Below are 57,671 nucleotides of genomic sequence, written 5' to 3'. Positions count from 1 at the left end.
GCCGACTCCACCGTGGCGCGGGTCGCGGAGTAGTGCCCGTTCCAGTCGGCGTCCACCTCGGCCGACTGCCAGACCGCGGCCGTCGCCGACTGCCCGCCGACCGACGACACGATCCCGGCCTGGGTCGTGAGGTCGAGCAGCGCGCGGACGTAGGTCGTCACCGACAGGACCCGGTCGTATGCCCGAGGGGTGACCGCCAGGCCGGTGCCGCCGAGGGTGCTTCCGCCGTGCCGGTCCGAACCGGTCAGCCGTGGCGCCGGCGCCCAGCCGAGCGGCTGACGTCCGTCGGTGCTCCGGCCATAGGCGGCGTAGCTGAAGACCAGCGGGCAGCACACCAGATCGTTGCTGGCAGCAAGCAGTTCGTGGATCTCGATCGGGTCCAGGGCGGCGGCCCGCTGATCGCTGCGCCGCCAGACCGCCCGCAACAGGTCCAGTGCTCGTGCCGCCCGGTCCCGGATGAGCAGCGTGCGGTGCGACCGGTCGCCGGCCATCGCCAGCAGGGCCAGACCGGCGTGCGGCCGGGCAACGCAGAGCACGATCCCGGCGCGGTCGGCCAACTGAAGGACCTCGGACCAGGTCGTCGGTGGTGCACCCCTGAGCAGGTCCGGCCGCAGCAGGCAGACCTGGGCGGCAGCGTCGAGCGGCAGCGCCCAGCCAAAACCGTGCAAGCGGTAGCTCTCCCAGGTCGGCGGGATCGACGCAGCCCGCCACCGGGACAGATCCCGGGCACCGAAGACATCCTCGACCGGCAGCACCGCCGCGGCCTCGATGGCGGCACCGAGGCCAGGGTGGTCGACGATCAGCAGGTCGTAGCGCTCCGCCAGTTTCGCCAGGGGCGTGGACTCGAACCCGGACAGCGGCTGCCGATCCCAGTGCACTCGGACCCCGGGCGCTCCGCCGGCCGCCTCGAACGCCTCCAGCGGGCGGTAACCGCGAGGGTGATCCCAGGTCAGGCCCCGGAGCTCGACCGTCATTCCGACACCACGATCCCGCGGCCCGACAGGTCCTTGCGCCGCTCGTCGGTCACGCCCAGCTCGGTCAGCAACTCGTCGGTGTGCTCTCCGGTCAACGGCGCCGGTCGCCGGACCTCGGGCGGCGTCCGGCCGAACTTGTAGGGGAAGCCGGGCGTCGTCACCGTTCCCTCGGTCGGGTGCTCGTACGTCACGAACGACCCGTTGTGCCGCACCTGCGGATCCACCTGCACGGCGGCGTAGTCGTACACCGGCCCACACCAGATCCCCCGCTCGCGCAGCCTCTCCAGCCAGTACTCCGTGGGCTGCCGGCGCAACGCGCTCGAGACGGCCAGGGAGATCTCGTCCCGCCGGACGAACCCGTCCCGCTCGGCGTCCAGTCCGCTCAGCTCCGGCGCGTCCAGCACCTCGGCGAGAACGGACAGGTCGGCGAACGCCAACGACAGATAACCGTCGCGCGTGCTGAAGATCCCGTACGGCGCGCGGATGTAGCTGTGCGCGTGGACCTGCTCCGACCGGGTCTGTGGAACCCCGCCCACGGTGTGCACGGACAGCTCCTGCATCTGGAACGCGATCACCGCGTCGAGCATGTTCACCTGGACGAGCTGCCCGTCACCTGTGCGCTCGCGGTGCAGCAGAGCGGCCAGCACTCCCTCGAACGCGCTGTACGCCGTCACCGCGTCGGCGAGGAAGTATGGCGCGGCGACGGGTGGTTCACCTGGACGGCCGGCGCTGAACAGGGCCCCGCTCATCGCCTGGACCAGCAGGTCCTGCCCGGGCCACCCGGCGTACGGCCCGGTCTCGCCGTAGCCGGACACGGACACGTAGACGAGGTCGGGCCTGAGTTGCCGGAGCGTCTCGTAGTCCACGCCGAGCCGTGCCGCGACCCCGGGACGGTAGTTCTGCAGGAACACGTCCGCGGTCCGGACGAGCTCGTACAGCAACTCGCGGCCCTCGTCGCTCTTGAGGTTCACCGCGAGGCTGCGCTTGTTCCGGTTGAGCGACAGGAACGAGGCGTTCACCTCGGTTCCGGTCGCTCCCCCGGCGGCCGTGTGCCGCTGCCACTCGCCGGAGGTCGGCTCGATCTTGACCACGTCGGCGCCGAGGTCGCCGAGCCGCATCGCGGCCAGCGGCCCCGCCATCGCCACCGAGAGGTCGAGCACCCGGTAGCCGTCCAGGATTCCCATTACGTCGCAGTTCCTTACTGTGCGGTCCAGCCGGCGTCCACGGGGAGCACCGCGCCGGTGATGAAAGAGGCATCGTCACTGGCCAGGAAGGCGATCGCGGCGGCGACCTCCTCGGGTTGCCCGATCCGGCCGAGGGCGTGGTGCCGGTCGACCATCGCCTGCATCGCGCCGGGGTCGTCCTCACCGCCGACCTTGCCGTTGCGGATCAGCGGGGTGTCGATCAGGCCGGGCGCCACGCAGTTCGCCCGGATTCCGTCCCGGCCGTGGTCCAGCGCCATCGCCCGGGTCAGGTTCTCCACGCCCGCCTTGGCCGCGCAGTACGCCGACCGGTTCCGCTCGCCGACGGTGCCGATCGCGGACGAGATCGTCACGATCGCACCGCCACCCTGGGCGATGAAACCGGGCAGCACTGACCGGCAGGAGTGGTAGACGCCGGTCAGGTCGACGTCGAGGATCGTCCGCCACTGCTCTGGCGTCGTGTTCGGCACCGTGTCGCAGACGTCCACCCCGGCCGCGCTGACCAGGACATGGATGCTGCCGAGCTCGGCCGTCACCGCCCCGACCACCTCCTCGGTGCGGTCGGGGTCGGTCACGTCCAGGCGGTAGCCGCGGCCGCCGAGCTCCTTGCCCAGTACCTCGGCCGCCACCCCATCGCGGTCAGCCGCGACGACAGTGCCGCCCTCGGCGGCGATCCGCCGGGCGGTGGCCGCCCCGATCCCGGAGGCGGCTCCGGTGATCAGGGCGACCTTTCCCTTGAAACGTTGTGTATCCATGATTCTGACCGGGACCTCAGGGCTTCTCGTAGGGGAAGGACGGCAGCACGCCGATCTCGTCGTACCGCATCCGGGTGTCGTCGAACCCGTCCTCCCAGCTGACGTTCTCGAACGTGTCGCACGGGCCGGCCGACGGACCGTGGTACGGGTCGCTCTCGGTGTTGGTCACCTTGATGTCGGAGAACGCGAACCCACAGCCGCCGAAGTCCATGTGCACGCCGTACGGCTTGGCGTCCGGCATCGAGGGGTCCGCGTTCGCGTCGTCGATGATCAGCTGCGAGACCGACGCGTCCGGGGTGTACGGCGGTTGGTTGCGCACCCCGTACGCATAGAACGGTCCGGTGTCGCCGCTGTCCTTCGCCAGGTGGGACAGCCGGACGTGGTGCACGGTGTTGCCGCCGGTGTAGTTGTCGGCGTTCGGGATCTCCGGTCGCGACTCGATGCTGATGCCGTACCGGGCGCCGTGCTCGACGACCGTGTGGCTCACCTCGTTGCCACCGCTGTTCATGATCTCGACGCCGGCCGAGTCCCCCGGGACCAGCTCGCCGAGGTGGTGGATGTAGTTGTTGGTGAAGGTGTTCTGGCCGGCCAGGTCGCCCTCGCCCGGGTAGCCGCCCTCGACCTTGATGCCGTCGTTGCCGAGGTGCTCGAGCAGGCTGCCGGAGACCGTGGTCCGCTCGTTGGCGAACAACAACTGGATCGCGGTGAAGCCGGTCTGCGAGATGTGCAGATTCGTCAACCGGACTCCGCGGGTGTTGGTGAGGGTGATCGCGCCCCAGCGGTTCCGCGGCAGCTCGATCTGCGTGTCGTACTTGGGGTACTTGTGCTTGAAGCCGGAGCCGCCGGTGCCTTCCCAGCCGTACCGGTACCACTCCATGAAGTCGGTGTTCCGGATCGCCAGCCCGTCCAGGGTCAGGTTCTCCAGCCGCCGGGTGGCCGAGGTACCGGCCAGAGTGAACACCTGGGTCTGCGTCGGGCGTTGCACCCTGACGTTGTCCATCGTGCCGCCGGCCGGCTTGTAGTACAGCTGCTTGGCCTCGTAGTCGAGGTAGTACTCGCCGGCCTGGTCCAGCAGGCTGAGCGAGTTCTGGACGAAGTACCGCGAACCGCCGCCGGAGTTGATGAACCCGTAGCGGGCCGGGTAGATCAGCGTCGTCCGCCGCTTGGTGTAGTTGATGTCCAGCAACGGCACGGTGTCGGTGAACCACGACCAGGAGCCGCCGGACCAGACCGTGACCTGGGCCGGCCACGACGTACCCAGCCGCAGGTCCCAGGCCGGGTCGATGTCACCGGCGTTGAACCCGAGCTGGTCCCGGACCGCCTCCTTCGTCGGGTCGAACAGGATCGAGCGCAGGTACGGCGCCCACTCCTCGTCCGACCGCCGGTTCGGGTACCGCGCGGTGGTGGCGCGCTCGCCGTCGACGTACAGCGTGTAGAACGGCTGGTCGACGTCGACCGGCGCCTTGAAGATGCCGTCCTTGTACGGCGTCCACCCGGTGACCTCGGTGGATGCCTCGAACACCGCCTTCCCCGGACCGTCCGCACTCCGGTAGACGACCTGATGCCCGTTCGACCCGGAGTCACGGTCGTCGAGGGTGATCGTCTTGTCGACCTTGTACGTGCCGGCCTTCAGATTCACCACCAGCTCACACGACATCCGCTGGTTGAGCCCTCGAGCCCGGATGGTGTCCCGGGCATGCTCGATCGTCCGCCACGGTTTCCGTTCGGTTCCCGCGGTCGCGTCGTTCCCACTGGGCGAAACCCAGAACGACTGACACTCCCCTGATCCCTCGGCCGGACCTGCTCCCAGAGCTGAACCTGTGCCAACTACACCGAGAACCACACCTATGACCAATCCAGCAGCTGATCGCATCTCCTTCACCGCCCCGCCACGTCGTACGGGAAAGTGGGCAGCACGCCGATCTTGTCGTACTCCATCTTGGTGGCGTCGAAGCCGGCCACCCAGTTCGCGTTGGTCACCTCGTTGCACTGGTACGACTGGTACTTGTCGTCGGTCACCTGGCCGACCTCGATGTCGGTGAAGCTGAAGCCGCAGCCGCCGGCGTCCATGTGCACGCCGCGGGTGCCGCTGTCCGGCATCGAGGCGTCCGGGATCACGTCGGTGATCACCATCTGCTTCACCGTGTTCTGCACCGGGTGCGGCTCCTGGTTGTCGACACCGTAGGTGTAGAAGGCACCCATGTCGCCGCTGTCCAGACCGGTCTGCTCCAACCGGATATAGGAGAACTTGTTGTTCAGCGCGTACCCCTCGCCGTCCTTCACCTCGGGACGGGCCTCCAGGCTGATGCCGTACCGCGCGCTGTGCTTGACGACGACATGCGAGACCTCGTTGCTGCCGGTGTCCATCAGCTCGATCCCGGCCGCGTCGCCCGGCACCAGTTCGCCGACGTGGTCGATGTAGAGGTTGCTGAACGTGTTGTGGTGAGCCACGTCGCCCTCACCCGGATAGCCGCCCTCGACCTTGATGCCGTCGGCACCGATGTTCTCCAGCAGACTGTCGGAGATCTTCACGTGGTCGTTGGCGGACAGCAGGTAGACACCGTGGTAGCCGGTGTCGCGCAGGTGCAGCCCGGTGAGCTCGACATCGCGGGTGTTGGTCAGCGTCACCGCGCCGAACCGGTTCCGCGTCATCTCGATCTGCCGGTCGTACTCCGGGTACTTGTGCTTCTGGCCGGAGTCGCCCGCGCTGATCCAGCCGGACCGGTACCACTGCATGAAGTCGGTGGACTCGATCCCCAACCCCTCGAAGGCGAGGTCGTGCAGCCGGCGCTCGGGCGTCGCACCGGCCAGAGACAGCACCTGGGTCTGGGTCGGGCGGAGCACCCTCTTGCCGTCCATCGTGCCGCCGCGCGGCTTGTAGTACAGCTCCTTCGTGGCCCAGTCGAGGTAGTACTCGTCCTCGGCGTCGAGCAGATCCAGCGAGTTCTGGACGAAGTACCGCGAACCCGCCCGGGAGTTGATCATCGCGTACCGGGTCCAGTAGTCCAGGATGACCTTGTTGTCCTTCCAGTCCGCGTTCTTGATCGGCACGGTGTCGGTGAACCAGCTCCACGAGCCGCCCGACCAGATCATCAGCTGGGCCGGCCAGTCGGTGTAACTGTTCAGGTTCCAGGTCTCGTCCCACTCCCCCTCGGTGTAGCCGACCTGGTCGCGGACAGCCTCCTTCTCCGGCTCGATCAGGACCGACTCGAGGTACGGCGCCCACTCCTCGTCGGACCGCCTGTTCGGGTACCGCGCGGTGGTGGCGCGCTCGCCGTCGACGTACAGCGTGTAGAACGGCTGGTCGATATCCACCTTTGCCTTGTAGATGCCGTCCTTGTACGGCTCCCAGCCGGTCACTTCCTCGGCGGCCTCGAAGACCGCCTTCCCCGGGCCGTCCGCGCTGCGGTACACGACCTGGTGGCCGTTCGACCCCGAGTCCCGATCGTCGAACGTGATGGTCCTGGCGACCGGGTAGGTCCCGGCCTTCAGGTTGACGACGAGATCGCAGCGCAGGTCCCTGGTCAGGTCCCGGGTGCGGATCACGTCGCGGGCGTGCTCGACGGTGCGCCACGGCTTGGCCTTGGACCCGTTCGCCGCGTCGCTGCCGTTCGGGGCGACCCAGAACGACTGACAGCCGGGGCCGGCGGTGTCGGCGGCCGGTGCACCGACAGCCGATCCCCCGGCGAACGCCAGGGCCGGCAGGACCAGACCGGCCGCGACGCCGAGGGCGATACCCGGCACGACGCCGAGTCTGCGTTTGTTGCCTTGGGGTGACATCTCGGACTTCCCTTCTCCGGGGCGGGTGACCTGTGGGTAAACCTTTGCCCACAGGTCCGGGAAAGGGGCGCGGCCGCGGTGGCCGCGCCCCTGGTGAAGCTCAGTTCTTCGGGACGTCGTACGGGAAGGCCGGCAGCACGCCGATCTTGTCGTACTCCATCTTCGAGGCGTCGAAGCCGGCCACCCAGTCGGCGTTGGTCACCTGGTTGCACTGGTAGGACTGGTACTTCTGGTCGGTCACCCTGCCGACCTGGACGTTGCTGAACGCATAGCCGCAGCCACCGGCGTCCATGTGCACGCCCCGGGTGCCGCCTGCGTCCGGCATCGACGGGTCCGGGATCACGTCGCCGATCACCATCTGGTCGACGGTGTTCCGGATCGGGTGCGGCTCCTGGTTGCCCACGCCGTAGCTGTAGAAGGAACCCATGTCACCGCTGTCCAGGCCGGTCTCCTCCAGCCGGATGTACTTGAACGAGTTGCCGTCGGTGTACTGGTCGCCGTCCTTGACCTCCGGCCGCGACTCCAGGCTGATCCCGTACCGCGCGCTGTGCCTGACCACGATGTTCGAGATCGTGTTGTCGCCGGTGTCCATCAGCTCGATCCCGGCCGCGTCGCCCGGCACCAGCTCGCCGATGTTCGAGATGTAGTTGTTGCTGATCGTGTGATGGTTGCTCAGGTCACCTTCGCCGGGCCAGCCGCCCTCCACCTTGATGCCGTCGGCACCGATGTTCTCCAGCAGGCTGTCGGAGATCTTCACGTGGTCGTTGGCGAACAGCAGGTAGATCCCGGTGAACCCGGTGTCGGACAGATGCAGCCTGGTCAGGTCGATGTTGCTGGTGTTGGTCAGCCGGACCGCGCCGAACCTGTTCCGCGGCAGCTCGATCTGCCGGTCGTACTCCGGGTACCGGTGCTCGTCGCCCGAGTCACCGCCGGCCACCCAGCCGTTGCGGTACCAGCTGACGAAGTCGGAGTACTGCAGACCGAGCCCGTCGAAGCTGACGTCGTGCAACCGGTCCTGCGCCGAGGAGCCGGCCAGGTCGAGGATCGTCTTCACGGTCGGGCGGAGCACCTTGACGCCGTCCATCGTCTCGCCGCGCGGCTTGTAGTAGACCTCACCGGCCTTGAAGTCCATGAAGTACTCGCCCGGCTGGTCCAGGAAGCTCAGCGAGTTCTGGAAGAAGTACCGCGAACCGCCGCGGCTGTTGACCATCGCGTAGCGGGTCCAGTACTTCAGCGTGGTCTGGGTCTTCTTGAAGTTGGTGTCCAGCAGCGGGATCGTGTCGGTGAACCAGCTCCACGAGCCACCGGACCAGATCGTCACCGACGCCTGGCTCATGTCCCAGGCCGGGTCCCAGTCACCCGGCTTGCCCCACAGCCAGTTGTGCACGTCCATCTTGTCCTCTTCGAACAGGATCGACGTCAGGTACGGCGACCAGGTGTCGTCGGAGCCGCGGTTCGGGTACCGCGCGTTGGTGGCGCGCTTGCCGTCCTCGAACAGCGTGTAGAACGGCTTCGACGGGTCGACCTTGGCCTTGTAGATGCCGTCCTTGAACGGCTCCCAGCCCTTGATCTCCTCGGCGCCGGACAGGGTCGCCTTACCCGGGCCGTCGGCGCTGCGGTAGACCACCTTGTGGCCGTTCGCGCCCGAGTCGCGCTGGTCGAACTGGATCGTGCTCGAGACCGGGTAGTCGCCGGCCTTGAGGTTGACCGTGATGTCGCAGCCCATCTTGGCGCTGTCGTTCAGCTTCTTGGCCCGGATCTGGTCGCGGGCCTGGGTGACGGTGCGCCAGGGATCCTCGGCGGTGCCCTTACCGGCGTCATCGCCGTTCGGGGCGACCCAGAAGCTCTCGCACTTGGCGGCACCGGCGGGCTGGGCGCCGAGGTTGACGGCTGCCACGGTCACCAGGGCCATGGCAACCACCCCGGCGCCGGCGCTCACCGCCGTTCGTCGTCGTCTCCACTGCTTGGTCATGGGCGGGTCCTCTCAAAGGGGGATGGGTCCGGCCTCACTCGGCGCCGACGGCGTGGTTGCCGTTCTCCGTGCGCCAGCGTTCGTACTCGAGCCGGGTCTTCTCGTTCAGTGGGTAGTAGTCGCGCAGCGGTGCGCCCTCGTCGATCCGGCGCCGGCTGAACTTCTCCCAGGCGTCGTGCTCGGCCGCGGCCTGCACCACCGACTCGGCCCGCCGCCGCGGTACCACGACGGCGCCATCGTCATCGGCGACCACCAGGTCTCCGGGCAGGGTCAGGACCCCGCCGACCGCGACCGGGACGTTGTACGCCCACGGGAACAGCTCGGACTGCGACGCGTAGTGCGGGGTGGCTCCGGTGGACCAGATCGGCACGTCGAGCTCCGAGACCCGCGGGACGTCGCGGATCCGGCCGTCGACCACGATGCCGGCGCCGCCGCGGAGCTTGAAGTAGCGCACCAGCATGTCGCCGAAGCAGCCGGTGGTGTGGCTGCCGTAGGCCTGAACCACCAGCACGTCGCCGGGCTGGACCTCGTCGAGCACGGCCCACAACGCCGTACTGCGTTCGATGTACTCCTGTGTCTGGCCGTCGGCGATGTCCTCGCGCTGCGGCATGAACTGCAGTGTCAGCGCCCGGCCGACCACCTTCTTGCCGGGGAACATGCTGGTCGGGCCGTCGACGAAGGTCCGGCGGATGCCCTGTCCGTGCAACCGGGCACAGGCGGTGGCCGAGCCGATGGCGGACAGCCGCGACACCAGGCCGGCATCCGGCGCCGGCGGGGTGTCGCCGCGCACCGGCAGGTCCCAGACGGGCGCCGCCGGGGCTTGTTCTGTACCGCTGCTCAAGATCTGTCTCCTCGTGCTCGTGATGGCGTGATCGGGAAAGGTCAGGTCAGTCGGCGGCCGGCGCCAGGTGCGCCGCCCGGTAGGCGTTCCGGGTCAGCTCCAGGTCGAGCCGGATGGTCCGGCCCGGCGGCAGCGTCACCTCAAGGCGGTTGCCGTCGACAACGATCGTCTCGGTGCCGGCCCGCAGGGAGGGCGCCGTGTACGCCGGGGCCGGGCCCGGGTACTCGCCGGTCGCGGTCGTCACCGTCGCGCGGTCGATCCGCTCGGTCCCGAAACCGCCGGCCTGGACGACGACGCGCCGGGTCTGGGTGGCCGACAGGTTCACCAGTTGCAGACCGGTGCGGTCCGGCTCGACCGTGTCGACCAGTGCGGCCACGTCGGCCGGCAGTCCGGGCCGGCCCCGGTCGGGATCGAGGTACAGGATCCGCAGCGGCAGCAGACCGCCGTTGTAGAGCAGTTGCGGCGTCCCGGTGGTCAGCTGCAGCAGGGCCTCGGTGGCGACCGGGTTGTGCCGTTGCCAGTGGTGGACGTGCATGTCGGCCGGATCGGTGCGGTCGGCTTCCATCAGGTCCATCCGGCGCTGCACCTGCGAGAGCGCGACGCCGAGCATCGCCTCCGGGTAGCCCGGGTTGTCACCGGCGAGGTAGGCCAGCCAGGGTGCCTCGTGCCCGGCGTCCTCCTTGTTGCGGAAGTCCCGCACGGTCCGCCAGTCGTAGCCACTGCGTTCCCGCAGCCGGTTCAGCCGCTCGCGGTCCGGCGCCTCGAACGCCGCCTGCCACAGCCACACCGGCAGTCCCAGTTGCGGGGGCTGGTAGTCGAACCAGCCCTCCTCGCCGTAGCGGTTGGGGATCAGCAGGGTCGGGGTCGCGGTGTCGTCGCCGAGCTCGGCCTGCCAGCGGTCGCGGATGCTCATCTCGGTGCCGTCGACGGTGCCGGTGATACCGCGCTCGTACAGGTGATCCAGGAGTTGCCGGGCGAGATCGAGCCTGCTGGGGTCACCCGTCAGGAGTGCGCCGTTCACGGCCGCGACGCAGGCTGCCGAGCCGACGCTGTAGACACCGTGCGGCCAGGCCCAGCCATAGTTCCCGCCATGCCAGCGTCCGTCGTGCAGCTCGCCGACCACGCCGCTGGGACCGACGTTGTCCGGGAGGACGCCGCCGTTCTCCTTGGCCCGCTGCTGCCAGGCGTCGAGGTACTCCAGCGTCCACGCGGCGAACCGGTCGTTGTGGTCGTACAGCCAGGCGTTGGCGGTCAGCGTGGTCGCCGCGAGGTTCACCGCGACGTCGCCGGCACCGAGCCGCCGCACCATCTCCGCGCCCATCAGGTCGGCCTTGGCCGGGTCCTCGAGGTCGGTCCAGGTCCGGATCCCGGGAACACCGGCCAGCGGCAGCCCGAACGGACGCATGCTGGCCAGGCCGGCGCCGAACGACCGCCACTCGTCGTTGATGCCCCGGCGCGGTCCCCCGGCCCCGTTGTGTGGTGCGCGGATGGTCCGGGTGGCAGGGTCGTAGTTGGCGGCCGGCGAACCGGGCAGGTAGAGCTCGGCGAACCGGTACGCCCGGTCCCGGAAGACCTCGTCGCCGGGGTCCGCCGCACACAGCGAGTAGAAGAAGATCATCGACTCGCCGAGGTGGAACCAGTCGTAGCCGCGCTCGAACTCGTCGACCAGGAACCCCAGGTCGGTGAGCTGCCGGGTGACGCCCTCCCAGTGCCACTTGGAGACGTCGAGCAGGTCGTCGGCGCCCCCCAACTGGTAGAGCACAGGCCAGTTCACGAACGCCTCGTAGAAGTCGTCCGCGCCGTCGCGGCTCGGCACCTCCCCGGCGTACCGCAGACTGCCGTCGGGCAGGCAGTAGCGCTCGCGGAAGAGCCACCAGCCCTCGTCCATCACGTCGAACAGCCGGCGCTGCATGATCGCCCAGGCCGGTGGGGTGCCCACTGGGGTCTGCGCGACCACCCGGGGCGGGGCCGCGACCGCAGTTGTTCCGATCATCGTCGTCATCCCTTCGTCGCCCCCGCGGTCAGGCCGCTGATCACGTGCCGCTGCAGCAGCACGAAGACCACCAGCAGTGGCGCCACCGCGAGCAGCAACGTCGGGAAGACGACCGTGTAGTCGGTCGAGTACTGGCTCACCGCGGCGTAGACGCCGGTGGTCACCGTGTAGAGGCCGCTGCCCGGGCCGAGGATGATCTGCGGGTTCACGAAGTCGTTCCACACCGAGAAGGTGTTGAGGATGACCATGGTGACCACGGCCGGTTTCATCAGTGGGAAGACGATCGACCAGAAGATCCGGTGCCTGCCCGCGCCGTCGACCGCGGCCGCCTCGTCCAGGCTGGCCGGCACCGTCATGATGTAGCCGGCGTAGAGGAAGATCGAGAACGGCAGTGTCAACGTCGTCTCGAACAGCACGAACCCGGGGATGGTCCCCATCAGACCGAGGTACTTCAGCGTGTAGACGACCGGGATCACCAGCACCTGGCTGGGGATGAAGGTGCCGGCCACGAACAGCAGCAGGAGCATCCGGAAGCGGCGTTCGGTCCGGCGGGCGATCACGTACGAGACCGGGCCGGCCAGAGCGATCGACAAGAGGTTGACCGAGACCACGAACAGGGCGGTGACGGCGTAGCCCCGGACGATGTCGAAGTCGGGATTGTTCCAGGCCTTCTGCAGGTACTCGGTGGTCAGCAGGTCCGGTGACAGCGAGAACGGGTGGGCGAGGATGTCCTGCTGGGACTTGAACGCGCTCACCACCAGCAGGTACATCGGCACCAGCATCAGCACGCTGGTCAGGATCAGGAAGACGATCCGCCCCGTTCCGCGGAGTCGGACCGGCGCCGGCCGCGCCACGGTGGTGCGGACCCTGGCGAGCCGGATGACGCTCATGACTTCACCCCCTGGTCCGCGCGGGACCGCAGCCGCGCCACGGTGAGCGCCAGACCGGCGGTCACCACCATCAGGACGACGGACTGGGCCGAGCCGAAGCCGAGCGCGTTGTTGTGGAAGGAGTCCCACAGGATCAGGTACGCCGCGGTCTGGGTGGAGCCGGCCGGGCCACCGCCGGTCAACGAGACGACCAGGTCGTAGGTCTTCAGCAGGCTCACCAGCGACAGCACCAGGTTGACCGTGACGACCGGCGCGAGGGCCGGCAGCGTGACGTTCAGGAAGGTCTGCCGCGGTGAGGCGCCGTCGATCCGCGCGGCCTCCAGCAGTTCCCGCGACACCGTCTGCAGACCGGCCAGGTAGAGCACCACGTTGACGCCGAAACCGGCCCAGACCAGGACACCGATCAGGGTGGCCAGCGCCCAGGTCGGGTTCGACAGGAACGGCAGCACCTCGGCGCCGTGCGTGGTCAGGAAGCCGTTGACCACGCCGGAGGTGCCGAGCACCGCGCTCCACAGGAATCCGACCACCAGTGCGCTCAGCACGTGCGGGTAGAACAGCACGACCCGGAAGAACGCGTTCAGCCGGGACGCGGCGTTCACCAGCAGGGCGAAGCCGAGGCCCAGCACGCTCAGCAGTACGGTGCCGACGCCAGCGATCACCAGAGTCACCCACCCGGCCCGGACCGCCTCGTCACGGCGGGCCAGGTCCAGGTAGTTCCGCAGCCCGACCAAGGCCGGGTTGGCGCTGTAGCCGTCCCAGTCGGTCAGGCTCAGATAGATCGAGAGACCGACCGGGACCACGAGCATGACGACGAAGAGCAGCAGCGCGGGACCGACCATGCTCGCGGTGGTCAACCGGTCCCGCAGACGAGCGGCTGCTGCGGTCGAACTCACGACTTCGACCCCATCCAACCGTCGATCCGGGTCGCGACGTCCTGCGCGCTCTTGCCGACGTACAGGCTCTGGACGGCCTTGTTCCACTCGGAGTTGAAGCCCTGCGGCAGTGTGTTGGCGCCGTAACCCTCGCCCTGGGCGACGTGCTTCGGCGCGTCGTCCAGGATGGTCTGCACCTGCCGGCCGAGCGGGCTCAGCCCGTCGGTGAAGCCCTTGCGGAAGTTGCCGTCCTGGGACAGCTGGCTCTGGACGGCGGTCTTGTCGGTGACCAGGAACTGCACCAGCTTGAGCGACAGGTCGCGCTGCTCGGTCGACTTCAGCACCATGTACGGCGCCGCCATCGTCACGCCCTGCGGCCCCGGGTGGGCCTGACCGCCGTCGGTCGGCGCCGGGAACACCCCGAGGTCGAAGGCCGGCTTGGCCGCCTCGGCGGTCCGGACGAACCAGCTGCCCATGATGTACATCGCGGACTTGCCGGACAGGAAGCTGGTCTGCGCGTTCACGTCGTCCAGGCCGAGCGCGTTCTTGTCGACGTACCCGCTCTTGATCCAGGACTCGTAGCGCTGCAGCAGCGGCAGCATCGTCTTGCCGACGGTGAGCTCCTTGCGCTGCACCTTCTGGTACCAGTCCGGGTGCGCGGAGGCGATGGTCGGGTCGCTCAGCTGGAGCAACTGCAACCCGGTGACGTAGTCGCCCGCCGTCTGCAGCGGGAGGTAGCCGGCGGCCTTCAGCTTGCCCATCGCCGCGGTCAGCTCGTCGAGCGTCTTCGGCGGCGCGCTGATGCCGGCCTTGGCGAAGGCGGCTTTGTTGTAGAACACCAGCGACTGGGCCTGCTGACCGACGCCGACCGTGTAGACCTTGCCGTCGAGCGCGGCCTCCTGCGCCAGCGGGGTGTCCTTGGTCCACGCCTGGTCGGTCAGGTCGAGCATCTGCGGGGCGAGCGTCTTGTCGGCCATCAGGGTCTCGACCACGTCCGGGGCGTTGCCGGCAGCGAGCAGCTGCGGAAGGCTGTCCTTCACGCCCTGCCCGGTCGGTGCCTCGATCTTCACGTCGACACCGGGGTTGGCCTGCTCGAACGGCTTGACCAGTTCTTCCCAGTACCCCTTGGTCAGGTTGGGCGTGATGTTCACCAGCATCCGGACGGAGCCGGTACTGCCACCGGAGGAGCCCTCGCCTTCGAAGCCTCCACCTCCGCAGGCTGCCGCGCCCACCAGGATCGCGGCACCGAGAACGACGCCGAGACCTCGGCGCACTGAACGAGTCATGGGTCCTCCAACCGATGTCCCAGCTCCGGGGCGAGCCAGGCCTCACTAGCGATGGACAATGCAAGGGATCGCGCAGAAGTGTCAATCTTTAAACGGCAAACTGGACAGTTTGAGTCAGAAGTCCGTGCCATTCCCTCTCGACAGACCGGCCGCCGGGGGACCACTATGCAGCCATGCCCGATGCTGGACGACCCAAGTCACCGCTGAGCCTCTCGGCGGCTGAGCGCGCGGCGCTCAACCACCTCGCCACCGGGACCGCCGCGAGCCCGGCGATGCGCCAGCGCGCCCGGATCGTGCTCGTCTGCGCGGAGGGCCGGTCGAACAAGGACGTCGCCGACGCGCTGGCGGTCACCCCCGGCACGGTCGGCAAGTGGCGCCGCCGGTTCCTCCGGATGGGGATGGCAGGTCTCGACGACGGCATGCGCAGCGGCCGGCCTCGGATGGTCGACCGGGTCCGGCTCGGCGCGGTGACGGCCGGATCGATGGCCGGTTCCGGACAGGCCGCACAACCGACCGGCCGGTCGGCCGCCGACGGTTCCTCTGCCAGGCCGCGGGCGAGGTCCACCGACCAGGGGATCGGCGACGAGGCGGACGAACGGCTGCCGCCCACCCGTGAGGTGGCCGCGGCGTACGGCGTGTCCCAGTCGACCGTGGTCCGGCGGCGTCGCGAGGAGCGCCTCGGGTACCGCAGCGGCGGCGGCCTGGCGCTGCGGTCGACCCAGCCCGTCCCGGCCCAGACGACCGAGAACGAACTGCTCTCGGAGCGGGTCTACGAGGCGATCCGCGGCTGGATACTGTCCGGCGAGCTGGCCCCCGGGATGCGCGTGGTGGAGTCCGAGATCGCGCGGGTGCTCGGCACCAGCCAGACGCCCGCCCGGGAAGCGGTCCGGCGGCTCGCCCACGAGGGCCTGGTCACCTACCAGCCCCGGTTGGGCAACTTCGTCACCGAGATCTCGCAGGTGGAGGCGCGGGAGGCCCGCGAGGTTCGCGTGCTGCTGGAGTCCGCCGCCGCCCGGCGCGCGACCGGCCGCGTCCCCGAGCATGAACTGGACCTGCTGCGGACCGAGGTCCGGCTGATGACCGAGGCCGCCGAGCACCACGACATCGGCGCCTTCCGCGAGGCCGACCTGCGGTTCCACCGGCAGGTGCTGGCCACCAGCGGGAACTCGATGCTGCTCCGGGTCTGGCGAACGCTCGAGCCCGCGCTGTGGAGCCTGCAGGTGGTCTCGAACGCGATGTACGCCGGCGACTGGGGTCTGATGGCCCGCCGCCACCTGGACCTCGTCCTCGCCCTCGCGGGCAACGACCCCGAGGACGCTGTCCGGCTGTTCGCCGCCCATGCCAGGGGCGAGAGCTCGATCACCCGGCCGGCGGTGCGCCATGACTGAGACGCGTCCTCCCCCGCTCGACGCCCATGTCCATGTGTGGAACACCAGGCGCCGTCGGCTGCCCTGGCTGCCCAGCGGTCATCCGCTACGCCGCGACTACTCGCTGACGGATCTCGCCGAGGCCTCCGGTGGGGAGCTGCCGCAGACCATCCTGGTCCAGGCCGACGCGGATCCCGCCGAGGTCATCGAGCTGCTCGATCTCGCCGCCGCGACCCCGGCGGTCCTCGGGGTGGTCGGCTGGCTCGACCTTCTCGCCGACGACCTCGCCGACCAGTTGGCGGTTGTCGTCAAGCACGCGGAGAACGGCGGAGCACGGCTGGTGGGTATCCGCTGTCCGCCTGCTGACCAGACCGATCCGAACGCGCTCACCGACCCTGCGCTGGTCCGCGGCGTCCGCGCCGTGGCAGAAGCCGGGCTCGCAGTCGACCTGTTGCTCCGCCCGGCCGCGCTGATCGGAGCGGCCCGCCTGGCCGCCGCAGTACCTGAGGCAACGCTCGTGCTCGACCACCTCGGAAATCCCGCCACCGCCGACAACTCCTGGGTGACCGGGATGCGCGCTCTGGCCGAGGCACCAGGTGTCGCGGTCAAGCTCTCCGGCGTCACAGGTCACCTGCCGGCGCAGGACGCCGTCGACGTGTTCGGCGTGGCCCTCGACCTCTTCGGCAGCGACCGGCTGCTGTTCGGATCGGACTGGCCCGTCTGCACCCTGCGGACCACGCGCGCCGAGACGGTCCGCCGTACCACCGCTCTGCTTCCCGTCGCCGCACACAACGACGTGTTCCGCGGCACTGCCCAGCGCGTCTACCGGCTGGGCCGCTGAGACTCCCCCGCCCGCCCGACCCCAGGGAGAAGACCGCCCATGAACGAATACACCAGACGACAGGTCCTGCGGACCGCCGGCGCCGCCGCCGGCACCGCACTGGCCGCCGGCGCCCTGAGCGAGACCGCCACCGCCGAGGCAGCCGGTCCGACCGCCGACAGCACCGGCAGTGACACCAACCCCCTGAAACTGTGGTACCAGCAACCCGCCACCGAGTGGCTGCAGGCGCTTGCCATCGGCAACGGCCGGCTCGGCGCGATGGTCTACGGCGGCACCGCCACCGAGCGGTTGCAGCTGAACGAGGACTCGGTCTGGGCCGGCGGCCCGCACCAGTACGACGACCCGGTCGGCCGCGAGGTGCTGCCGGAGATCCGCCGGCTGATCGCCGAGGAGAAGTACCTCGACGCCCAGAACCTCGCCGACGAGCACTTCATGGGCCGCCCGACCGAGCAGATGCAGTACCAGCCGGTCGGTGATCTCGAGCTCACCTTCCCCGGGATCAGCGAGACCGGCGTCTCGGCGTACCGGCGCGAGCTCGACCTGACCACGGCGATCACGTCGGTGAGCTACGTGGCCGACGGGGTCCGCCACACCCGCGAGCTCTTCGTGAGCCATCCGGCTCAGGTGCTGGTGATGCGGCTGACGGCCGACCGGCCCGGCTCGATCTCGTTCGGCGCCACGTTCACCACGCCGCAGCAGGCGACGGTCGACCGCTCCGACGGCAGCACGCTCGCGCTGAACGGGATCAGCGGTGAGGCGGAAGGGCTCGCCGGCTCGGTGAAGTTCTGCGCCCTGCTCCGTGCAGTGGCGGAGGGCGGCGGCACGACCGTTGCCGACGGCAAGCTGACGGTGACGGGCGCCGACGCTGTCACCCTGCTGCTGTCGATCGGGACCAGCTACCGCAACTACCTCGACGTCAGCGACGACCAGGTCGCCAAGGCGTCCGCGCCGCTCACGGCGGCCGGCCAGGCGGGGTACGGGCAGCTCCGGCACGAACACGTCCAGGACTACCGCCGGCTGTTCGGGCGGCTGGACATCGACCTCGGCAGCTCGGACGCGATCGCCCTGCCGACCGACCAGCGGATCGTCGCCTTCCGCAACGGCGGTGACCCGCAGCTGGCCGCGCTGTACTACCAGTTCGGCCGCTACCTGCTGATCTCGAGCTCCCGGAGCCCGGGCCAGCCGGCCAACCTGCAGGGCATCTGGAGCTACAAGATGCTGCCCGAGTGGCAGTCGAAGTTCACCCTGAACATCAACTGCGAGATGAACTACTGGCCGGCCGGCCCGGCCAACCTGGCCGAGTGCTGGGACCCGCTGTTCCAGATGATCGGCGAGCTGGCCGAGTCGGGTGCCCGGACCGCGGCGCAGATGTACGACGCGCCCGGGTGGGTGGCCCACCACAACACCGACGGCTGGCGGGGCACCGCACCGGTCGACTTCGCGTACTACGGCGTCTGGCCGACCGGTGGCGCCTGGTTGTCGCTGCTGTTCTGGGAGCGCTTCGAGTACACCGGCGATCTCGAGATGCTGCGCCGGTACTACCCGGTGCTGCGTGGCTCGGTGGAGTTCTTCCTGGACCAGTTGCAGACCGACGCCGCGACGGGCTATCTGGTGACCAGCCCGTCGCACTCGCCGGAGCTCAAGCACCACGACTACGACAACGTCGGGGTCAGCATGTGCGCCGGCCCGACGATGGACGTCGAGATCCTGCACGACCTGTTCAAGGTGTTCGGCCAGGCGGCCGGGCTGCTCGGCGTGGACACCGAGATGGTGCGGCGCGCGGACGCGGCGCAGGCGAAGTTCCCGCCGATCCAGATCGGGTACCTCGGCCAGATCCAGGAGTGGCTGATCGACTGGGAGGAGGCGGCCACGGAGACCAGCCGGCACGTCTCCCACCTGTGGGCCGTGTTCCCGAGCGACCAGATCACCCCACGACGTACGCCGGAGCTGGCCGACGCGGCCCGCAAGTCCCTCGAACTGCGCGGCCCGGCGGTGACGGCCGGCTGGTCACTGGCGTGGAAGCTGAACCTGCGGGCGCGGCTGCTCGAGCCCGACAACGCCTACAAGCACCTGACCCAGCTGATCGCACCCGGCCGGACGGCGCCGAACCTGTTCGACCTGCACCCGCCGTTCCAGATCGACGGCAACTTCGGCGGCGTCTCCGGGCTCACCGAGATGCTCCTGCAGAGCCACTCCGGTGAGGTCGCGTTGCTGCCCTGCCTGCCGCCGGCCTTCGGTGAGGGGAGGATCAGGGGGCTGCGCGCTCGCGGCGGCTTCGAGGTCGAGCTGGCCTGGTCCGGCGGCAAGCTGACCAGTGCGCGCATCAAGTCCCTGCTCGGCAACCGGCTCCGGCTCCGCACCTCGGGCCGGGTCGACATCAAGTCCACCAAGGGCCCGGTCGCGTTCGCCCGCCCCGAGGACGGCGTGGTCGAGTTCCGCACCGCGGCCGGCGTCGAGTACCTGATCGAGCCGCGGGCATGACGATTGCTGACGGCAACGACTGGCAGCAGCCGGCCGGCGGGAGCACCCACTCCCGCCGGCCGGCGTCCGGCGTGGCGCCTGGCCCGCTGGGGCTGGGCACCGCCCCGCTGGCCGGGGACGAGCCGGACGACGAGGCGCGAGCGCGCGCGGCCGTCCAGACGGCCGTGCAGGCCGGGATCGACTACTTCGACACCGCTCCGCTGTATGGCGCCGGGGCGGCGGAGCGCAGGCTCGGCGCGGTGCTCGCCGAGCTGCCGAGGTCGTCGTACCGGGTGTCCACCAAGGCCGGCCGACGGGTGGTCGACGAGACCGCCCGGTTGGTCGAGTACGACTTCAGCCGGGACGGGATCGCCCGTTCCGTCGAGGACAGCCTGACCCGGCTCGGCCTGGACCACGTCGACCTGGTCCACCTGCACGACCCCGACCAGCACGAGCGGCAGGCGCTGGACGAGGCCTACCCGGTGCTCGACGGTCTCCGCCGCCAGGGCGTGATCGGTGGCATCGGCATCGGGATGAACAGCGCCGCGATGCCGGCCCGCTTCGTCCGCGACACCGACGTCGACGCGGTCCTGATCGCCGGTCGCTACACCCTGCTCGACCGGTCCGCCGCCGACGACCTGCTGGTGGCGGCCGCGCAGCGAGGGGTCGCCGTGATCGCGGGTGGTGTGTTCAACTCGGGCATCCTCGCCGACCCGGCCGCGCGGCCGACGTACGGCTACCGCCCGGCACCCGCCCGCATCGTCGCCACGGCCGGGCGGCTGGCCGCGGTCTGCACGGAGCACGGCGTGTCGCTGAAGGCCGCGGCGATGCGGTTCCCCGCCACCCACCCGGCAGTGACAAGTGTGTTGATCGGGTGCGCGACAGCCGCCGAGGTCAGCGAGAACGTCGGCCTCTGGCGGCAACCGCTGCCGGCCGGCCTGTGGGCGGCGCTCAGCGACACCGTGGCGGACGCCCTTGCCAGCCCGTCGGGGCCGGTTTATCGTGCAGTCGATTGAGGTGTGCAAACGTTCGCACACGCTCCGTTCGCACCCTGTCTGGTCAAGACTCACGAACCCGGTCCGCCCACCCGAAAGGTTCCCGTGATGCAGCCAGTTCGATGGACTCTTCCCCTGCTCGTCACCGTGCTCGCCGTCAGCACCGGTTCACTCGCCGCCGCTTCCGGCCGGGCCGCACCGGTCGAAAGTGCCACCACCGCGTGGCACGACGGTGCGCTGCGGACCGACCCCGCCGGCCTGGTGTCGCGCTCCGACCTGGTCCAGGAGGGACCGGCCTGGCGCGCGTACCAGGCGTTGCCGATCGGCAACGGAACGCTTGGTGCTGCCGTCTGGGCCGAGAAGGGATACAGCGCCCAGCTCAACCGGGTGGACACGTTCCCCGAGCTCAAGTCCGCCGGCCGGCTCGTCGTCCCCGGTCTCGACCCGCTCATGCGCGCCGCCGACTACTCCGGCCGGCTCGCCCTGTACGACGGTCAGGTGGTCCAGCGCGGCGGCGGGATGTCGGCCCGCTCGTACGTCCGCGCCGACGCCGACCAGTTCGTTCTCGAGGTGACCGGCGCCGATCCGGCCAAGGAGCAGACCGCCGACCTCAAGCTCTGGGACGGTCGTACGCCGAAAGCCGCCGCCGCGAAGGCAGTCGCCGCGCTCGCCGAGACCTTCCACGACACTGCCTCCGGCAGTACGACGGGGGCCGTGGCCGCGGTGACGGCCCGGGCACGCGACGTCTCGGCCGAGGTGGTCGACCCGCTGACCGTCCGGCTCACCTTCCGCCCGAACTCCGACGGCTCGTTCCGCCTCGTCGTCGCCGTCCCGGCGTACCAGGGCGGTGACGTCGCCGCAGCCGCGCAGAAGGCAGTGCGGGATGCCGACGACCCGCAGCCGGATCAGCGGCACACCGCGTGGTGGCACGCGTTCTGGGCCAAGGCCGCACCGCTGCGGATCACCTCCGCCGACGGCTCCGGCGAGTACGTCGAGAACCTGCGGACCCTGCAGCTGTACACGATGGCCGCGTCGATGAGGTCCGCCGTACCAAGCACGCACGGCGCGGTGGTCCGGATGTTCTCCTCGGCCAAGGACCAGGCCGACTGGGCCCAGGACTCGTACTGGCACTTCAACCTGCGGATGCTGGTGTCGGCCAACCTGGGCGCCGGTATCGCGGAGTTCAACGCGCCCTACTTCCGCTTCTACCTCGACCGGGCCGCCTTGATGAAGGAGTGGACCCGGACCCACTGGGTTGGCGCGAAGGGCACCTGCGTGCCCGAGTTCCTCCGGTACGACGGAACCGCCGACGGCTGCGACAACACCACCGAGCCCAGCTGGGTGAAGCGGATCCTCAGCAGCGGACCCGAACTGGTCAACAACATCTGGCAGCAGTACCGCTTCACCGGCGATCGCGGCCTGCTCGACCGGGCGTATCCGTTGATGCGTGACATCGCCGAGTTCCACCTGTCGGTGCTGAAACCGGGCGCCGACGGCTACCTCCATCTCGAGCACGTCAACGCGCTGGAGGTGCAGTGGGACACCACAGACCCGACGCCGGACCTGGCTGGGATGCGCGTGATCTTCCCGATCGTCGCCGATCTTGCCAACGCCCACCACGACCGTGCTCTGGCGATGCGGCTTCGCGAGGCGGTGACCAAGCTGCCGCCGTTCCGGACCGTCGAGCGCGGTGGCGAGCAGGTGCTGGCGTGGTCCGGCACCGACGAGGAGCCGCAGAACACCCAGAACCCCGAGCTGGAGGCGCTCTGGCCGTGGGGGCTGTTCGACGAGACGTCCGGCCTGCTGCAGGCGACGTACCGGCAGCGCGTCTACCCGCAGGACAAAGACTGGGGTATGGACAGCACCTGGGCCGCCCGGCTCGGCCAGGCTGATGAGGTCGAACGCCTGCTGCTGAAGGGCATCCAGGACTTCCAGATCTTCCCGAACGGCTTCACCGTGCACCGGACCGGACGCGAGGCTGTCCGGCAACAGAGCTTCTACAACGAGTGGGGCGGCGTCCTCACCACTGGTCTCCAGGAGGCGCTGGTCCAGGCGTACGACGGCGTGGTGCACGTCGCTCCGGCCTGGCCGGGTGACTGGGACGTCGCCGGCTCGGTCGAGATCGAAGGCGGTCACCGGATCAGCACCGAGGTCAAGGACGGCGTGCCGAGCGTGGTCGGTATCCAGGCCGGCAGCAAGGACTCGCTGCGCGTCCGCAACCCGTGGACGGGCCAGCAGGTCAGGGTCGTCGACGAGAACACTGGGCGGCCGGTGATCGCCCCGACCACGGACGAGGTCGTGACCGTGCCGCTGGTCCCGAATCACTCCTACGTCGTGGAGCGGGTCGCCGTACCGTTGACCTCGTTCGCGTTCGCACCGCTGACCGGCGAGCAGGCTGAGTCGGTGAAGACGGTCGGCACGCGGATGCTCGGCGTATCGAGGAGTGAGCCGCCGCTGCAGAGCGACCTGGTGACCGTGCGGACGCCGGACAAGCTGCAGAACCTGGTCAAGGCTCAGACCGGCGCGCCGATCTACGTCGACCGCAGCTACACAGTGACGGATCTGCCAGCTCAGCTGACTGGGCAGGCGCTGATCCCGGGCGCCAACGACGACTCCAAGAGCACAGCCGCGAGCTACCTCACCCTGGACGTGAGCCGCCCGGCCACCGTGTACGTCGCCTTCGACCCGCGCGGTGAGGGTGTCTGGTGGCCGCAGTGGCTGAGCTCGTTCACCCGGACCGGCGAGACGGTCGGCACGACCGACCAGCGGCTGGTGTTGTTCAAGCGAGAGGTGCCGGCCGGACAAGTCCAGCTCGGCGCCAACTCCGGCGTCGAGGACAAGGGCAACTCGACCTACATCACCTTCGTCACCCCGCGCTGAGCGGGCTGAACGTCACGGCGAAGGTCCGCGGCCTGGGAGCGAGCACGTACTGCGGCAACGCTCCCGGGCCGCACGACGCACTGCCCAGCCCGTTCTGGGCCAGGTCGAGGTTGAGGTAGACCCGATCTCGCGCCGTCAGGTCGCTGCGGTGCCGCGCGCGCTCGAGGTCCTCGGTCGTCCACCGCCGCGCCGTCAGCTGGAACACCGGCGCCCCGTCCACGCGTACTCCGTTGCCCTCGGCATCCGAGACTTCGGCCCACCGGACGTCGATCCGCGACCCGTTCTCCTGCGGGACGACGTACGGCGTCTGCAGCTCGTCCACAGTCGCGGAGTACCGCCCGATCCGCGCGGCCTGCCGACTGTCGGCGTACGCCTCAGCAGGCCCACCGCCGAACCAGCGCACCCGGTCGAGCGACCGCGGCAGAGCCATCCGCAGTCCCAACCGCGGCCAGCTCTCGCAGGCCGGTTTGATCGTCCCGCCGGGCCCGTCCCAGCCACCTTCGGGCTGCACGTCCACGGTGAGTGTCAGTCTCTCCCCCACCGCCGTCCACCGGTACGTCGCCCGCACGGCGAGCCCGAGTCCGTCCGGCGCCACCCGGCTCCGCACCACCAGTTCGGTCTCCTCCACCTCGACCGCCTCGACGCGATGCCCGAGCCGATCCAGTCCGGCAGCCCGCCACGCACTGACGGCAGCGTTGTTCCCACCCTGCCCGTTGTCGTTGTCAGTGGGCGCCCGCCACAGATCCAGCCGAGGCCCGTCTACCGGCAACCCATTGAGCTCCACCAACAAGCCGCTGCGCGGGTCGAACACGCCGGTCCCCAACACCACCCGCCCGTCCGCGCGACGGGCAGACCGCGCCGGGCGCTGAGTAGTGGGGGCAGACGAGCCTCGCGGGAGGCCATTGCTGGGCAGGGCGAACTGGGTCCACGCGATCTCGTGGCCGGCCGCCGCCCAGGGCTCGTCGTTGGCCAGGACCGCGCTGACTGTCAGCAGGCGTTCACCCGCACCGCCGGCCGGCGCTCCTGTGACCAGGGTTCCCGGGAGCGGCACCGTGGCCGACGCGCCTGCTGGAATGCTCGGCACCGTGAGTGTTCCGGCGGCTACCTGCTGACCTTCGAGCTCTTCGGTCCAGCCGAAGGTCAGGTGGTCCAGGGTCGCGAAGTCCTGCAGGTTCTCGATCCGGAGCGGATCCGGCCCGGTGATGCGGACCGGCTCGATCACCTTCTTGTACTCCGTCAGTCCGGGCGACGGCGTGCGGTCGGGGAAGAGCAGGCCGTCGATGCAGAAGTTCCCCCCGTGCACCTTCTCGCCGAAGTCGCCGCCGTAGACATGATCGGTGGCCCCGGGCAACAGGATGCCGTGGTCGATCCACTCCCAGACGAAGCCGCCCTGCAACCGTGGGTACCTCTCGAACACCCGCTGGTAGTCCGCCAGCCCACCCGGACCGTTGCCCATGGCATGCGCGTACTCGCAGAGCACGAACGGCAACGCCCGGCGGCGGGCCTCCAGCGGGGGATCGGCCGCGGTCTCCGCCGGCGCATCCTCGGTCCGGGTGCCGATCCGCTCCAGCTCGTCGATCGGCGTGTACATCAGGCTGTAGAAGTCGGAGAACTCGTAGCTGCGGTCCCGCTCGTAGAACAACGGCCGGCCCGGATCGCGCTGCCGCGTCCATTTCGCCAGCTCACCGAAGTTGCGGCCACGGTGGCTCTCGTTGCCCAGCGACCAGATGATCACGCTCGGATGGTTCTTGTCCCGCTCGACCATCCGCCGCATCCGGTCCAGCATCATCGGCGCCCAGTCCGGGTCGTCGGCCGGGTTGCCCTGCCAGTCGGTGTAGATGAACCCGTGCGTCTCCAGGTCGCACTCGTCGATCACCCACAGCCCGAGCTCGTCGCACAGCTCCAGGAACGCGGGATGCGGTGGGTAGTGCGCGGTCCGGACCGCGTTGATGTTGTGCTGCTTCATCAGCACCAGGTCCTGCCGCATGGTGTCCTCGCTGACGGCGCGGCCCCGGTACTGGTCGTGCTCGTGCCGGTTGACCCCACGGAAGAAGATCGGCCGGCCGTTCACGGTGAGCCGGCCGTCCTCGAGCGCGACGGTCCGGAAGCCGATGCGCAGCTCGACCGTCTCGCCGGGCGCCACCACCGTCGCGTCGTACAGCTTGGGGACCTCGGCCGACCACGGCTCGACGCCTGGAATCGTCACCGGCCCCCCTGCCGCGAGATCCAGGCCGAGCTCGGGCACCAGCACGCGCACGGCGTACGCCGGGTCGGTGGTGACGCCGTCCACCTGGAGCGTGCCCGCGCCGCTGACCTGGTCGAAGCCCGTGTGCACGAAGACGTCCTCGACGCCGCCGGCCGGACGGCTGCGCAGGGTCACGTCGCGGAAGATTCCTGGTAGCCACCACATGTCCTGGTCCTCCAGGTAGCTGCCCGAGGACCACTGGTGGACGCGGACCGCCAGCAGGTTCCGCCCCGGCCGCAGGTGGGCACCGGCCTCGAACTCGCTCGGCAACCGGCTGCCCTTGGACGTCCCGAGCTCGACGCCGTTCAGCCACACCTTGAAGCAGGAGTCGACACCTTCGAAGCGCAGTACCGCCCGCTCGCCAGGCCAGCTCGCCGGCAGGTCGAACCAGCGCCGATGGTCGCCGGTCGGGTTGGCGGCCGGCGGCCGCGGCGGGTCGATCGGGAACGGGAAGGCGGTGTTCGTGTACCGCGGCCGGTCGTGGCCCTGCAGCACCCAGTGCCCGGGCACGGCCAGCTCGTCCCAGTCGTCGTCGACCAGGTCCGATGACATCACGTCGGCGGGCGCCTCGGCCGGCCCCGGCGACAGCTTGAACCGCCAGCGCCCGTTCAGGCTGATCACCGGGGCGGACGAGCGCAACCAGGCCCGGGGCTCACGGCGACCGGTGCCCGGGACCAGATCCTCGAAGTACATCAGGCTTCCGCTCTCAGGACATGGACGTCCCGGGCCGCCAGGTGGATCGACTCACCGGGTGCCACCGGCGTCTTGCGCAGTACGTCGGTCGCCGCGATCGGCGCGGTCACGTCGACCGGGTCGCCGGACCAGTTGTGCAGGAACCAGAGCCGCCTGCCGACGGGATTCACTGCGGACAGCACCGTCACGGAGTCCGGGAGATCGCTCCACCGGACCAGCGCGGATCCGGCCGCGAAACCGGCGATCGAGGCGGCCAGAACGGGGTTCGGCACGGTTCCGACGTACGTCACCCGGCCACTGCCGTACCGCTTGGTGGTGACGATCGGACGGCGTCCACCACCTGGATGGTCGTACCAGGCCATCGCCTCCGCGTCTTCCACGAACAGATCGTCGGCCCAGCGCGTCGCCTCCGCGCCAGGCGCGACCTCGGTGCCCTGGACCGGCAGCGGGTGGAGCAGGTTCTCGTACTCCACGTAGTGGACGCCCGCCGCCTCCCGGAGTCGCGCCGGCGCGACTTCGGTCCGCGCTCGCGCCTCCGGATCGGCGTACCCGGTGCGCGGGCCGACGACGAGGTGACCACCCGCCCGTGCGTACTCCGCCAGCAGGTCGAGCTCGTCGTCGGAGGCGATGTAGAAGGCGGGCGCGACCAGGACGGGCAGCCGGGCGGCGAGCGCGGCGGGGTCGCCGAGATGCTCGGCCGGCAGGATCCCCGGCCGCAGCCCCGCGTCGACCACGCCGGCGTAGAACGCGGTGACGATCGAGCGGTACGACGCCGGGTCCGGGGTGCCGCCGGGATGCGCCAGCGGCGGCTGGAACTGCAACGCCCAGTCGCTCTGGGTCGACCAGAGCACCGCCACGTCCACATCCGGCCGCAGCTCGGCGACCTCCGCACCGGCCTGCTCGAGCTCGGCACCGATCGCAGCGATCTCGCGGTACACCCGGCCCGGCTGCAGCGCGTGCCCGAGGATCCCGCCCCAGAACGTCTCCGCGCCGTGGTGGATCGAGTGCCAGTGCCAGTACTGGATCATCCGCGCGCCCCGGGACACCAGGGCCCAGGCGAGTTGCCGAAGCTGCCCGTCGTACGGCGGGTGGTTGAGCTGGGAGCCGCCGATCGACGTCGCATTGGTCTCGGTGACGAGGAACGGCTCGTGCCGTGAGCCGTAGATGCGGTCCGCGGACAGGTACAGCTCGGCGACGCTGCGACCGAACCAGCCCGGCTCGAACCGCTGCGGTCCGGGAGGCCGGTCCAACCCGTCCTGGACGTGGACGTAGACGTTGCCTGCCGCAACATCGAGCCGCCCGGTCAGCGGGACGTCGGCCACCGCGGCCCGGCCGTACGCCAGACACGTCGTGACGAATTGCCCCGGCCGCCGCAACTCCCGGACGAGGTCGGCCTGCCAGCCGATGAAGTCCGTGGTCCGGCTCGCCTGGAACCGCCGCCACGCCAGGTCGTACGACGGGGTGCTGTTGCCGTCCGGCCGCCAGAGCTCCGTCCAGTCGCTCAGCCGGTGCGACCAGTACGTGAGTCCCCAGGCCTCGTTGAGTGTCTCGACATCGCCGTACTCCGCGCGCAGCCCGGCCACGAACGCCTGGAACGTGCTCTCGTTGTGCGGCAGCAGCAACCCTGGCTCGTTGTCGACCTGGTAGCCGATCACCGCCGGGTGATCGCGATGGTGCTCGACGATCCGGCGGATCACCCGCTCGGCGTGGAAGAGGAACGCAGGCTGCTGATAGTCGACCTCCTGGCGTACTCCCCACGGCACCCGCTCACCTGTCCGGCGCTCGGCCGCGATCTCCGGGTGGGCACGCTGCAACCACGGCGGTACGGCGTAAGTCGGGGTCCCGAGGAGGACGCCGACGCCGCGCTCGGCGGCACCGTCGAGCACCGGCCGCAGCCAGTCCAGGTCGAAGACGCCGTCGCGCGGCTCCCAGGTCGACCAGACCGACTCGCCCACCCTGATCGCGGTCATCCCCGCCGCGGCCATCAGGTCCAGATCGGTGTCGATCCGGCCGGCCAGCGCGCGGGGCAGGTATTCGGGGTAGTACGCCGTCCCCAGCAGAACCCGTGACGGCAGCATGCCCCGAACCTAACCCATCGGGCCCCTGGGGTCACCGGGCTGTCCGCATGGTGAGGTCGCGTGCAAACGTTTGTTGACAGGGTTTCCACGCTCCCGCGAGCAGCTCGGTCACCCGCCGGCGCACGACCGGCTCAGTGCGCGCGGATGCGGACCCGTCGGCGGGCCGGTCCGGTGCTCGCCCGGACCACCAGCACGGGCGCGAGCAGATCGGGCCTCGGCCACTCCTCGCCGGCCAGCCGCCCGGCCAGTTGCCGCCAGGCGAGCTCGCCCAGCCGCGCCCGCTCGTTGCGCAACGAGGTGAGCGGCGGCCGCGAGTACGCCGCGATCGGGATGTCGTCGTACGACGTCACCGACAGTTCGGCCGGCACCTCGACGCCGTTGTCGTGCAACCAGCTGAGCAAGCCGACGCCGACCAGGTCGTTGAAGGTGATGACCGCGGTCGCCCGGCTGCGCAGTACGGTCGGGCCGGCCCCGTAGCCGTGATGACCGGACCAGCCGCCGTCGATCTCGTCCAGCGTGACGTCCAGCGAGCGCGCCGTGCGTCGCAGCGTCCGCCGGCGCTCGGCGTCGGACCAGGACGCGGCCGGACCACCGACGTACAGGACCCGGCGGTGGCCGAGTCCGGTCAGGTGCTCGAGCAGCAACCGGCTGGCGGCGCGGTAGTCGATCGCGACCACCCCCGCATTCTTCACCGTGCGGTTGATGCACACCACCGGCACGGGCAGCGCGAGGGCCCTGTCCAGACCCGCACGGGTGAGCCGTGAACTGCACAGGACCAGCGCGCCGGAATGGTCCGCCAGCTCCTCGACCAGCCGCAGCTCCTCGGCGGGATCCTCGCCACTCTCGCCGATCAGCAGCCGATGACCGTCCGCACGGGCGGCGGCGCCGAGTCCCTTGAGCACCTCGGAGAAGAACGGGTTCGCGAGGTCGGGCACGGTGACCCCGACGGTGCGGGGACGGCCGAGCTTGAACTCCTGCGCCCGCCGGTCGGCGCGGTAGCCGAGCTCGTCGGCCACCGCCCGGACGTGCGCCACCACCTGCGGGGAGATCCGGTCGGAGCCGTTCAGCGCCCGGGACACGGTCGAGACCGACGTGCCCGCCGCGCGTGCCACGTCGATCAGCCGGACCCGTCCACGCTCCGCCACCGTCACCTCTCGCCCGTTCCGGGGCGGGGTGCCGTCACCCCACCCGGGTGTCGCCGATCCGCACGTTCCGGATCTTCACGTCGTCGGCGTACTGTACGACAGCTTCCGCCTCGACGACGCCGAAACGACTGTTCGTGACCGCCACCGAGCGGATCGGCATCGTCTCCGCGCCGACGATCCGGTACGCCCGCTCCGCCCGGGCGACCCAGATCCGGTCGAACCGGATGTCGCAAACCTCGGGGAACAGCGACTGGTCCCCGCCGCCCTGGTAGCTGAAGGTGATCTCCAGCGGACGGTAGGTCCAGGCCTGGCAGTCGACGTCGCGCACGTCGATGTTGCGGACGTACCCGCCGCGGGTGGAGGTCGACTTCACGCACAGCACCCACTGCTGGAACGCCTCGTCGGCGGCCGGGTCGGCCGGCATCCGCAGCCGGCGCACGAAGACGTCCTCGATCCCGCCGCTCAGCTCGCTGCCGATCGCCACCGCGGCGCCACCGCTCAGGAACGTGCAGTCCTCGATGATGATGCCGCGCGACGGCAGGCCGAGCCGGCGTCCGTCCGCGTCCCGGCCGGACTTGACCGCGATGCAGTCGTCGTGGGTCTCGAACGTGCAGCCCCGGATCAGGACATCGGTACACGACTCGGGGTTGCAGCCGTCGCCGTTCGGTCCGAGGTTGTGCACCCGGACGTCCTTCACCGTGACGTTGTGGCACTCCAGTGGGTGGATCGTCCACATCGGCGAGTTCCGCACGGTGACGCCCTCGATGAGCACGTTGCGGCAGCGGAACGGCTGGATGAAGCTGGGCCGCAGGTAGTGCCCCTCGCCGAACACCCGCTGCTCCAGCGGGACCTGCTCGTTGTTCATCCGCTCCAGCTCGCCCCAGTCGGCGCGCTGGTTCGGCAGTCCCTTGTGCCAACCGTACTGGCCACTGCCGATCAGGTACCACCAGTGCTCGTTGTCGCCGGCGCCGTCGAGCACACCCGAGCCGGTGATCGCGATGTCGGTCTGGTCCTCGGCCCGGATCAGCGAGGAGAAGTTGTAGACCTCCACGCTCTGCCAGCGGGTGCGGACCACCGGCAGGTAGTCGACCGGGTCGGTGCTGAACCGCAGTGTCGACCCCTCTTGCAGATGCAGGTCGACGTGGCTGAGCAGGTGGATCGCGCCGGTCTGCCAGACCCCCGGCGGTACCACCACGTGTCCGCCGCCCGCCGCGTGGCACGCCCTGATCGCCTGCGCGATTCCCTCGCCTGCGTGGTCCGGGGTCGCGCCGTACTCGGTGATCGGGAACCACCGGTCCGGGAACCGTGGCGGCCGGATCCGGGACCGGACCGACTGCTCCCGGTCGCTCAGCGCGGCGGCGGGCGCCGGCGTCAGCAGGTCGGATCCGATGCCGGTGGCAACCAGTCCGGAAAGACCGAGGCCGAGGATCCGGCGGCGGCTGGGATTCATGGGCGGAACCTTTCGACGGGTAAACCTTTGCACGCAAGTATCCAAGAGATTCCGGACCGGTCAAGACTTCGTCGCAACGAGCCGTTGACACACCGCACGGCCCGGTGCACGATCTTGTGCAATCGTTTGCACTGTTGCCGTCCGAACGGAGCACAGCCATGAGCCAGGAACCCCGCCAGGCACCCGGTCCCGACGACGGAGACCGCACGGTGGGAGACCCGTGCTACGGCCGCCGGGGCTTCCTGGTGGCGGGCAGCGCGGTGGCGGCAGGTCTGTTCTTCAGCGGCGGCACCGCCCCGGCCGCCGCCGTCGAAGCGGGCGAACCGGCCGGATCCGCTGCCGCCGCGGAGAAGGCGGCGGACGACCAGGTCGCGCGGATCCTGCGGCGCATCCGGGCGCCGCGGTTCCCGGACAGATGGTTCGACATCACCCGGTACGGCGCGGTCGGCGACGACGCGACCGACTGCACGGCCGCGATCCGGGCCGCGATCCGGGCGTGCCACGAGGCCGGAGGCGGTCACGTCCTCGTCCCCGCCGGCGACTTCCGGACCGGCGCGATCCACCTGCTCAGCGGCGTGGACCTGCACCTGGCCGAAGGCTCCAGGCTGGCGTTCAGCCAGGATCCGGCGGCCTACCTCCCGGTGGTGCCGACCCGGTACGAGGGCACCGAGTGCTACAACTACTCGGCCCTGGTGTACGCCTACCGGCAGCGCGACATCGCGGTCACCGGCGCCGGTGTGCTGGACGGCCGCGCCGACGCCACCCACTGGTGGGACTGGACCGGCGGCCCACCGCCCAACGAGAGCCCGGACAAGACGCTGCTGCTGACGATGGCGGCGGACGGCGTACCGGTCGAGCAGCGGGTGTTCGGCGCCGGGCACTACCTGCGGCCGAACCTGCTCCAGTTCAACCGGTGCGAGAACGTCCTGCTCGACGGCATCACGGTCAAGGACTCGCCGATGTGGAACATCCATCCGGTGCTGTGCCGCAACGTCACCGTGCGCCGCGTGGTCGTGGACAGCCCGCACGGACCGAACAACGACGGCATCGACCCGGAGTCCTGCACCGACGTCCTGATCGAGGGCTGCACGATCTCCACCGGCGACGACTGCATCGCCTTCAAGGCCGGCAAGGACGCCGACGGCCGGCGGGTGAACGTCCCCACCCGGTACGCCGTCGTCCGCGACTGTGAGATGGCCGACGGGAACGGCGGTGTCACCATCGGCAGTGAGACCACCGGCGGGGTCTCCGACGTCTTCGTCCGGGACTGCCGGATGAGCAGCCCGCGGCTGGAACGGGCGATCCGGATCAAGAGCAACCCGCAGCGCGGCGGCACGATCGCGAACTTCGACGTCCGCCGGGTGACCGTGGGCCAGGCCGCCGACTCCGTGGTGGAGATCGTCCTCAACTACGCGAACGTCACCGCCGGCGACTTCCCGCCGGACCTGCACGGCATCACCATCAGCCACCTGACCGCCGCCGGCGCCCCGCGCGCCCTGAACCTGCTCGGCCTGGCCACCGACCCGCTCCGCGACATCCGGCTGCACGCCTGCCGGTTAGACGGGATGGAGGAGGAGAACTCGATCCAGTACGTCGAACGGCTGCGCCTCGACCAGGTCTGGATCAACGGCGTCCGGGTCGACAACTGACCGCCCCGACCACACGAGGAGAACACGTGGTGCAAGACAAGTTCAGTCGCAAGAACTTCCTCCGGATGACTGCCGGCGCTGCCCTGCTGCCGACCGCGGCCGCCCTCACCGCCGGCCAGGCCGCCGCCGCTGCGGCCGGTACTCCGGACGCCACCGCGCCGCTCGGCCCGGACGGCCATGGCGGCCCCGGCTGGGGGCACGTCGGCGAGATCCTGCGGGAGACCCGGCCGCCCAGGTTCCACGACCGCGACTTCCCGATCACGGCGTACGGCGCGGTCGGCGACGGCAGCACCGATGCGACGGCCGCGATCCGGGCCGCGATCGAAGCCTGCCACCTAGCCGGCGGTGGCCGGGTGGTGGTTCCCGCCGGGACGTTCCTCACCGGCGCGATCCACCTGCGGTCGAACGTGAACCTGCACGTGTCCGAGGGCGCGACCTTGCTCTTCAGCACCGACCCGGCGCAGTACCTGCCGGTGGTCCTCACCCGCTTCGAGGGCATGGAACTGATGAACTACTCGCCGCTCATCTACGCCCGCGACTGCGACAACATCGCCGTCACCGGCACCGGCACCCTCGACGGGCAGGCGACCTGGGAGACCTGGTGGTCCTGGGTCGGCCCGTCCGGTCCGGACGCGCAGGCACTGACCGACCTGGCCGACCGCGGCGTCCCGGTGCCCGAGCGGATCTTCGGCGCCGGTCACTTCCTGCGGGCCGCGTTCATCGAGACCTACCACTGCCGCAACGTGCTGATCGACGGCGTGACCCTGCTCCGGTCACCGTTCTGGGAGATCCACCCGGTGCTGTCGCGCAACGTCACGGTGCAGAACGTGCATATCGACAGCCGCGGCCCGAACAACGACGGAGTGGACCCCGAGTGCTCGCAGTACGTGGTGATCCGCAACTGCACCTTCGACGTCGGCGACGACTGCATCGCGATCAAGTCCGGCCGCGGGACCGACGGGCTGCGGGTGAACGTGCCGTCGGAGAACATCCTGATCGAGGACTGCACGATGAACATCCGCTACGGCGCGATCACGATCGGCAGCGAGATGACCGGTGGGGTCCGGAACGTGTTCGTGCGCAACTGCCGGATCGGCAGCGGGTACCAGTACTTCGGCCTCTACATCAAGACGAACTCGGTCCGCGGTGGCTACGCCGAGAACGTGTACCTCAAGGACATCGAGATCTCCAACCTCACCAAGGAGGTCGTGTCCTGCAACTTCTACCGCGGTGAGGGCGACACCGGTCCGCTCACACCGCGGGTCCGCAACGTCGAACTGCGCAACATCACCGTCGGCCACGCCCGCAACGCCTTCTCGATGACCGGGTACCCCCGGTTGCCGATCCAGGACTTCCGGCTGATCGACTGCACCTTCACGAGCATCGACGCGGCCAGCACGATCCAGGACGTCGACCTGTCGTTCGAGAACTTCTTCGTCAACGGGCAGCCGATCACCGATCCGGCCCAGCTGCTCTGATGCCGGCGGCAACCAGCGGGTGGGACGACGTCGACCGGATCCTGGCCGATATCCGACCGCCGGTCTTCCCCGACCGGAACTACCCGATCACGGCGTACAGCGCGATCGGCGACGGGACGACCGACAGCACCAAGGCGATCCGCGCGGCGGTGGACGAGTGCTCCGCGGCCGGCGGGGGCCGGGTGGTGGTGCCGCCGGGGACCTTCCTGACCGGTGCCGTGCACCTGCGGTCCGGGGTCAACCTGCACGTGTCCGAAGGGGCGACGCTCCTCTTCAGCACGGACCCGGCGGACTACCTGCCCGTCGTCCAGACGCGGTACGAGGGCGTGGAGGTGCTGAACTACTCGCCGATGATCTACGCGAACGGCTGCACCGGCATCGCCGTGACCGGGGCCGGCACCCTCGACGGTGGCGCGGACTGGGACAGTTGGTGGGGCTGGTTCCACCGATGCGACGACGACTTCGCGATGCTGCGGCAGCAGGGAGCGGACGGTGTACCGGTGGCGGAGCGGGTGTACGGACCCGGTTACCACCTTCGGTCGAGCTTCATCCAGCCGTACGACTGCGAGGGCGTGCTGATCGAGGGCGTGACGATCGTCCGGTCGCCGTTCTGGGAGATCCACCCGGTGCTGTGCCGCAACGTCACCGTGCAGGACGTCACCATCGACACCGAGGGCCCGAACAACGACGGCGTCGACGTCGAGTCCTGCCGGTCGGTGGTGATCCGCGGCTGCACCATCACCGCCGGCGACGACTGCATCGCGATCAAGTCCGGCCGCGAGGCGGACGGTCTGCGGGTCGGTGTGCCGTCGGAGGACATCCTGATCGAGAGGTGCACGCTGACGGTCAAGTACGGCGCGATCACCGTCGGCTCCGACATGACCGGTGGTGTCCGCAACCTCTTCGTCCGCGAGTGTGCCATCGGCAGCGACGCCTGTACTTCGGCCTGTACCTCAAGACGAACTCGATCCGCGGCGGCTTCGCCGAGAACATCTACCTGAAGGACCTGACGATCTCCGACCTCGGCAAGGAGGTCGTCCAGTGCAACTTCCACCGCGGCGAAGGTGACACCGGGCCGCTCACCCCGATCGTCCGCAACGTCGAGCTCCGCAACGTCACCGTCGGCCGGGCCCGCAACGTCCTGCACGTCCGCGGCTACGAACGCTCCCCGGTCCAGGACCTCCGGCTGATCGACTGCACGTTCACCGCCGTCGACTCCCCCAGCACCATCGAGCACGCCGAGCTCACCCTCCACAACGTGACCGTGAACGGCCACGCCGTCACCACCCCCGCCGACCTCCTCTGAGGCCGAACACCCGACCGGGGACCGCGGACAGCGAACATCTTGTCCGAGGTCCCCGGTCGGTGTTCTCACCCCGGACCCAGGGGAGTCGGCTCAGGGCAGCTGGGCGCAGTGGACGTCGAGGTCCCAGAGGATGACGGAGAGGGCGTACGGGCTGATCGTGTGGTCGCCGTGGGTGGCGTCCTCCAGCAGTTCCCAGTGGCCGTTCGACTCGTTGCTGACGGCATCAGTTCCGATGACGGCGATGCGTTGGCGGACGGCGGCTTCGTAGCTTCGGTGGCCGACGCCGTTGAAGCAGCACTCGTCGAAACGGTTGAGGATCTGCAGCTGCCGGCGATTACGGCCGACGGCGGCCAGGGCGTAGAGGTCCGGGAAGTCGGCCAGGCCGTAGAAGCCGGGTTGCTTGTCCTGGCGCTGCTCCCAGTCGCCGCGGGTCGGGCTGGGTTTCGGTGAGCCCGGGCGGACGAAGAACGGCAACGAGCCGGCCGTCGGGTACGAGCGGGTGATGCGCGGATCCAGGGCCGGGTAGATCGTGGTCGCCCAGCCGCCGCCGGACAGGCCGATCATCTGGACCGAGGACGGTCGGTACGTCGCCTGCACGTGGTTCATCGCCACTGCCAACGGCTCGAGGAACAACGCCAGCGGCGAGTACTCCGCGGACTCCCACAGGTTGAGGTCGTTGTGCGACGGCTGCTGCCGCACCATCGGATCCACCGGATCCTGCAGGGTCTTCGGGTTCCAGTGGTAGAACGGCATGGCGAACAGCAGCACGGTGTACCCGTGGTCGAGCAGGCCCTGTGTGGTCCGCTGCAACGTGTCCAGCGGTTCACCGTGGCCGTTGTGGTAGAACGCGATCCGGCGATGAGTACGGTGTACCGGCTCCACCAGGAACACCGTCGCGACGTACCCGAACCGCATCGCCACCTCGAGCCGGTCGTACCGCCGGACACCGGTCAACGCGGGCAGCTCGGCCGGCGTACCGATGTCGCGCCGCACCTCGGGCAGCGTGGCAGGTATGACGCCGGTGTCCTTCCACACCTGCGCGACCAGTTGTGGACGCAAGGCCTCCGCATCCTCGGCGGTGTGGATCTTCATCAGGTCCTCGACGTCGACGTCGACCACCACCTGCGGCAAAGTCCTGTACGCCGCGCTGTGGGCGGCGGCGATCTCCGCGTTCACCGGGGCGACGGGGCGTGGTGCGGGGTGCGGAAGGACGCCGGTCGGGCCTTCGGACACAGCGCCTCCCGCAGCGTTCAGACCAGCGGCGGCGGTCGCGGTCCAGCCGGTGGCGGTCGTGGCCGCGAGGGTGCCAAGGGCACCGAGCACGGACCTGCGATTCAGTGCAGACATCGTTTCACCTTTCGGAGCGGGAAGTCGGGACGACAGGGCGCCAGCCGCCGAGCACTTTCGCCGGGTCGCGCAACGGGGCGGCCTCGTCGACGGTGAGCTGCCGGGAACAGGCCAGCCGCGCGCTGGTGTCGATCGGCCGGCCGGCCAGGTCGGTGCTGCCGTACTCCCAGAACCGCAGCTGACCGGCCGCGGCGCAGTCGTTCGGGCTGGTGACCTGGAAGCCGGTCGTCTTGACGTGGCTGTCCATCGCGGAGTCGACGAACACCACTTGGCTGGTCGGGAACCGGCTCAGCTCGACCCGGCCGAGGTAGACGCTGTCGTCGGGTGCGTCGGGACCGCGCGTCAGCCGGACCCGGACGAAGACGTTGCCGGGGCCGTTGTCGAAGTTGCGGACCTGGTTGTAGTACCCCGCGTGCAGGGCCTTGAGCTCGGAGTCCTGGACGAAGACGCCGCCGGTTCCCCAGACGAAGTCCACGTCACCCTCGACGTAGCTGTCGGTCACGAATCCCTTGCCCTGCAGGCGGAGGCTGTCCTGGTAGCCGAGGATGCGGACCCGGGCGAGCACGATCCGTTCACCGTTGCCGCGGAACGCCTCGGCCTGCGACCCGCGGTACGGCGTCAGGTTTCGCACCGTGACGTCGGCCATCGAGAAGTCGTCGGCGTCGACCCCCATCGCGGCGCGCCAGCAGTTGAACCGGTCCGGCTGGGCGAGCACCCGGCGCGGGCAGTACGCCTGGTCGATCGGCACGTTCGCCATCGCGTAGTCGCCGTTCAGCAGGTTGTTGTTCGGGTAGCCGATCTCGGTCCGGCCGGCTCCGGCGCCGACGACGGTGACGTGCGGCTTGGTCTGCGGCACGTACACGAGTTCGCGGTACCGGCCCGGGCCGACGTCGATCCGCACCTCGTGGTCGTTGCCCTCCGCCACGAAATCGACGGCTCCCTGGACGGTGCAGAAGCCCGCACCACCACGGCTGTCGACGGTGAGCCGGGTACTACCGACCTTCGGGTCGTGCCGGGTACGGAACGTCCACTCGACCGGCGAGGTGATGCCGGGATGCCCGACGAAGAACCCCGGCTCCACGGTCACGTAGTACCCCCGGCCCGCGGCGAGCCGTTGGTGGGGGTGGATCGAGACCGTCCGCCCGTCGACCACCACCGGCTGATACGTCCACTTGTGCAGCTCGCCGTAGTCCGAGCGGGCGCCGCCGACGGTTCGTTGGTACGTCGCGGCGTCGGCAAGGTCGATCGTGTCGACGACCTCACCGCCCACCTGGTGGATCTGCAGCTTGCCCTTCAACCCGAGCTCGAGCGGACCGTCGAACGTCAACCGCAGCTGAGTGTCCGCACACGTCGCGGCCGCCATCCCGATCGGCGCTAGCTTCGGTGAAGCCGTATCACCGGGCCGGGAGGCCCGCCAGCCGGTGAGCTCCTCGAGCACCTTGACCAGCCGGCCCGCGGCCAGCTGGTGGCCCTGCACGCTCGGGTGCGAACCGCCGTTGTAGTCGCCCGGGCTCAGCCAGCCCGCGGTGTCGACGTACACCGTCTTCCGGTCCTTCGCCTGCGCTACCGAGGCCTTGATGTCGGCGGCGTGCGTCCCGTTGAACGGCCGCAACGCGAGGATCAGCGCCTGCGGGTTCGCGGCCCGGACCTGGCGCAGGTAGGCGAGGTACTTCGGCGCGAACTCCTCACTCGGGTACGGCGCGTCGTTGGTGCCGAAGTTGACCACGACCGCACCGGGGTCGAACGGTTCGGCCGGGAACCCGGCCAGGTGGAACCCGAACGACTCCGCAGCGGTGCCGACGTTGCCGTGACCCGGCTGGATGATGCCCTGCTTGCCGAAGCCGACCTGGTTCGTGGCGGCGCCGAACGCCTTGCCCACCAGGTGCGCGTAGCTCTTGGTCCCGTCGGCGCAGTCGATCCCGAGCCGCGGGCACAACGCCATCACACCCTGGGTGATCGAGTCACCGTAGAACTCCAGCCGCCGGTCGGCGGTCGTCGGCAGCGGTACCAGCTGGGCCAACGGTGCGAGCTCGATCTTCGACAGCACCACGCCGGACTGCACCGGGGAGAGCCATCGGTTCTCGTACTCGTCGACGTCCTTCACCGCGATCTCGGCCGTGTGTACGACGCCCGGGTCGAGCCCCTCGGCGAACACCTTGTGCTCCTCGTCGACCTTCACCAGCCGCGCCTCGCCGCCGTCGACCGACACGTACAGCTGCGCCGGCACCGTGATCGACTCGGTCTCGAACCACGCGCCGAGCCGGTCCCCGGTAAACCGGAACCGCAACAACGAGCCCGAGTTCACCGTGGTCGCGAGGTCGTCGTCTCTCGCCCAGTGGCCCTGGAACTCGATCCGCGGGTCGAACGGCCCGAACGTGGCGGGGTTCGCGGCGGCCGTCGCGGCGGCGGCGGGCCCGGTGAGCGCGCCGGCGGTGAGGCCGACGGCCAGGCACAGGCTGACGAGGTACAGGCGGAGCTGACGCACGACGGTCTCCCTCGCACAGGCCACCGCGGAGTACCCCGGGGCGGCGGGCAGGTAATCCTTTTCCCGGCTACCGTCGCAGTGCGAACCAGGCACGTCAAGACCTTGACCAGCAGTAGTCCGCTGAAATAGGAAAAGGTTTACACCCCTGCAGCTACAGGGATTCCGCCCCGCTGGTGAGGAGACCACGATGACCGACCAGACCCGACGAACCTTCCTCGGCGGCGTCGGTGCGACCGGGCTCGGGCTGCTGGGCCTGCAGTCGACGAGCGCCGCGGCCGCACCGGTTGCCCGGGCAACCGGCGGACCACGCCCCGGCGTGGCCGGGCCGAACCAGCCGTGGGCGCGCGCGGCGTACATCGCGGCGACCGTCCGCGGTCCCCGGTTCCCGCGGCGCTGGTACGACATCACCGACCACGGCGCCGTGGCCGGCCAGGACGCGACGGCCGCGATCGCCGCCACCATCTCCGCCTGCCACCGAGCCGGTGGCGGGCACGTCGTGGTTCCGGCCGGGAGCTGGCCGACCGGCCCGATTCACCTGCTGAGCAACGTGGATCTGCACGTGAGCGATGGTGCGACGCTGCTGTTCAGCACTCGTCCGTCGGACTACCTGCCGCTGGTCCTGACCCGGTTCGAGGGCGTCGAGCTCTACAACTACTCCCCGCTGATCTATGCCTTCGAGCAGGAGAACATCGCCGTCAGCGGCAGCGGCACGCTCGACGGTCAGGCAGACCTCGACCACTGGTGGCCCTGGAAGGGCTCCGGCGACGACGGCTGGGAGCCGGGCGACCCGCACCAGGCCGAGGCGCGGGCGCTCCTGTTCGAGCAGGCCGAGCAGGGCGTCGCGGTGGAGCAGCGGCGGTTCGGCGAAGGTGGCTACCTGCGACCGTCGTTCATCGAGCCGTACCGGTGCCACAACGTGCTGATCGAGGGCGTGACGATCGTGCGCTCACCGATGTGGGAGATCCACCCGACGCTCAGCGACCATGTCGTGGTCCGCGGCGTGACGGTCCGGTCGCACGGGCCGAACAACGACGGTTGCAACCCCGAGTCGTGCCGGCTGGTGGTGATCCGGGACTGCACGTTCGACACCGGTGACGACTGCATCGCGATCAAGGCCGGCCGCAACGCCGACGGCCGCCGGGTGAACGTGCCCACGGAGGACGTGCTGATCGAGGGCTGCACGATGCGCGACGGCCATGGCGGCGTGACGATCGGCAGCGAGATGACCGGTGGGGTCCGGAACGTGTTCGTCCGGGACTGCGACCTGTCCAGCCCGAACCTCGACATCGCCCTGCGGTTCAAGACCAACTCGGTCCGCGGCGGCTTCATCGAGCGGTTCCACGCCAGGGAGCTGCGAATCGGCCAGGTGGGGTCGTCGGTGATCGACGTGAACTTCAACTACGAGGAGGGCCCGGGGCACGGCTTCAATCCGCGGGTGGCCGACCTCGAGGTCTCCGACCTGACCGTCGGCACCGCCCGCCGCGGCCTCAACCTGCGCGGCTACGCCGATGCGCCCATCGTCGGCGTCCGGCTGCGGCACGTCGACCTCGGCACCACGAGCCAGCCGGGCGTCGTCGAGCACGTCGAGGGTCTGGTGCTGGAAGACGTGATCGAGAACGGCGAGCCGGTGGTGCTGGACGCACCGGTTGGGTGACCTGCGACGCCGGTCCGGCCGACCATGGTCCAATGACTCGGTGAGCAAGTCGTCCAGAGGTGGTGCGCTGTCCCCCGGCCGGGCCACGATCCATGACGTGGCCCGGATCGCCGAGGTGTCGACGGCGACCGTCTCCCGGGTGATGAGCGGCGGGAAGCCGGTGTCTGCCGAGGTCACCGACCGGGTCCGGGCCGCCGCCCGCGAGGTCGGCTACCGGCCGAACCCGGCCGCCCAGACGCTGCTGCGCGGCCGGAGCCAGACGATCGGCGTGGTGGCCCCCGACCTGGCCAACCCGTACTTCGCCGAGATCCTCAAGGGCGTCGCGGCCGAGGCCGCCGAGGGCGGCCACCACACGCTGGTCGCCGGTAGCGACGAGGACCCGGACCGGGAGTACAGGTCGGCGATGGAGCTGGCCCGCTGGGTTGACGGTCTGCTGTTGTGCGCACCGCGGATGAGTACACCCCGGCTGAAGGAGGTCGCCGCCGCGAGCCGGTCGCTGGTACTGATCAACCGGATCCTGCGGCACCCGTCGATCGGGGCCGTGGTGGTCGACTACCAGGAAGGGATCCGGCTGCTGTGCGAGCACCTCGCATCGCTCGGGCACCAGCGGATCGTGTACCTCGAGGGTCCACCGAACGCATGGTCCGACCGGCAACGGCAGCGGGGGTTCCGGGTCGCGGAGGCGTTGAAGCAGACGGTGACCCCGGTGCCCTGCGGTTCGGCGATGCGGGACGGGTACTCGGCGGTCGACGAGGCGCTGACGCACCAGCCGACAGCACTGATCGCGTTCAACGACCACGTCTCGCTGGGTGTCCTCACCAGGTTGCGCGAGCTCGGCATCGACGTACCGGGTGAGCTGTCGGTGGCCGGGATCGACGACGCGCCGATGAGCGCGCACATGGATCCCGGCCTGACCACGTTCGCCGTGTCGACGGTCGAGCTGGGCCGGCTGGCCTGGCAACGGTTCAGCAGCGACCCGGCGGCCGGCGCGACCCACCTGTCCGGTGAGCTCGTCGTCCGTGGCTCGACCGGCCCCGCACCGCGCCGGCGCCGGTCTCAGGCGTCGGCCGCGAAGCGATAACGACCTGAGGCGACCCGGCAGACCAGAACACCGTCGGCCGGGCCGAGGACGTCGATCTCCTCCTGTCCGGCGACCGGACGATCCGACTCCCGTACCGACGTGGGGTCAGCGGTCGGGACGTGCACGGTCGCGGTCGTCCCCGGCGGCACCCCGACGTCCAGCTTGACGGTCCCGTCGGCCACTTCCCACCGCGTGGTCACCCGGCCGGACGGCGTGTCGTACGCCGCCTGCGCCCAGTCGAGCCGGCCACCCGGACGAGGCCGGATCACCAGGTCCCGGAAGGCCACCGACGACGGCGCCTGGTCGATGCCGGCCACACCGCTGTAGAGCCACTCACCGACCGAGCCGAGCGAGTAGTGGTTGAAGGAGTTCATCGCGACCGGGCCGAATCCCTGCTCCTCGGTCCAGCCGTCCCAGCGCTCCCAGATCGTGGTCGCACCGTGGCGGATCGAGTACCCCCAGGACGGGTACCGGTCGTCGTGCAGCAGGTCGTACGCGAGCTCCAGCTGCCCGTACCCGGCCAGGACCGGGCACAGCAGCGCGACCCCCGCGAACCCCGTCGTCAGCGACCGGTCGCGCCGTTCCAGGTCGGCGACCAGGTGCTTCACCGCCTCCTGCTCCAGGTCCTCCGGCAGCAACCCGAACGCCAACGGCAGCAAGTACCCCGTCTGGGTGTCCCCGCGAACCTTGCCCTCGGCATCGACGAACTCCGCCACGAACGCGGCGGCGATGCGATCGCGGAGTTCGCCGTACGCCGCGGCCTCGTCCCGCAGACCGAGGACGCGGGCGGTTGCGGCGGTGAGTTCGGCGCTGCGGGCGAAGTACGCGGTCGCCAGCACGTCGCGATCGGTGCAGACGCCGACCTGCAGCCAGTCCCCGTAGTGGCCGCCGGTGCGATTGCGCCAGATCAGGCCGGGGTTGGCGGTGTGCACGAAGTCCACCCAGCGCCGCATCGACGGCCACGCCTGCCGCAGTACTCGCTCGTCGCCGTAGCTGCGGTAGAGCGTCCACGGCACGATCGTCGCGGCGTCGGACCACGCCGGCGTGCCGTGCCGGCCGGTGATCAGGTGCGGGATGACGTCGGGCACCGCGCCGTCCGGGGTCTGCGCGACCGCCAGGTCCTCCAGCCAGTTGGCGAAGAACGTCTGCACATCCGCCTGGTACGCGGCCGTGGGCAGGAAGATCTGCGCGTCGGCGGTCCAGCCGAGACGTTCGTCGCGCTGCGGGCAGTCGGTCGGCACGCTGACGAAGTTGCCGCGCTGGCCCCAGCGGATGTTGCCGAGCAGCCGGTTGACGCCCGGATCGGAGCACTCGAACCGCCCGGCGACCGGGGTGTCCGAGTGCAGCACCCGCCCGGTCACGTCCGCGGTCGTGAGGTCGCCCGGGTAGCCGTCGACCTCGACGTACCGGAACCCGTGCACGGTGAACGCCGGCTCGAACGTCTCCTCGTCCGCGCCGGCGCTGACGTAGTAGTCGGTCGCGTCGGCGGTCCGCAGGTTCGCGGTGTAAACCTCGCCGTCGGACTCCAGCATCTCCGCGTGCCGCAGCCGGATCCGGTCGCCGGCGGCCGCTCCACGGATCCGCAGCCTGATCCGGCCCGCGACGTTCTGCCCGAGGTCGACGACGTACCGGCCGGGGCCGCGCCGATCGACCGAGACGGCCGGCAGGTCCTCCATCACCCGGACCGGTTCGGTGCTCGCGGCAACCACCGTGGAGACGTCCGCCCCGGCCTCGCCCGCTCGTTCCCAGCCCTGACCGAGCACGTGGCCCGGGCTCGACCAGTCCCCCAGCTCCAGGCGGGCGTCGTACGACTCTCCCATCAGCAGGTCAGCGAACCTGAGCGGCCCGGTCCGTTCCAGCCAGCCGGCGTCGGTGCCGATGACGGTGCGCGTTCCGTCCGGGTGGTCGACGACGAGCTGGGCCAGCAACCGCGGCCTCTTGCCGTAGTGGTGCGCCTGGCTCCGGGTGTCCCACCCGACGTACCCCGACCACCACCCTTCCGCGAGGACCGCGCCGAGCACGTTCTCCCCTTCGTGCAGCAGGTCGGTGACGTCGTATGTCTGGTACGCCACGCGGTACCGGTAGTCGGTCCACCCCGGGGTCAGCTCGTCGGCGCCGACTCGGCGGCCGTTCGCGTTCAGCTGGTACAGGCCGTGAGCGGTCGCGTAGACGCGAGCCCGCACGACCGGCGCCGGAAGGTCGAAGGACCGGCGCAGGTACCGCGGCGCGGCGAGCGTGGCCGAACGCTCCGACCGTGGCTCGACCTTGTCCACCGGCGGCTCGAACGGAGGCTCGGTCTCGTAGTCGTGCTCGATCCAGCGCGCCTGCCACTCCCCGGGGTGGAAGATGCCGGTGGCAAAGGTCGCCGACGCGCCCGTCGCGGCGCCGGCGGCATCGCGGACCTCGAGGTGCCAGGTGTAGTCGGTCAGCGAGGTCAGCGGCGCGCCACCGTGGTCGACCGACGTCGCCTGCTCCGACCGCCACCCGCTGTCCCACACCTGGACGCCGTCGCGCTCCACCCGCACCCGGAACGCCTCCTGCCGATCACCGCGGACCGGCGAGGCCAGCCGCCAGCTCAGCCGCGGCCGGGCGGAGCCGATGCCCAGCGGTTCGGCCAGATGCTCGCAGCGCAGGTCGTACGGCGTCAGCGCCGGCACGGTCGGTGGATCGGTCAGCACCCAGCCTGTTGTCACCAGGACCACTCCGTCTCGGGTCGGTGGATCTCGTAGTCACGCAGACCGCCGGCGTGCTCCGGCCGGTCGCCGTACATCGGCCTGGACCGGCCCGGCGGGTCGATCGCGACCACGTCGTCGCCCCGCCAGCCGGTCCGGAATTCGTTGCCTGCAGCAAGTTCGGTGGTGGTTCGCGCTGCCATCGGGAAGGTCACCACGATCCGCTCGCCCGGTCTCGGCCGCGGGATCGAGAGATACCCGTCCGGCGCCCAGATCCGCTCGGCGCCGGTCCGTTCGCCGTCGTCCGCGCCGTCGTGCGCGCCGCCGTCGCGCCGGAGCGTCAGCCGGGCGTACCCGGCCCAGTCCGGCACCCGGACCCGCAGCTCCTCGACGGGTTCGTTGACCAGTAGCTCGACCTTGCCCTCGACGGGCAGGTGGCTGAGCACGTCGACGAACCGGTGCGCTCTGGACAGCAGCAGATTGACGCGGGCCACCGAGCGGTCACCGGTGACGACGCTGTTCCAGGCCCAGAACAGACCTCGCACCCCGGAGCCCACGCAGCAGGCCTGGACGTCGTTCGTGTGGCCGCGGCCCAGCGGCACGTCCGACACGTAGTCGTTCGGCGCGCCGTACCCGCAGAAGGCGCCGAGCACCCGCTCGCCGACGTCGACCTGAGTCCGCCAGCCCGGTACGTCGCCGGAGCGGTCCGAGGCGGACTCCACCCAGCTCACGTCCAGCAACTGCGATGCGGCAAGGTGGTTGCGGACGAACCGCTCGACCACGGGCCAGTACTCCGTCAGCCCGCTGCCCGCCAACGTCGCACCGAGTCCGATCAGGTCCACCAGGGAGCACGTCTCGTGCTCGTACCGCTGGTCGGCGAGGTCGCCCGGCGTCCAGCCGAAGCCGGTGGCCTGGGTCAGCACCCAGTCGTAGCTACGCCGGACGAACTGGGTCAGGCCGTGGTCGCCGGTGTGCCGCGCGAGCCGGGCGAGTCCCTCCAGCGTGCCCACCCGGGTGTGGAAGTGACCACTGCGGAACACCCGGGCCGCGTTGAAGCTGCCGTCCGGAAGGAAGACGCCGCTCTTGTCCACCACGAGCCGGGCGAACCACTCGCACAACTCCAGCGCGTCGGGGTTGCCGGTCGCCTGGTGATAGCGCAGCAGCGGCATGATCAGCCGGCCGGAGAAGGACGCCGGGTCCGGTGCCAGGTGCAGGTCGACGGCGTTCGAGGACGGCCAGCCGGCGGCGGTGTACTCCGAGGCCGGATAGAACCAGACGTCGCGCTCCTTGATCGCGATCCGCTTGAGCGCCGCGACCTGCCGGTCGGCGGCCGCGCGGGCGACCGGGTCACCGGTGGCGACCACGGTCGTGGTCAGCGCGAGCAGGGTCGCCCGCTGGTCGATCAGGTTGGCGTTCGCCTTCCAGTGACCGCGCGGGTGTTCCCGCCGATAGGTCAGCCCGTCGGCACCGAGCAGGGCGAGCAGGGTCTGCCGGTACCGGTCGGCGACCGCGTCCCACCCCGGCTCCCAATCCTTGCTGCCGGTCATCTGCCGGGCCAGCAGGATCGCGTCGGTGAGCCGGCCGTGGCTGGAGCCGTAGTCCCAGTCGCCGTGCTCCAGCCGGGCCGGCCGGGCCAGCAGGTTCGCGCTGAAGAACGGGATGCCGTCCTGATCGTCGTCGGCCAGGCCCACGACCGCGTTCATCGCCAGAGCGGCCCGTTCTTCCAGCAGCAGCGTCGCCGGGATCATCGCCATGAGGAAAACCTTTACCCGATCGGGGTACGATGTCAACGGCCCAACCACGCAGCGGCCCGGATCTGCCTTGTTTTCTTGACGATTCCGGGCCCGCGCGTGTCCGGATCCGGACAAGGAGGACGCCCGTGAGAGCAGCGCTGCTGCAGCAGCCCAGGCAGGTCTCGGTGGTCGAGGTCGACACTCCCGGCCCGGACCAGGAGATCCTGCTCCGGATGCGGGCGGTCGGTCTGTGCGGCTCCGACCTGCACACCTGGCGCGGCGACCACCCGTTCCGCAGACCACCGGTGGTGCTCGGCCACGAGGGCGCGGGCGAGATCGTCTCGGTGCCACCGGGCGAGAGGAGGTTCGGCGTGGGCGACCGCGTCGCCGTACTGCCGGCGTTGTCGTGTTGGGACTGCACCCGCTGCGAGGCCGGCCAGCCACACCTCTGCGCTCACAAGCGAGTCCCCGGCGGTGGCTGGCCCGGCATGCTCAGCGAGTACTTCGCTGCGCCTGCGCGCGTCCTGATCCCCCTGGCCGACGGCATCGGCTTCGACGAGGGCGCGATGATCGAGCCGGTCGCCGTGGCCTGGCACTCCACCGGATCGGGTGGGATCACGGCCGGCGAGTCCGTGGCGGTGCTCGGCGGGGGTGCGATCGGGAGCCTGGTGGCCGCGGTCAGCCGGCTCCGTGGCGCCGGCATCGTGCTGGTGAGCGACATCAAGCAGCACAACCGGGACTTCCTGATCGCCCGCGGCGTCGACCACGTGCTCGACCCGCTGACCGCCGACCTGGTCCGGGTCGGCGCCGAAGCCACCGGTGGCGAGGGGTTCGACGTGGTCATGGTCGCGTCCGGTCACCCGGGGTGTCTGGAGGAAGCATTGTCGCTGTGCCGGCCGCGGGGGCGGGTGGTGCTGCTGCCGATGTTCGCCGGACCGCTCACCGTCGACCTGAATCCGGTGGTGCTCAAGGAGGTCACCATCCAGGGCTCCACCATCTACACGCCGGCGGACTTCCGCGCCGCCGCCGCCCTGGTGAACCAGCGGGTGCTCGACGTCCGGCCGTACATCACCGACGTCGTCGGACTGGACCGGGCGCCCGAGGTCCTGGTCGCCATCGGCGCCGGCGCGGACCACCTCAAGATCCAGATCGACCCGGCCCGATGAGCGAGGACGTCGTCGCCACGTACCTGGTGGAGTCGTACCTGCCGCTGGAGCACGCGGCCGCGACGATCGCGGGCGAGCAGTCGACCGGCACGTTCGTGGCCGTCGCCCGGGAGACCGCCGAGCTGCGTGACCGGTTCGCCGCCCGGGTGCAATCCATCGAGGAGCTGGAGCCGACCGGCAACGCCGACCTGCCGGGAGCGATGCACCCGGACGACGGGCGGCGACGGAGCGCCCGGATCCGGATCGCCTTCGGCCTGGACAACTTCGGTCCGTCCCTGCCGAATCTGCTCGCCGCCGTCGCCGGAAACCTCTTCGAGCTCCGGCAGATCGCCGGGATCCGGCTGCTCGACCTGGACCTCCCCGACGCGTTCGCCGAGCGGTACCCGGGCCCGCAGTACGGCGTGGCCGGGACGCGGGCGGTGCTGGACCGGCCGGACGGCGTCCTGCTCGGGACGATCGTCAAGCCCAGCATCGGGTTGCCGGTCGAGGAACTGCGCGTCGTCGTCCGCGAGCTGGCTGAGGCCGGGATCGACTTCATCAAGGACGACGAGCTGATGGGCGACCCGCCGCACTCGCCACTGGCCGACCGGGTCGCAGTGGTCACCGACGAACTGGACCGGGTCGCCCAGCGGACCGGCCGGCGGCCGATGTACGCGTTCAACATCACCGACGACCTGGACCGGCTCGCCGCGAACCACGACCTGGTCCGGGACGCCGGCGGCACCTGCGTGATGGTGTGCGTCAACCTGATCGGCGCGACCGGGCTGGCCTGGTTGCGGCAACGCTGCGAGCTGCCGATCCACGGGCACCGCGCGATGACCGGCGTCTACACCAGGGCCTCGCAGCTCGGCATCGACTTCGTCGCCTGGTCCAAGCTGGCGCGGCTGGCCGGTGCGGATCACCTGCACACCAACGGGTTGTCGAACAAGTTCTACGAGACCGACGACGAGGTTCCTGCGCTCGATCGAAGCGGTCCGGCAACCGTTGTTCGGTGGGTATGAGACGTTGCCGGTGCTGTCGTCCGGGCAATGGGCCGGCCTGGCGCCGGAGACCTATCGCCGAACCGGTACGACGGATCTGCTGGTGCTCGCGGGCGGCGGAATCCACGGTCACCCGGACGGCGCCGGCGCCGGGGTCGCGGCGATGCGGGCGGCTTGGCAGTGCGCTGTCGACGGCGGGGATCTCGCCGCCACCGCCGAGCAAGTGCCGGCCCTGCGTCGTGCGTTCGAGACCTTCGGTGCCGCTCGTGGTTGAGGCGGCCTTCTACGGCGACGACTTCACCGGCTCGACCGACGCGCTGGTCCAGTACGAGCGACTCGGTCTGCGCTCGGCACTGCTGGTCGAGCTGCCCGCCGCCGAGGAGCTGCGGACCCTTGCCACGCGGTACGACGCGATCGGGGTCGCCGGGATCGCGCGGTCGCTGGGACCGGCCGAGCAGGAGGCCGAGATCGGGCCGATCCTGACGGCGCTGCGCGCCCTGGCGCCGCGGGTCGTGCAGTACAAGATCTGCTCGACCGCCGACTCCTCACCCGGGCTCGGCAGCCTCGGTCGTGCGCTCGAAGTAGGCCGCTCGCTCTTCGGTACGGCGCCGATCCCTGTTCTCGCCGCCCAACCCGAGCTCGGCCGGTACACGGTCTTCGGCCACCACTTCGCCGCCGAGGCCGGACGCATCCACCGCCTCGACCGTCAGCCGACGATGGCGAACCACCCGGCGACCCCGATGAACGAGTCCGACCTGAGACTCCACCTGACCTCCCAGACCGACTTGCGGATCGGCTCCCTCGACCTCACCACGTACGCCGACCTGGCCGACCGCTATCCTCGGGTCCAGGAGGACGTGGTGGTCCTCGATGCCCTCACCGACGCCGATCTGCATCGGGTCGGCTCGGCGATCCTTGCCGCCGGCAACGACGAGCCGCTGTTCACGATGGGCTCAGGCGGCCTTTCCCGAGCCCACGCCACCGCACTGACCCGCGGCGGACCGGCCGGGGCTGGAACTGAGGAAGCTAGGGCTGGGGAGGCTGGGGCTCGGCCTGGGGAGCAGGTGCTTGTCGTGTCCGGGAGTCAGTCGGCGCGGACGGCGGAGCAGATCGAGCGGGCGATCGCTGCCGGATGGGTCTCGCTGCGGCTGGACGACGATCCGTCGAGAGTCGCGGCAGTGGCCAGGCAGACGTTGCGCGCCGGTGTCTCCGGGGTGGTGGTGCACACCGGGCGGGCCACCGACCGTGCCGGCACTGCGGCGCTGGCTTCGCTCGCCGGCGGGTTGGCGACGGTGGTCCGAACGGTTGCCCGGAGCACCGGAGTGCGGAAGGTGCTGGTGGCGGGCGGGGACACCTCAGGGCGGGTTCTGCGGGAGCTTGGGATCACCGCTGTGGAGCTCGAGTCGACCGATGGGTTCGGACCCGGGACCGCGGTGTGCCGGACGATCGCGGGCCAGGAGTTTCTGGACGGGCTACAGGTGGTGCTGAAGGGCGGGCAGGTCGGTTCAGCGGATCTCTTCGAAGCCTTCCGCGCCTACTGAGGACAGGGTCAGGCCGACTGGAGACAGCGGCGCGTCGCGGACTTCGAGCAGGAGGGGCGCGCTGTGGACGACCAGGCCGTCGATGGAGATCCCGCGGACGGTCGGGTGGTGCCGGCCGGTGACCGCCTCGTCGGCGTGGCGGACGTCCACAACGGCCGCGGCGCCGGTGGTCGACTCGGCGACGACGTCCTGGATGCGGATGTTCTCGATGACGCCGCCGCGGTGCGAGTTCGTCTTGATCCGGATCGCGTGGTCCAGGCCCGGACCGGCGGTGCGCAGGTCGCGGGCGACGACGTTGCGAACACCGCCACTGGTCTCGCTGCCGATCGTGACCGCACCGTGGCCCGAGCCGAACCGGCAGTCCTCGATCACCACGTTCTCGCAGGCTCGCCCGACCCGGCGGCCGTCGTCGTCGCGGCCGGACTTGAGCGCGATGCAGTCGTCACCGGTGTCGAACGAGCACCCGCTGATCAGCACGTCCCGGCACGAGTCCGGGTTGCAGCCGTCGTTGTTCGGTCCCCGGCTGTCGACCGTGACGCCGCGGACCACGACCTCGGTGCTGAGCACCGGGTGGATCACCCACATCGGCGCGTTGACGATCCGGACGTCCTCGATCCGCACCCGGCGGCACGCGTACGGCTGGATGAAGCTCGGCCGGAACCCGTGCCCGGGCGCGAACACCCGTTGCTCCACGGGGATCTCGTCGGCCACCATCCGCAGCAGCCGCTGCCAGTCGTCGACCGGCTTCGTCCGGCGCCACCAGGTGTCCGGCGACGCCCCGCCGTCCAGGGTGCCGAGACCGGTGACGGCCACGTTCACCTCGTCGCAGGCGTAGATCAGCGGCGAGTGGCTGTAGCACTCGATCCCCTGCCACCGCGTCCGCACGATCGGGTAGGCCGCCGGATCCGGGATGAACTGCAGCGTCGCCCCGACCGCGACGTGCAACTCGATGTTGCTGCGCAGCCGGATCGCTCCGGTCCGGAACCGCCCGGCCGGCACCACCACCCGCCCGCCGGACAGCCGGCACGCGCGGATCGCCCGGTCCAGTGCCGCCGTACAGTCGGTGCCCGGGCGAGCGCCGTACTCCGTGATCGGGTGGTCGGTCATCCGTGGTCCCTGATCCGCAGCGCGTTGGCGAGCACCAGAGCGATCACCCAGGACGGGTTCCACGTGTTGCTGGTCCCGCGCCGCTGCCAGTGAGTCTGGAAGAACGCCTCGCCCTGCTCTCCGACGACCTCGAAGCCCCACTCGCCCGGCCGGCCGGCGATCCCCTGCCCCATCGCCCCGATCGCGGTCCACGCGGCCTCGACGTACTCCGGCCGGCCGGTGCCGGCGCCGAACGCGAGCAGCTCGGCGGTCGGGAAGAACACGTCGAGGTGGTGGTTCTGCACGCTCACCGTCGGCCAGCCGACCGCGCTGAACCCGGCCTCGCGCAACGGCGACCCGGTGTCGAGCTCGGGCGACCAGACGTAGACGAAGGTGAGCAGCCAGTCCGCCGCGACCTCGGCCCACCCGGCGAACAGCTCGTCCCCGGTCAGCCGGAACGACTCGTACGCCGCGAGGAAGTAGTACATCCCCGCTTCCTTGTCCTCGCAGGCGGCGTCCAGCGTCGAGCGGGCGAACGGCCGGTCGAAGGTCCGGGCGTGCTGGTCGTGGTAGCGGCTCAGCCAGGTGATTGCTTGCGGCAACAGCCCGGCATCGTCCAGGACCGGGACCGCCTTGAGCGCGGCCAGCACGCACGGGATTCCCGCGGCGGAGACCGTGGCGGCCGCCGGGGATCCGTCGAGTCGCCAGCCGATCGGAAAGGTGCCGTCCGGCAGCAGCCCGGCCCGGAAGAAGTCCAGCGCCTCGGTCAGCGCGGCGAGCCACGCGTCCGGCACCACCTCGCCGTGAGCGCGGAACAGCGTGACGATCTCGGCCAGGTCGGCGACGGTCTCGCCGTACGCCCGGCTGGACACCATCGGCCGCCCGCCCCAGCGGAAGCTCGTCCACCTCCTGCCACCGAGCTGGTACGCGTTGTGCCGCAGCCCTGGCGTCCCGGTCGAGCTCCCGGCGAGGTAGAACCCGACCGCCGCCCGGCACCGCTCGATCCGCTCCTGGTCACCACAGTCGAACCCGAGTCGTGCGTCGCACCACGCCAGCTTCAGCGCCTGCCCGGTCCAGCCGTAGAGGAAGTGCCGGGCCTTGGCCGGGCCGTTGCCGGCGACCTCGCTGAACTTGGTGTACCCGGCAACGGTCCCGGCTCGGAACCACCTGCTGTCCAGCGCCTGGGTCTTGCGCGCGACGATCTCGTCCAGGTCCAGCGGCTTCGCGCCTGGTTCGGCGAACAGCGACCGGCCGGTGCGGACCAGGTGGCGGAACGCATGTCCGCGGTGCTCCTGTGGTCCCCAGTCGACGACCAGGTGCTGGTCGTAGGACTCGCCGGGCAGCAGGGTGAGGTAGCCGTCGCCGGTCGTCTCCGTCTCCGCCTTGCTGACATACCGGACGTCCTGCTTGCCGTCGAACATCAGGACGCCGCTCAGCGCCGCGATCACCGGGCCCTCGCGCCGGATGACGCCGAGCGAGCCGTAGCGAACCACGCCGTCGGACGAGTGCCGTGCTACCGGTTGCGAGAACACGCTGAGCCGGCGCCGCGCCCGGCCGGTCCGCCACTCGAGGTTGACGCCGGGGATCGGCAGCCGGTCCTCCTCGGCGACGAACCCGCCACCTGGCGCCGGCCCGACCCGCGGTACCGGGCGGGCCCGATCGGCGGACGGGTTGTCGTTGTAGAGCAGGCCCGGCACGGTGATCTGGCTGTCGGTCAACCGACCGAGGTCGAGCAGCAGCCCGACCGCGAGATCGCCCAGCCGGCGATGACCGGTGTTGCGCCAGCGCAGCTCGACGGACAACCGCGCAGCGCTGTCGAACGCCAGCCGGAGCTCCACCGCGAGCGGCCCGGACCGGCACCCGGCCCTGTGCTCACGACCCCGCCGGGAGATCCACCAGCCCTCGGGCTCCAGTGGATTCGGTTGCCACGGCCGGCCCGCCGAACAGCTCAGCAGCTCGGCCACCGAGCGGTCGACGTACGCCGGATCCACACCCGTCAGGCCGAGCCGGAGTACGACCCCCGCTGGTGTCCTGACCAGTTCCGCGGTCCGTCCGTTCGCCTCCAGAGCGCCCATCAGCTCGCCCGGCGGATCTGGACCGCCTGGTACTGCGTGCCGGGCAGCCGAACCGTCAACGTGTCGGTCACCGTCTCGTGGAAGCGCCGGACCGCGTGGTTCCAGACGTCGAGGACCTCCACCCGGTAGGTCCCCTCCGGCAGGCTGAAGGTGCGCTCGGGGAACCGGTGCTCCCCGAGGTACTGCAGGTAGTAGCTGCCGGGCACGGCGAGCGTCGGCGCGTCCCGGTAGTCCTCGATCGGCTCGACGCCGTCGGGCATTTCGGCCAGCACCTGCCGAAGCAGCCGCAGGCGTTGCGCGACCACACCGGCCGGCCGCGATCCACCGCCCGACCACGGCCCGCCCTCGGCGTCGACGTACCACTCGCCGTGGGCCACCTGCGCGCCGCGAACCGTACCTTCCCAGATCCGGGTGAGCAGCTCCGGGCCGGTGAGACTCGTCGCCGGCTCTGCCCCGTTGCCCTCGTACCCGCACGAATCCACGTGCACCGGCTTGCCATAGTCGCGCCGCAGTGCGGAGACCCCCCGAAGGTTCTCCAGCGGCACGCTGAGGTGGCTGAGCCACGGCGGCCCGGGATCGACGGCAACCGGCGCGCCGTGGACGCTGATCAGATGGCGCCCGGAGTCGTACTCCGCGACCAGCTCGGCCTCGCGCCGCCAGTCCCGCCGCTCGCCGCCGTCGTCGAAGCACCACGTGACGTTCCGGTACGCGGCGAGTCGGTTCACCAGCTCCCGGAGGAACAACTCGTCGGTCTCCGAGATCACCAGCTCCGCCCCGATGCCGGCCGCGAGCAGCTCCCGCGTTCGCGCGTCGAGCCGCGCCAGGTCGTTCCGCCGGACCCGCAGCCGCACCCGGTCGAACGGTGACGCCGCGATCGCCCGGCAGGCCTCGGTCCAGCGATCCGGCGCACCCGGCTGGTCGAACCACGTCGTGGTCAACGGCCGGTACGGCGTACCGTCCGCCCAGCGCAGGTCGGCGCCGACCCGGCGGACCGGTCCATGGTTGCGTTCGGATGCGGGGGTGCAGACGAACCGCTCCGGAACTCCGGCCAGCTCGTAGGTCCACTCCCCCTCGACGTCCGGCATGAAGCGGACCAGCTGCCGCCCGTCCTCGCCGTCGAACGACTCGACGTACGCCGCGTCGCCGTCGGCGGTCCGGAACTCCACCGCCACCGGGCCGCCGTCCACCGAGGTCTCGAAGACACCCCAGCGCTCCACCTCGGATACCGTCATCGCACCCCTCGCAAGGCCAGATAGGGACGTTGGGGCAGCGGGATCGTGCACCGGCCGCTGAACCGGCCCGGCAGTTCCTCCACCGTCATCGCGAACGTGTCGATCAGCTCGACCCGGTACTGCGCGTCGCCCGGCAGCTCGAGCTCCACCGAGGCGGGCTGCCGGTCGCCGAGGTAGTGCAGCACGCACCTGGTGCCGTCCACGTCGCCGTCGGCCTTGCGGGGAAGACCGGCCATGAAGTCGCGGAGGAACGCGAGCCGTGGCGAGCTCTCGCCGTACAGCCGGCCTCCGACCGAGATCCACGCGCGGGTTTCCCGATCGACGAAGGACTCGCCATGACCGACGTACCCGCCGAGCGTCATGCCCTGCCAGAACCGGTGCACCAGCTCCTGCGCGGTGAGGTTGCCCCACCGGCGGCCGGCGTTGCCCTCGTAGCCGATCTCGTCGATCACCACCGGCTTCGGGCACGACCGCCAGGCACCCACTTCAGCGCCGTCCCAGTGCTGCACGCTCTGGTGCGTGATCCAGGGCTTGCCGAAGTCGTACGGCGAGAAGATCTCGTACATCTTGGTGCCGTTGTGGATCGAGCGCAGCCGCTGGTACGGGTCGAGGCGCTGGACCAGCTGGAGCAGCCGGTCCCAGTCGGCGATCGTCTTGTCGTGGTTGAAGTCGTACTCGTTCGACAGCGACCACCACACGTTGCGGTACGCCGCGAGCCGGGCTACGACGTAGCGCAGGAAGTGGGCGTCCTGCTCCGGAGTCATCCGGTCGAACCCCCAGACACCGCGGTCGTAGGGGTGGAACAGGATCAGGTCGGCCTCGACACCCAGCTCCATCAGATCGGCCACCCGGCCCTCGAGGTGCCGGAAGAACTCGGGATCGAACCGGCTGACGTCGACCTCGCCCGGCTCGGTGCCGGCGAACGGCAGCCGCTCCGGGCGCATGCCGTCGGTCGGCAGCAGGCACATCCGCACCTTGTCGAACGGCGAGCCGCGGAGTCCGGCCAGGGTGAGCTCCTGCACCTCCTGCGACTCGTACGTCCAGTGGTAGCAGGTCGTCCCGATGCAGTCGTACCGCGTGCCGTCCGCGTACGCGAAGTGGTGCGCGCCGTGCACCCCGACGGGCCCGTGGTTGCCCGGGCCCGGCGGGACACACGACAGCTCACCGCGATGGCCGTTCAGCTCCGGCGTGGAACTGCTCGTGACAAACTCCCAGCGGCCCTCGCGATCCGGCATGAACCGGGCCCGGTAGACCCCGTCGCCGTCGTAGAACCCGTCGACCGTCACCACCCGGTTCCGGTACCGGTACGAGACCCGCAGCTCCACGTCGGCGAACGGGTTGCCGCCGGCCGGTCCGGGCAGGGCGAGCTCGTGCACCGCCCATCGTTCGACCTTCTCCGCCGACGCCGTCACCGGCCCGGTCATACCTTTGCTCATGGCAACCGCTCTCCCGCCTCGATCCACTCCGGGCTCAGCACGACGTGCTTGATCGTCTTGCGGAGGTAGGAGTACGCGACGTGCAGCTTGCCGTCATTCGTCTGCAGCAGCGTCGGGTACGAGTACCCGAACTCGTTGTCGCGGTACTCCTCGTCCTGCACCTGCAGGTTCCGCCAGTACGGCCAGGTGGCGCCGTCGTCCTCGGACAAGGCCAGCGTCAACGGGGTCCGCAGCGTCTTGCGGCGGATCCCGCCCTTGCCGTCCGGCACCCAGCGGAACTGGTCCCTCTCCGCGCTGGAGTCGTTGAAGACGAGCACCAGCCGGCCGTCCGCCAGGCGCAGTACCTGGATCGCCGAGTTGTTGTTCGGCAGCGTCGTCTTCTCCGGCGCCGACCAGGTCAGGCCGTAGTCCTTCGACACCGACCGGTGGATCCGGTCCGCGGCCCGGCTGCGGAACAGTCCGAGCAACTCTCCGGGAGCCAGTTCCACCACACTCAGTTGCACCTGGCCGAGCCCGTCCGGGATCTCGACCGAGGTCCAGCCGCTCCCCTGATCCGAGCTCAGCTGGACCACGCTGGCCTCGCCGTCGCTGTCGCAGTGGTAGGCCGGCAGCAGCCAGTCACCGTTGCTCAGGACAACGATCGGGTTGCGCAGGAAGCTGCCCGGCCGGTCGAACACGACCTCGCTCGGTCCCCAGGTCAGCCCGCCGTCCGAGGACAGCCGCCGCAGTACCCGGGAGGACGACTGGTCGTGCGGCTCGTTGGACGTGTGCAGCAGCCAGACCTCGCCCGACGGCGCGACGGACAACAGCGGGTTCTGCTCCGACCGCTCGGGATCGTCCGACATCACCTCCGGCACCGTCCAGGTGTCCGCCCCCGCGGGCAGCCGGGACAGCACGATCCGCGTTTCCGGCTCGCCCTCGCCCGGCCCGTTGAACCAGGCGCACAGCAGGTCGCCGGCCTGCGTCTCGACCAGCGTGGCCGCGTGGCTGTCGCCAGGATGGAGCGTGGGCAGCAGCGCCTCCCGGACGTCCGGCCCGGCGGCCGCCTCCTGGAGGCGGCCGTCGAACCTCGGATCGGTCGTCACCACGTGAATCCCGCGGCGGCCTGGGCCCGGATGTAGTCCGGGATGTCACGCTGCTCGGCCACCGTCAGCGCCGAGTCGACGTCCATGCCGTCGATCAGCACGTGCTGGCGGAACACCTTGTAGAGCGGGATGTCCCAGTACTCGGTGTTCTGGTAGTTCTTCACGATCGCGTTCTCACCCCAGTAGACGGCCGAGGTGTCGATGTTCTTCAGCTCCGGGATCGCGGTGCCGAACGCGTTCTTCACCGCGTCGGTCGGCAGCACCGCCTTGACGCCGTACGACGACAGCCGGGTCTGGATCTCCTCGGAGACCAGGTACTTGATGATCTCCAGCGACTGCGCCTTCTTCGGCGACTGCGGCGGGATGAACGCGGCCCGGGTGTTCGGCTGGTAGATCGCGTTCGAGCCGCTCGACAGCACCGGCATCGAGGTGACACCGATCTTCACCGCCTTGGCCCACTCCGCGTAGTCCTCCGCGTCGTCCTCCTCGACGTACAGCGGGCTGAGCGCGTACGCGTTCAGCTTGGACAGCGTGTGCACCGCCATCGCCAGGTGACCTGGGAAGCTCATGTCCCCCTTGAAGAAGTCGTCGACGGTGGTGAAGGTGTTGCCCGGCAGCTGCAGGAACTGGTTGATGGTGTGGGCGACCTGCTTCCACTCCGCGGTAGTCAGGCTGACCTTGACGTCCGCCGGCGCCGGCTGCTCCGACGCGCCGGGGACGAACGGGTACAGGCCGAGCTGGTTCAGCGCCAGGTAGTTGTCCGGGTGCTGCATGAAGCCCTTGTAGTGGTCGATCCCGTCCTGCCGGGTCAGCTTCTTCGCCAGCTGGTAGATGTCGTCGTACGTCGAGCCGGCCGACGGGTACTTGACCTTGAACTTGTCGAAGATGAGCTTGTTGTAGAGCATCACGTGCTCGTCGATGAACAGCGGCACACCGTACAGGCCGC

Annotated in this window: 40 protein-coding genes (2 of these 40 cut by a window edge); 15 read left to right on the top strand and 25 right to left on the bottom strand. The window is 70.2% G+C overall.

Annotated features, from left to right (window positions below; translation table 11 throughout):
* The 11 genes from EV644_RS24450 to EV644_RS24400 form a co-directional block, all read right to left on the bottom strand.
* Positions 1-974: the 5' portion of a type 2 periplasmic-binding domain-containing protein gene (locus EV644_RS24450; protein WP_132190924.1), read on the bottom strand. It extends 160 nt beyond the left edge of the window; only the first 974 of its 1,134 coding nucleotides appear in the window; the start codon lies at positions 972-974; its stop codon lies off the left edge, out of view.
* Entirely contained in the window at positions 971-2,158 is a 1,188-nt protein-coding gene (locus tag EV644_RS24445) for a CaiB/BaiF CoA transferase family protein (RefSeq protein WP_132190925.1), read from the bottom strand. The genes EV644_RS24450 and EV644_RS24445 overlap by 4 nt, the downstream gene beginning before the upstream one ends.
* A 14-nt stretch (positions 2,159-2,172) precedes the next feature.
* Positions 2,173-2,931 (bottom strand): SDR family NAD(P)-dependent oxidoreductase, encoded by a 759-nt coding sequence (locus EV644_RS24440; RefSeq protein WP_132190926.1) that lies wholly within the window; start codon positions 2,929-2,931, stop codon positions 2,173-2,175.
* Between the two features lie 16 nt (positions 2,932-2,947).
* Positions 2,948-4,573, bottom strand: coding sequence for a right-handed parallel beta-helix repeat-containing protein (locus EV644_RS24435; RefSeq protein WP_199239982.1), 1,626 nt, complete (start codon positions 4,571-4,573; stop codon positions 2,948-2,950).
* Between the two features lie 236 nt (positions 4,574-4,809).
* Positions 4,810-6,711, bottom strand: coding sequence for a right-handed parallel beta-helix repeat-containing protein (locus tag EV644_RS24430; protein WP_132190928.1), 1,902 nt, complete (start codon positions 6,709-6,711; stop codon positions 4,810-4,812).
* A gap of 100 nt (positions 6,712-6,811) precedes the next feature.
* Positions 6,812-8,683 carry a right-handed parallel beta-helix repeat-containing protein gene (locus tag EV644_RS24425; protein ID WP_132190929.1) on the bottom strand — a complete coding sequence of 624 codons (1,872 nt, stop codon included), beginning with the start codon at positions 8,681-8,683 and terminating at the stop codon, positions 6,812-6,814.
* 34 nt (positions 8,684-8,717) lie between these two features.
* On the bottom strand, positions 8,718-9,524 hold the full coding sequence (locus EV644_RS24420; RefSeq protein ID WP_199239981.1) for an RraA family protein: 807 nt from the start codon (positions 9,522-9,524) through the stop codon (positions 8,718-8,720).
* 46 nt (positions 9,525-9,570) lie between these two features.
* A complete protein-coding gene (locus tag EV644_RS24415) occupies positions 9,571-11,517 on the bottom strand; it encodes a DUF8034 domain-containing protein (protein ID WP_132190931.1) in 1,947 nt (648 codons plus the stop codon).
* Between the two features lie 5 nt (positions 11,518-11,522).
* Positions 11,523-12,407: a carbohydrate ABC transporter permease gene (locus tag EV644_RS24410; protein WP_132190932.1), complete on the bottom strand. Its 885-nt coding sequence runs from the start codon at positions 12,405-12,407 to the stop codon at positions 11,523-11,525.
* Entirely contained in the window at positions 12,404-13,300 is an 897-nt protein-coding gene (locus EV644_RS24405; RefSeq protein ID WP_199239980.1) for a carbohydrate ABC transporter permease, read from the bottom strand. Before EV644_RS24405 ends, EV644_RS24410 begins: the two co-directional genes overlap by 4 nt.
* Positions 13,297-14,565, bottom strand: coding sequence for an ABC transporter substrate-binding protein (locus EV644_RS24400; protein WP_132190933.1), 1,269 nt, complete (start codon positions 14,563-14,565; stop codon positions 13,297-13,299). The genes EV644_RS24405 and EV644_RS24400 overlap by 4 nt, the downstream gene beginning before the upstream one ends.
* Positions 14,566-14,738: 173 nt before the next feature.
* Here EV644_RS24400 and EV644_RS24395 point away from each other — a divergent pair, with 173 nt between their 5' ends.
* The 5 genes from EV644_RS24395 to EV644_RS24375 all read left to right on the top strand — a co-directional run bounded on the left by EV644_RS24395 (position 14,739) and on the right by EV644_RS24375 (position 23,108).
* Positions 14,739-15,953 carry a GntR family transcriptional regulator gene (locus EV644_RS24395; RefSeq protein WP_132190934.1) on the top strand — a complete coding sequence of 405 codons (1,215 nt, stop codon included), beginning with the start codon at positions 14,739-14,741 and terminating at the stop codon, positions 15,951-15,953.
* Positions 15,946-16,773: an amidohydrolase family protein gene (locus tag EV644_RS24390; protein WP_158292916.1), complete on the top strand. Its 828-nt coding sequence runs from the start codon at positions 15,946-15,948 to the stop codon at positions 16,771-16,773. The genes EV644_RS24395 and EV644_RS24390 overlap by 8 nt, the downstream gene beginning before the upstream one ends.
* A 39-nt stretch (positions 16,774-16,812) precedes the next feature.
* Positions 16,813-19,254, top strand: a complete 2,442-nt coding sequence (locus EV644_RS24385) for a glycoside hydrolase family 95 protein (RefSeq protein WP_132190936.1) — start codon at positions 16,813-16,815, stop codon at positions 19,252-19,254.
* The gene (locus EV644_RS24380; protein WP_132190937.1) at positions 19,251-20,249 is read left to right on the top strand and encodes an aldo/keto reductase; all 999 of its coding nucleotides are present in this window, start codon (positions 19,251-19,253) and stop codon (positions 20,247-20,249) included. Before EV644_RS24385 ends, EV644_RS24380 begins: the two co-directional genes overlap by 4 nt.
* Positions 20,250-20,336: 87 nt before the next feature.
* Positions 20,337-23,108, top strand: a complete 2,772-nt coding sequence (locus tag EV644_RS24375; RefSeq protein ID WP_132190938.1) for a glycosyl hydrolase family 95 catalytic domain-containing protein — start codon at positions 20,337-20,339, stop codon at positions 23,106-23,108.
* On the opposite strand, the gene EV644_RS24370 is transcribed toward EV644_RS24375, so the two are convergent.
* From EV644_RS24370 to EV644_RS24355, 4 genes are all read right to left on the bottom strand, one after another.
* Positions 23,095-26,046, bottom strand: a complete 2,952-nt coding sequence (locus tag EV644_RS24370; RefSeq protein WP_132190939.1) for a glycoside hydrolase family 2 TIM barrel-domain containing protein — start codon at positions 26,044-26,046, stop codon at positions 23,095-23,097. The genes EV644_RS24375 and EV644_RS24370 overlap by 14 nt on opposite strands.
* On the bottom strand, positions 26,046-28,124 hold the full coding sequence (locus tag EV644_RS24365; protein WP_132190940.1) for a beta-galactosidase: 2,079 nt from the start codon (positions 28,122-28,124) through the stop codon (positions 26,046-26,048). The genes EV644_RS24370 and EV644_RS24365 overlap by 1 nt, the downstream gene beginning before the upstream one ends.
* A 131-nt stretch (positions 28,125-28,255) precedes the next feature.
* Positions 28,256-29,269 (bottom strand): LacI family DNA-binding transcriptional regulator, encoded by a 1,014-nt coding sequence (locus EV644_RS24360; protein WP_158292915.1) that lies wholly within the window; start codon positions 29,267-29,269, stop codon positions 28,256-28,258.
* 34 nt (positions 29,270-29,303) lie between these two features.
* A complete protein-coding gene (locus EV644_RS24355) occupies positions 29,304-30,719 on the bottom strand; it encodes a glycoside hydrolase family 28 protein (RefSeq protein WP_132190942.1) in 1,416 nt (471 codons plus the stop codon).
* 158 nt (positions 30,720-30,877) lie between these two features.
* Between EV644_RS24355 and EV644_RS24350 the strand changes: the two genes are divergently transcribed.
* Genes EV644_RS24350 through EV644_RS24335 form a run of 4 tightly spaced genes read left to right on the top strand, consistent with a single transcriptional unit; the run spans position 30,878 to position 35,152 of the window.
* Positions 30,878-32,368, top strand: a complete 1,491-nt coding sequence (locus EV644_RS24350) for a glycoside hydrolase family 28 protein (protein ID WP_132190943.1) — start codon at positions 30,878-30,880, stop codon at positions 32,366-32,368.
* Positions 32,369-32,394: 26 nt separating this feature from the next.
* A complete protein-coding gene (locus tag EV644_RS24345; RefSeq protein ID WP_241998682.1) occupies positions 32,395-33,846 on the top strand; it encodes a glycoside hydrolase family 28 protein in 1,452 nt (483 codons plus the stop codon).
* Positions 33,846-34,847 (top strand): glycoside hydrolase family 28 protein, encoded by a 1,002-nt coding sequence (locus EV644_RS24340; RefSeq protein WP_132190944.1) that lies wholly within the window; start codon positions 33,846-33,848, stop codon positions 34,845-34,847. Before EV644_RS24345 ends, EV644_RS24340 begins: the two co-directional genes overlap by 1 nt.
* Positions 34,760-35,152, top strand: coding sequence for a glycoside hydrolase family protein (locus EV644_RS24335; protein WP_132190945.1), 393 nt, complete (start codon positions 34,760-34,762; stop codon positions 35,150-35,152). The genes EV644_RS24340 and EV644_RS24335 overlap by 88 nt, the downstream gene beginning before the upstream one ends.
* Before the next feature lie 90 nt (positions 35,153-35,242).
* On the opposite strand, the gene EV644_RS24330 is transcribed toward EV644_RS24335, so the two are convergent.
* Positions 35,243-36,499: a hypothetical protein gene (locus EV644_RS24330; RefSeq protein WP_132190946.1), complete on the bottom strand. Its 1,257-nt coding sequence runs from the start codon at positions 36,497-36,499 to the stop codon at positions 35,243-35,245.
* 4 nt (positions 36,500-36,503) lie between these two features.
* Positions 36,504-38,984: a pectinesterase family protein gene (locus EV644_RS24325; protein ID WP_132190947.1), complete on the bottom strand. Its 2,481-nt coding sequence runs from the start codon at positions 38,982-38,984 to the stop codon at positions 36,504-36,506.
* A gap of 187 nt (positions 38,985-39,171) precedes the next feature.
* Between EV644_RS24325 and EV644_RS24320 the strand changes: the two genes are divergently transcribed.
* Entirely contained in the window at positions 39,172-40,638 is a 1,467-nt protein-coding gene (locus EV644_RS24320) for a glycoside hydrolase family 28 protein (protein WP_132190948.1), read from the top strand.
* A gap of 40 nt (positions 40,639-40,678) precedes the next feature.
* The gene (locus EV644_RS24315; protein WP_158292914.1) at positions 40,679-41,719 is read left to right on the top strand and encodes a LacI family DNA-binding transcriptional regulator; all 1,041 of its coding nucleotides are present in this window, start codon (positions 40,679-40,681) and stop codon (positions 41,717-41,719) included.
* Here EV644_RS24315 and EV644_RS24310 read toward each other — a convergent pair.
* Together EV644_RS24310 and EV644_RS24305 are read right to left on the bottom strand one after the other, a co-directional pair.
* The gene (locus EV644_RS24310; RefSeq protein ID WP_241998683.1) at positions 41,695-44,412 is read right to left on the bottom strand and encodes a glycoside hydrolase family 78 protein; all 2,718 of its coding nucleotides are present in this window, start codon (positions 44,410-44,412) and stop codon (positions 41,695-41,697) included. The two genes, EV644_RS24315 and EV644_RS24310, sit on opposite strands and share 25 nt — an antisense overlap.
* A complete protein-coding gene (locus EV644_RS24305; RefSeq protein WP_132190950.1) occupies positions 44,409-46,145 on the bottom strand; it encodes a glycoside hydrolase family 127 protein in 1,737 nt (578 codons plus the stop codon). The genes EV644_RS24310 and EV644_RS24305 overlap by 4 nt, the downstream gene beginning before the upstream one ends.
* A gap of 125 nt (positions 46,146-46,270) precedes the next feature.
* Between EV644_RS24305 and EV644_RS24300 the strand changes: the two genes are divergently transcribed.
* The 4 genes from EV644_RS24300 to EV644_RS24290 are packed head-to-tail and all read left to right on the top strand — an operon-like array spanning position 46,271 to position 49,811.
* Complete coding sequence (locus EV644_RS24300; protein ID WP_158292913.1) at positions 46,271-47,290, top strand: zinc-dependent alcohol dehydrogenase; 1,020 nt, start codon at positions 46,271-46,273, stop codon at positions 47,288-47,290.
* The gene (locus EV644_RS24295) at positions 47,287-48,291 is read left to right on the top strand and encodes a RuBisCO large subunit C-terminal-like domain-containing protein (protein ID WP_199239978.1); all 1,005 of its coding nucleotides are present in this window, start codon (positions 47,287-47,289) and stop codon (positions 48,289-48,291) included. Before EV644_RS24300 ends, EV644_RS24295 begins: the two co-directional genes overlap by 4 nt.
* The gene (locus tag EV644_RS47245; protein ID WP_199239977.1) at positions 48,275-48,544 is read left to right on the top strand and encodes a RuBisCO large subunit C-terminal-like domain-containing protein; all 270 of its coding nucleotides are present in this window, start codon (positions 48,275-48,277) and stop codon (positions 48,542-48,544) included. The genes EV644_RS24295 and EV644_RS47245 overlap by 17 nt, the downstream gene beginning before the upstream one ends.
* Complete coding sequence (locus tag EV644_RS24290; protein WP_132190952.1) at positions 48,537-49,811, top strand: four-carbon acid sugar kinase family protein; 1,275 nt, start codon at positions 48,537-48,539, stop codon at positions 49,809-49,811. The genes EV644_RS47245 and EV644_RS24290 overlap by 8 nt, the downstream gene beginning before the upstream one ends.
* On the opposite strand, the gene EV644_RS24285 is transcribed toward EV644_RS24290, so the two are convergent.
* The 6 genes in view from EV644_RS24285 to EV644_RS24260 are tightly spaced (each overlapping or abutting the next) and all read right to left on the bottom strand, a layout consistent with a single transcriptional unit that may run on beyond the window.
* Positions 49,776-50,918: a glycoside hydrolase family 28 protein gene (locus EV644_RS24285; protein ID WP_132190953.1), complete on the bottom strand. Its 1,143-nt coding sequence runs from the start codon at positions 50,916-50,918 to the stop codon at positions 49,776-49,778. The genes EV644_RS24290 and EV644_RS24285 overlap by 36 nt on opposite strands.
* Positions 50,915-52,972 carry a hypothetical protein gene (locus EV644_RS24280; RefSeq protein WP_132190954.1) on the bottom strand — a complete coding sequence of 686 codons (2,058 nt, stop codon included), beginning with the start codon at positions 52,970-52,972 and terminating at the stop codon, positions 50,915-50,917. Before EV644_RS24280 ends, EV644_RS24285 begins: the two co-directional genes overlap by 4 nt.
* Positions 52,972-54,204, bottom strand: coding sequence for a DUF5605 domain-containing protein (locus EV644_RS24275; RefSeq protein WP_132190955.1), 1,233 nt, complete (start codon positions 54,202-54,204; stop codon positions 52,972-52,974). Before EV644_RS24275 ends, EV644_RS24280 begins: the two co-directional genes overlap by 1 nt.
* Positions 54,201-55,640: a DUF5060 domain-containing protein gene (locus EV644_RS24270; protein ID WP_241998684.1), complete on the bottom strand. Its 1,440-nt coding sequence runs from the start codon at positions 55,638-55,640 to the stop codon at positions 54,201-54,203. Before EV644_RS24270 ends, EV644_RS24275 begins: the two co-directional genes overlap by 4 nt.
* The gene (locus tag EV644_RS24265) at positions 55,637-56,725 is read right to left on the bottom strand and encodes a sialidase family protein (RefSeq protein WP_132190956.1); all 1,089 of its coding nucleotides are present in this window, start codon (positions 56,723-56,725) and stop codon (positions 55,637-55,639) included. Before EV644_RS24265 ends, EV644_RS24270 begins: the two co-directional genes overlap by 4 nt.
* A protein-coding gene (locus EV644_RS24260; protein WP_132190957.1) for an ABC transporter substrate-binding protein crosses the window boundary here: on the bottom strand, positions 56,722-57,671 show its 3' portion. The gene runs 616 nt beyond the window's last position; the window shows 950 of its 1,566 coding nt (coding positions 617-1,566); its start codon lies off the right edge, out of view; it ends in the stop codon at positions 56,722-56,724. Before EV644_RS24260 ends, EV644_RS24265 begins: the two co-directional genes overlap by 4 nt.

The organism is Kribbella orskensis (genome assembly GCF_004342085.1).
In the GTDB taxonomy this organism is placed as follows: Bacteria; Actinomycetota; Actinomycetes; order Propionibacteriales; family Kribbellaceae; genus Kribbella; species Kribbella orskensis.
This window is presented reverse-complemented; position numbering and strand designations above follow the sequence as displayed.

What these genes read in the sequence shown, in the direction of transcription:
- EV644_RS24330 (WP_132190946.1), bottom strand. Translation starts at nt 36,499, where the DNA reads ATGTCTGCACTGAATCGCAGGTCCGTGCTCGGTGCCCTTGGCACCCTC.
- EV644_RS24320 (WP_132190948.1), top strand. Translation starts at nt 39,172, where the DNA reads ATGACCGACCAGACCCGACGAACCTTCCTCGGCGGCGTCGGTGCGACC.
- EV644_RS24275 (WP_132190955.1), bottom strand. Translation starts at nt 54,204, where the DNA reads ATGACGGTATCCGAGGTGGAGCGCTGGGGTGTCTTCGAGACCTCGGTG.
- EV644_RS24375 (WP_132190938.1), top strand. Translation starts at nt 20,337, where the DNA reads ATGCAGCCAGTTCGATGGACTCTTCCCCTGCTCGTCACCGTGCTCGCC.
- EV644_RS24355 (WP_132190942.1), bottom strand. Translation starts at nt 30,719, where the DNA reads ATGAATCCCAGCCGCCGCCGGATCCTCGGCCTCGGTCTTTCCGGACTG.
- EV644_RS24280 (WP_132190954.1), bottom strand. Translation starts at nt 52,972, where the DNA reads ATGGGCGCTCTGGAGGCGAACGGACGGACCGCGGAACTGGTCAGGACA.
- EV644_RS24385 (WP_132190936.1), top strand. Translation starts at nt 16,813, where the DNA reads ATGAACGAATACACCAGACGACAGGTCCTGCGGACCGCCGGCGCCGCC.
- EV644_RS24285 (WP_132190953.1), bottom strand. Translation starts at nt 50,918, where the DNA reads ATGACCGACCACCCGATCACGGAGTACGGCGCTCGCCCGGGCACCGAC.
- EV644_RS24415 (WP_132190931.1), bottom strand. Translation starts at nt 11,517, where the DNA reads ATGATCGGAACAACTGCGGTCGCGGCCCCGCCCCGGGTGGTCGCGCAG.
- EV644_RS24425 (WP_132190929.1), bottom strand. Translation starts at nt 8,683, where the DNA reads ATGACCAAGCAGTGGAGACGACGACGAACGGCGGTGAGCGCCGGCGCC.
- EV644_RS24350 (WP_132190943.1), top strand. Translation starts at nt 30,878, where the DNA reads ATGAGCCAGGAACCCCGCCAGGCACCCGGTCCCGACGACGGAGACCGC.
- EV644_RS24340 (WP_132190944.1), top strand. Translation starts at nt 33,846, where the DNA reads ATGCCGGCGGCAACCAGCGGGTGGGACGACGTCGACCGGATCCTGGCC.
- EV644_RS24445 (WP_132190925.1), bottom strand. Translation starts at nt 2,158, where the DNA reads ATGGGAATCCTGGACGGCTACCGGGTGCTCGACCTCTCGGTGGCGATG.
- EV644_RS24395 (WP_132190934.1), top strand. Translation starts at nt 14,739, where the DNA reads ATGCCCGATGCTGGACGACCCAAGTCACCGCTGAGCCTCTCGGCGGCT.
- EV644_RS24305 (WP_132190950.1), bottom strand. Translation starts at nt 46,145, where the DNA reads ATGGCGATGATCCCGGCGACGCTGCTGCTGGAAGAACGGGCCGCTCTG.
- EV644_RS24270 (WP_241998684.1), bottom strand. Translation starts at nt 55,640, where the DNA reads ATGAGCAAAGGTATGACCGGGCCGGTGACGGCGTCGGCGGAGAAGGTC.
- EV644_RS24410 (WP_132190932.1), bottom strand. Translation starts at nt 12,407, where the DNA reads ATGAGCGTCATCCGGCTCGCCAGGGTCCGCACCACCGTGGCGCGGCCG.
- EV644_RS24430 (WP_132190928.1), bottom strand. Translation starts at nt 6,711, where the DNA reads ATGTCACCCCAAGGCAACAAACGCAGACTCGGCGTCGTGCCGGGTATC.
- EV644_RS24295 (WP_199239978.1), top strand. Translation starts at nt 47,287, where the DNA reads ATGAGCGAGGACGTCGTCGCCACGTACCTGGTGGAGTCGTACCTGCCG.
- EV644_RS24440 (WP_132190926.1), bottom strand. Translation starts at nt 2,931, where the DNA reads ATGGATACACAACGTTTCAAGGGAAAGGTCGCCCTGATCACCGGAGCC.
- EV644_RS24390 (WP_158292916.1), top strand. Translation starts at nt 15,946, where the DNA reads ATGACTGAGACGCGTCCTCCCCCGCTCGACGCCCATGTCCATGTGTGG.
- EV644_RS24380 (WP_132190937.1), top strand. Translation starts at nt 19,251, where the DNA reads ATGACGATTGCTGACGGCAACGACTGGCAGCAGCCGGCCGGCGGGAGC.
- EV644_RS24400 (WP_132190933.1), bottom strand. Translation starts at nt 14,565, where the DNA reads ATGACTCGTTCAGTGCGCCGAGGTCTCGGCGTCGTTCTCGGTGCCGCG.
- EV644_RS24365 (WP_132190940.1), bottom strand. Translation starts at nt 28,124, where the DNA reads ATGCTGCCGTCACGGGTTCTGCTGGGGACGGCGTACTACCCCGAATAC.
- EV644_RS24370 (WP_132190939.1), bottom strand. Translation starts at nt 26,046, where the DNA reads ATGTACTTCGAGGATCTGGTCCCGGGCACCGGTCGCCGTGAGCCCCGG.